This window comes from Streptomyces sp. NPDC008086 (assembly GCF_042957325.1).
Classification (GTDB): domain Bacteria; phylum Actinomycetota; class Actinomycetes; order Streptomycetales; family Streptomycetaceae; genus Streptomyces.
In genome coordinates this window covers 227,812-283,099 of the sequence record NZ_JBIBIA010000003.1, presented here as the reverse complement: position 1 = coordinate 283,099, position 55,288 = coordinate 227,812, and the positions used below count along the sequence as shown (strand labels likewise).

Here is a 55,288-nt window from a genome sequence, read left to right as displayed (position 1 = left end):
GGCGTCGGCGACGGCTCCGACATCGGACGCATCGGACGCCAGCAGGAGTTCATGAACGCCCTGGCCGAGAAGGCGCAGGACAAGCTGACCAACCCGAAGGCGCTGTACGGCTTCCTGGGGTCCGCCACCAAGTCCCTGACCACGGACCCGGACCTGGCCGGCATCAAACCGCTGTACGCGCTCGCCTCCGAGCTCAAGGGCATCCCGAGCGACCGACTGAGCTTCCTCACCGTGCCCAACTACCCGCGCGAGGCCGACGTGCCCACCGACAGGGCCAACGTCGTCTGGCAGTACCCGCAGGCCACCGACCTGTTCACCGCCCTGGCCAAGGACAGGGAGGTCGACAAGAAGCAGCTGGAGGCCGACGCCGAGAACCCCGTCTACGCCTCCTCCGTGCGCGTCCGGGTCCTCAACGGCACGGGAGTCTCGGGTCGGGCCGCCACCGTCGCCGAGAAGCTGGGCAGGGCCGGCCTCGGCGTCGCCGGTACGGGCAACGCCCCGCAGGACGCCGACAGGACGACGGTGACGTACCCGGCAGGCCTGGAGAAGCAGGCGGCGGCGCTGGCCGCCCGGCTGCCCGGCGTGCGGGCCACACAGGCGTCGGACGCCGCGGCGGGCGTGGTCACCCTGGTCCTCGGCAAGGACCTCGACCCCGACGACATTCGCTGACACACCGCGCCGGGCGGACACGGGTCGCGTCCGCCCGGCGCAGGCGCAGGCAGATGGGGAAGCCGTCCGATCAGAGGTCGAACTCGTGCGGCGGCAGGTCCAGCGCGTAGCACGCCTCGCGGACCACCGCACGCTCGTCCTTGTCGAAGTCGCCGTCCGCGCCGCCGATGACGATGCCGATCTGGATGACGGCGCGCGCCTCGGCGGGCTTCTTCTTCGCCTTGGCGATCTCCTGCAGCACGCTCACCCTGCCGAAGTCGAAGTCGGTGGTGAGCCGGTTCAGGTTCTCCTCGAACCGCCGGCGCAGATCGTCGGCGGGGAAGTTCTGCAACACCTCGTTACCGGCGATCAGTTGGGCCACGCGCTGCCGCTCGGAAGGGTCGACGGTGCCGTCGGCCGCGGCGACCAGTGCGCACATCGCCATGCTCGCGTCGCGGAAGGCGCCGCTCCTGAGGTCGTTCTTCTTCGCCACCAACTGGGTCTGCATCGTCGATGCGGACTCCTTGATGCGGTCCCACAGGGCCATGAGGGCTCCATACGTCGTTGACTTCTACAGTACTGTAGAAGTTACCAGGTGTCTGCGCTCAGCCCTCCTCGCCCTCCTCCTCCTCGCCCTCGAAGAAGTCCCCGACCTCGTCCACGACTTCCGCCGCCACCATGCCGCCGACGACACCGACCGCGAGTCCGGCCGCGCCCGCGGCGACGGCGGTGCCCATGCCGGGGCCGGAGCGGTGTCCCTCGTCGTGGTGGTCGTCATGGGCGGGTCCGTACGCGGCAGGGGAGCCGTACGCCGCCCGCTGCTCCGTCAGCTGCCTGATCCAGCCGTCGACTTCCGCGTTCCAGTCGCGGGAGTCGTGGTGGCCGACGGTGAAGCGGGTGAGCGCGTCGTGGCCGGAGGAGAGGAGGCCGCCGCGCTTGTCGGCCTCCAGGATCACCTCCATGCCGGCCGGGTTGGCGAGGAAGGTCACCTCGATCTCGTTCACTTGGTGCGCGTACCGCGGCGACGGGGTGATCTCGATCTCCTGGTAGAAGGGCAGCTGCTGACCCGTGCCCGCGATACGGCCGGACTCCAGGTCGGCCGACCTGAATCCGAAGCCCAGCTGCCCGAGCGCCTCCAGGACCGCCTCCTGCACGGGCAGGGGGCCGACGGTCAGCGGGTCCAGGTCGCCCTTGTCCTTCGCGCCCGCCACCGACACCTCGGTGCGCACACCGAGGACGACGCCCAGGGGCTGACCGTACAGTTCGGTGACCGGGGTCTCCCAGGGCAGCGGCACGCTGAACGCCACGGACCGCTCCTCGCCCTCGGCGAGCCGTAAAGCGCCGCCGACCGTGCACCGTTCGAAGGCGACGGCGCCCTCGCTCTCGCCCTCCTCGTGTTCGGCCTCGACCCGCGCCACCAGCTCCAGGGTGATGTGCTCGATGTCGAAGTCGGCGTGCCCGCCCCTGAGATGGACCTGGCCGGTGAGCGTGCCGCCGGGGCGGACGGGGCCCGGGTCGAGGATCGTGTCCACCGTGGGGCCGCCCACGCCGAGCGAGCCGAGCAGTCGTTTGAACACCATCGTGGCGTTCACTCCTTCACGTGCGTACGTGTGTATCCGTGGGAACAACCGGGAGTGCCGGATCGTTCTCTACAAGCGAGTAGAAGCATAGGGTGGTCGGGCCTGCCGAAGGGCCGACGCCCCGTGCAGTCAAGAACCGAGAGGCCCTGCCGAACCGGGATGTCCGTCCGACCGAGAAGGAGACACGAGCCCGCGATGGGTGAGCCTCCCAGTACCAGCCGTGCCACACCCCGCCCGCCGTACGCGCACGAGGGAACGGGGGTGGCACGGTGACCGAGGTCCTGCTGCTCCTGCTGGCCCTCCTGCTCACTCTGGCCTGCGCCGTGTTCGTCGCGGCCGAGTTCTCGCTGACCACCGTCGAGCGCGGTGAGCTGGAGCGCGCCGCCGAGGCCGGCGAGCGCGGCGCCGAGGGCGCGCTGAAGGCCGTACGCCGGCTGACCTTCCAGCTCTCCGGAGCCCAGCTCGGCATCACCGTCACCTCCCTGGTGATCGGCATGCTCGCCGAACCGTCGCTCGCGGCGCTGCTCGGCGGCCCGCTCCAGGCGCTCGGCCTGGGCGGGGCCGCCCCGTCCGTGGCGACCGTGCTGGGCGTGGTCGTCTCCACCGTCGTGCTGATGGTGATCGGCGAGCTGGTGCCGAAGAACTGGGCGATCTCCCGGCCGCTCGCGGTCGCGAAGGTGGTGGCGGGCCCGCAGCGCGGCTTCACGGCCGCCTTCGGCCCGTTCATCCACCATCTGAACAACACCGCGAACCGTGTCGTACGGCGCATCGGCCTGGAGCCCGCCGAGGAGCTGGACTCCGCCCGCAGCCCCGAGGAACTCGTCGCGCTCGCCCGGCACTCGGCGGCCCAGGGCGCCCTGGAGCCCGACTCCGCCGAGCTGTTCGTCCGCGCCCTGCACCTGGGCGAGCTGACCGCACAGAACGTCATGACCCCACGGGTCGACGTCAAGGCACTCGAAGCGCACGCGACGGCCGCCGACGCGGCCAACCTCACCCACGCCACCGGCCTGTCCCGCTTCCCCGTCTACCGCGACAGCCTCGACGAGGTCATCGGCACCGTCCACATCCGCGACGTCCTCGCCCTGGAACCCGGGCAGCGGCTCCTCACACCGGTCACCGACCTGGCCACCGAGCCCCTCCTCGTCCCCGACAGCCTCACCGCCGACCGGCTGCTGGAGCGCCTGCGGGCCACCCGCACCATGGCCGTCGTCATCGACGAGTACGGCGGTACGGCGGGCGTGGCCACGATGGAGGACATCGTGGAGGAGGTCGTCGGCGAGGTCCGCGACGAGCACGACCCCGTCGAGGCTCCCGACCTGCAGCCCGCCCCGGCGACCCACGACGGCCGCGCGGTGTGGGAGGCGGACGGCGGCGTACGCCTCGACGAGCTCGCCGCGATAGGACTGACCGCGCCGGACGGCCCGTACGAGACGGTCGCCGGACTGATCGCCACCCGCCTCGCCCGGATCCCCGCCAAGGGCGACCTGCTCGACCTGGACGGCTGGCAGCTCGACGTCCTCGACGTCGACCACCACCGCGCCGACCGCGTCCGCATCACCGAACCGGCCCTCGCACGGTCCGCCGAACTCGCGGAGGACGCCCCATGACCGCCCTGCAACTCGCCATCGGCGCCCTCACACTGCTGACCAACGCCTTCTTCGTCGGCGCCGAGTTCGCCCTGGTCTCCGTGCGCCGCAGCCAGATCGAACCCCGTGCCCGCGAGGGCGACAAGCGGGCGCGGATGACGCTGTGGGCCCTGGAGCACCTGTCCGCGATGATGGCCACCGCCCAACTCGGCATCACCGTCTCCTCGCTGGTCCTCGGCGCGGTCGCCGAACCGGCCATCGCGCGTCTGCTGGAGCCGGGCTTCGAGGCCGTCAGCCTGCCGCACGCCCTGGTGCACCCGGTCGCGTTCGTGATCGCGTTGACCGTGGCGACCTATCTGCACATGCTGATCGGCGAGATGGTGCCGAAGAACATCGCCCTGGCCGCCCCGGTGACCAGCGCGCTGCTGCTCGGCCCGCCCCTGGTGGCGCTCACCCGGGCCCTGCGGCCCTTCGTGTTCGGCATCAACGCCTTCGCCAACGCCCTGCTGAAGCTGCTGCGCGTCGAGCCGAAGGACGAGGTGGAGGCCGTCTTCACCGACGACCAGCTGGCGCGCATGGTCGTCGAGTCCGGCGAGGCCGGGCTGCTGACCCCGGCCGACGGCGAGCGCCTGCGGGACGCCCTGGAGCTGGGCACCCGGCCGGTGGGCGAGATCCTCGTCCCGGCGCGGCGCATGCGCACCGTCGACCACACCGTCACCCCGGCCGGGCTGGAGCGCGTGGCCGCCGACGCCGGCTACTCCCGTTTCCCGGTCACCGGCGACGAGGGCGCCCTCCTCGGCTATCTGCACATCAAGGACACCCTGGGCGTCGCCGACCGCGAGCGGCCGTTCCCGGCGGGCGCCCTGCACCCGGTGACCCGGGTCCGTATCGACACCCCGCTCGACGACACCCTCACCGCCCTGCGCGCCGAGGGCAGCCATCTCGCGGCCGTCCTGGGCGAGGGCGGCAAGGTGATCGGGTTCGTGACGATGGAGGACGTGCTCTCGGAGCTGGTCGGCGGCCCCGCCCCGGCCGCCGCGTGACCGGTGGGCCACTCCGTGCGCGCCCCCGCACGGAGTGGCTCATACGTGTGCGTCGGCCGACGGTGTGGTTGAACCGGCACCGGGAGATGTGCTTAGGGTGCTGGCGATGTCCGCTGACGCCACACCCGTAACCACTGTCACACGCGCACCGGAACGACGGCAGCGGCCGCTGTCGTCCGCAAGGGCGGGTGAGAGACGGGCCGAGCAGCGGGACCCGTTTCTCGACAACGCCAAGTACCTGGCGATCCTGCTGGTGGCGGTGGGCCACGCCTGGGAGCCGCTGCGGGACGGCAGCCGGACCGTCACCGCGCTGTACATGCTGGTGTACGCCTTTCACATGCCGTTGTTCGCGGTGATCTCGGGCTACTTCTCGCGCGGTTTCGAGGCGGAACCGCGCGGGATCGGACGCCTGCTGAGGCGGGTGGCGGTTCCCTATCTGGTCTTCGAGGTGGCGTACACCCTCTTCACACGGTGGACCAGCGAGGATCCCGACCGGCCGATCAGCCTGCTGGACCCGCTGTACCTGACCTGGTTCCTGGCAGCGCTGTTCATCTGGCGGCTGACGTCCCCGGTCTGGCGGCTCCTCCGCTGGCCACTGCCCCTCGCGCTCGCCGTCGCCATGCTCGCCACGCTCTCGCCGTCGATCGGCGACGACCTCGGTCTGCAACGGGTCCTGCAGTTCCTGCCGTACTTCGTGCTGGGCCTGCTGCTGCGGCCGGAGCACCTCCGGCTGGTCCGCCGCCGGGCGGCACGCGTCCTGGCGGTGCCGGTCGTCGTGTGTGCCCTCGCCGTCGCGTACTGGGCGGTCTCGTGGATGAACTACGCCTGGTTCTTCCACAGCGAGAGCGCCGAGGAACTGGCCGCGCCGGCCTGGTACGGCCCCGTGATGACCCTGGCCGCCTTCGGCTGCTCCGTCTCCCTGGTCGCCTGCTTCCTCGCCTGGGTGCCCGGGCGACGGACGTGGTTCACCGCGCTGGGCGCCGGCACGCTGTCCGGCTTCCTGCTGCACGGCTTCGTGGCCCAGGCCGCCAAGTACTGGAACTGGTACGAGCCCGCCTGGATCCGGCAGCCCGTCGGTGAGATCACCGTCACGCTGGTCGCCGTCGCCGTCATGACCGTGCTGTGCGCGCCCGCCGTTCAGCGCCTCTTCGCCCGGGTGACGGAGCCACGGGTGCCGTCGGCAGGGTTCGTGCAGGTCCTTCGTCGAGCGTTTGTGCGTGTGCGCCGACAGGAAGGATGACTGATGGGCGCAGTGGCGGGAGTGGGCGGGAGCGGCGAGGCGCCCCCGACCGGCAGACGCGTGGTACGCCGACAGCCTGCCTGACCTTGTGCACGACGCGCGGCGTCGGAGAAGCCACCCATGGCCCATCAGCCCACCGTCTCTCAACCGCCCCTGGACGGTGACGGTCTTCAGGGAAGGAGGAGCCATGTCCCACCCCGACGACGAGCGTCTGGTCGCTCTCGAGGCACGCCTCGCACGTGACGATCCCCGGTTCGCCGAGGCCCTGCGCGCCGGGCGCCCCGCACCGCCCCGCGAGTACCGGCGTACCGGGGCGTGGTGGCTGCTCCTGACCGCCCTGGCCGTACTGGTCACCGGCGTCGTGCTGCCCGACGGCCTGCTCATCGCCACCGGCCTGGTCCTCGCCGGTATCGCCGTGCAGTTGCTCGACCCCCATCGCGCCCGCCCGGAGCGGCGCCTTCCGCCGTACTTCTGACGCCCCGGCAGGCCGGTGATTCAACGTCCCTACGATGATCGGCTGTTGGGGTGCGCTAGAATCCTTTACCAAGCTCTTACGCTCCGTTGAGCGAGGGCTCGCTCGGTCGTTGGGGTGGTCGTCGCCGAATTCCGGCCGGCGTGAGGGGGCGTGGGATGGGCAGAGTCGTCTCTGTGCACGTCGACGTCCCCGTGCGCGTCGACGTCCCGGTCCGCGTCGAGAACGCCGCCCGCGACGGCGTCCCTGATACCGACAGCGCCCCCGACCCGGCCAGGCGCCCCGCGCGCTGACCAGCGCCCCGCCCCGCCCTGCCGCCGGGGCGCCACAACCCCATCGCGCCGCCCCCTGAGCCCTCGCGCTCCGTTCCGGGGCACCGGCCTCGACACCTGTCAGGCCGGGCGACGCCATGAATCCCACCGGTCCCGGCCACGGCACGCGTACCGGCGACAGCACCCAACGGCCCGTCCGGAGCTCACGCCCGGCCGCCTGCACCCGCAACAGGCACAGACGCCGCCGAACCCGATCACGGAGGTCCGACGCCCGTGCACAACACCGCTGCCATGCTCATCGAACTCGGGGCGATCATCCTCGTGTTGGGACTGCTGGGCCGCCTCGCCGGCCGGGTGGGCTTCTCACCCATACCCCTGTACCTGCTCGCCGGACTCGCCTTCGGCCACGGCGGCATCCTCCCCCTCCAGGCCAGCGAGGAGTTCGTCGCCACCGGCGCCGAGATCGGCGTCATCCTGCTGCTGCTCCTGCTCGGCCTGGAGTACAGCGCCTCCGAACTGGTCGACACCCTCAAGACCCAATACCCCTCCGGCGCCGTCGACTTCGTCCTCAACGCCGCCCCCGGCGCCGCCATGGCCCTGCTGCTCGGCTGGGGACCCGTCGCCGCCGTGGCCCTCGCCGGAGTCACCTGGATCTCGTCGTCCGGCGTCATCGCCAAGGTCCTCGGCGACCTGCGCCGGCTCGGCAACCGCGAGACGCCCGTCGTGCTCGGCGTACTGGTCCTGGAAGACCTCTCCATGGCCGTCTACCTGCCGATCCTCACCGCCCTGCTGGCCGGGGTGAGCCTCGCGGGCGGCGCCGTGACCCTGCTGATCGCCCTCGGCACGGTCGGCGCCGTGCTGTACGTGGCACTGCGGCACGGGCGCCTGATCAGCCGTGCCGTGTCCTCGGACAGCGCCGAGATGCTGCTGCTGGTCGTCTTCGGCCTCACCCTGCTCGTCGCGGGCATCGCCCAGCACCTCCAAGTGTCGGCCGCGGTTGGGGCGTTCCTGGTCGGCATCGCCCTGTCCGGCGAGGTCGCCGAAGGGGCCGGCAACCTCCTCACGCCGCTGCGGGACCTGTTCGCCGCGGTGTTCTTCGTCTTCTTCGGCCTGCACACCGACCCCGCGGACATCCCGCCCGTGCTGCTGCCCGCCCTCGCCCTGGCCACCGTGACCACCCTCACGAAGATCGCCACCGGCTACTGGGCCGCCCGTCGCGCCGGGATCTCCTCGAAGGGACGCTGGCGGGCCGGTGGAACCCTGGTGGCACGGGGCGAGTTCTCCATCGTCATCGCCGGACTCGCCGTCGGCGTCGAGCCACGCATCGGTCCGCTGGCCACGGCCTACGTCCTGATCCTGGTCGTCCTCGGCCCGCTCGCCGCCCGCTGGACCGAGCCGCTCGCCCGCCGCCTCACCCGCTCCGCCCGCCGGCGGCGACCGGCGCTCGCCGCCGGCCGGTCACTCCCGGCCGAGGATGCCGGCGGCCGCGTCCACGCCCTCGCGGGTGCCGATTACGATCAGGATGTCGCCGCCGGCCAGCCGGAAGTCCGGCCCGGGGGAGGGGATCGCCTCGGCGCGCCGTAGGACGGCCACGATGGACACGCCGGTCTCGGTACGCATCCGGGTGTCGCCCAGGACCCGCCCGTTCCAGTGCGACAGCGACGACAGCTCGATCCGCTCGGCCACCAGGCCCAGTTCGGTGGTGGACAGCAGGTTCGGGCTGTGGTGCGCCGGCATCAGGGCGTCGATGAGGGCCTCGGCCTCGCCCGACGTCATCCGCACCGACAGCGCGGACGCGTCCGGGTCGTCCCGCCGGTAGGCGTTCAGCGTCCGCGTTCCGTCCCGGTGGGCGACCACCGACAGGCGACGCTGCTCGCGCGTGGTGAGGTCGTAACGGACCCCGATGCCCGGCAACGGCGTACGGCTCAGACGCGTGACCCCCACGGCTGCCCCCCTGACTGGTTCGGGTGTTTCTTCGGTCGACGTTCGGTGACACCCTAACGAGCGCCCGGAGTTGACCGTGGGGAAGGCGGCCGCGGGAAGCCTGGGACAATGGGCGGGCCAGGATCCGCGGCACCGATGCCGGGGGACCGGAGTCCCGTCTCCGTCCGCATCGGGGAGATGGGGAGGGAACGTCAGCATGATCGAGTGGGTGTCCGTCAGCAGCGGTGCCAGGCCGGTCCCACGGCCCGTCGCCACCCCGCTGGTCTGGGCCGCGGCGTGCGGCGGGGCGCTGCTGCTGGTGGCACTGCTCAACTCCGTCGTCGGCACCGACCGCCCCGGCCTCGCCCTGGCCGTGCTCTCCCTGCTCGCCGCCCTGCTCGGCCTGTGCGCCCGCTTCACCGCGGCCCCCGGCACCGCCCTGCTGTGCTGGCTCTTCCTCAACGGCTTCGCCATCCCGCCCGCCGGCATCCTCACGTGGGTGGCGCACCGCGACACCTTCTGGCTGACCTGCCTGCTCGTCGCCGCCCTCGTCGGCACCGGCCTGGCCCGCCTGCTCCACGCCCGCGCGGCCTACCGCCGCCTCACCGCCGCCACGGGTTCCACCGCCACGGAGCCCGGCGACCCACCGTACGACATCTGACGGACACCGTTGGTCGGGTCGACGGCCCGACGTCAGGTGCCGGTGCCCGGGTCGGGGCGGCTCGCCGGGGTCGGGGATTCTTCCGGTTGCTCGGGTGTCACCGCGCGGCCGCCCGGGTGGCGAAGGGCGCAGAGGAAGGCGATGCCCAGGGCGATGGCCATGCCGTAGAACACCCACTGGTTGGCCTCGGCGAAGTCCATGCGGATCGCGCTCATCGCGTCGCGCATCGTCGTCGCGGCGGGGCCCGTGCCGGTGGGCGGGGCGGCGTCGCCGTTGCCCGTGACGGAGTCGGTGATGTCTCGGGCGACGTCGTGTGCCACGTTCGGGGGCAGGCCCCGGGATTCCAGGGTGTTGACCACGTTGGTGTGGGTGACATGCGTCAACACGGTGCCGAGGACGGCGAGACCGACGCTCGCCGCGAAGTTGCGCACGGTCTGGGTGATGCCCGTGACCTCACCGTAGGAGGCGCCGATGGAGCGGTTGACGGCGTCCGTGGAGGCAGGGGCGAGGATGAAGCCGATGCCGGCGCCCGCGAGGGCCGCGTAGGGCCACTGGTCGTGCATGCTCAGATCGGTGAGTTCGCCCGCCCACAGGGCGAACCCGACGCAGCCCACGACGGTGCCGATCTTCAACGCCGGGCGCGCGCCCTGCTTGTCGAGGATCCGGCCGCCCCACTGCGAGGCGATGGCGAACCCCGCGAAGAAGTACAGCAGGAACAGGGCCGCCTGGTTGGGGGAGGCGCTCAGACAGACCTGGGCGTACACGGAGGCGAAGAAGAACAGCGGGACGAAGGCCAGCATCGAGAAGAACAGCACCGCCGCGTCCACGCTGAACGCCTTGTCCTTGAAGACCCGCAGATCGATCAGTGGATGGCGGACACGGCGCTCGTACGCGACGAACACGCCGAGCACCACGAGGCCGCCCACGACGCAGATCCACGTCGCCGCGCTGTCCCAGCCCCAGGACCACGCCTGTTGGAAGCCGAGGACGCTCAGACCCATGCCGACGGCGATGAGCACGGCGCCGCGCACGTCGAGGGTGCCGGCGCGCCGCCGGTCGGAGACGTGGGCGAGCGCGGTGAGGACCAGGGCCACCACGGCCACCGGGACGTTGACCCAGAACACGGCGCGCCAGGTCCAGCCCGTGAGCCAGCCGCCCAGGAGCGGCCCGATGGCGGTCAGCGCGCCGGAGAGCCCGAAGAACAACGCCAGCGCCCGGCCCCGCCGGTCGGGCGGGAACACCGCGACCACCACGGCCAGCGCCGCGGGGAAGAGAAGCGCCGCGCCGAAGCCCTGCGTGGCCCGGAAGGCGATCAGCCAGCCCTGCGCCACGTCGCCCCTGGGGACGCAGCCGCACAGCACCGACGAGACGACGAACACCAGCGTGCCGACCACGACCACCCGGCGCGGCCCGTAGAGGTCCGCGAGACGCCCGCCCAGGGCGAAGAACGCGGCCAGCGCGAGCAGATAGGCGTTGACGACCCACTGCATCCCGGACGCCGACAGCCCCAGTTCACGGACGATGTCGGGGGCGGCGATGGCGACGATGGTCTGGTCGATGAACGTCATCGCGACCGCGAACATCATCGCCGTGAGCGCCACCGTCTGTCGTGGTGCCGAGCGGGGTGAGGACGCGGTCTCGCCACGTCGCAAGTACGTGCCACTCACCCGTCCAGTCTGCGCCCGACCGGGCGACGCCGCATCACCGAAGAACCGGGCAGGCGTCCCTGGCCCACCTACCCGGTCCTGGTCAGCCGCGCGCCTCGACCTGGCGCCAGAAGGCGTCGATACGGGCGTTGAACAGGTCCGGAACCTCCTGGAAGGGCTGATGGGCCTCGCCGGGCAACACCTCGAACCGGGCGCCCGGGATCCGCTGCGCGACCTCGCGGCCGAAGCGCGGCGGCGTGGCCAGGTCGAGTTCGCCGGCCATGACGAGGGTCGGGACGGCGATCTGCGGCAACCGGTCGAACGTGTCATGGCCGAGGAACGACGCCAGTTGGCCCTGGAAGGCTTCCACCGACTGTGGGTGGGGGAAGGCCAGCGTCTCCTCGATCAACCGGTCGACCGTGCCGTCGGCGTGGGCGCGGGGCGTGTAGATCCACAGGTAGAACGCCTCGAGCATGGCGCGTTCGCTCGGCGCCCTCTCGACCATCCAGCGCCAGAAGCCCGCCATGGCACGGAAGTAGGCGTCCGGGCGGGCCACCGTGCTCATCAGGACGAGGCTGCGAACCAGGTCGGGGTGACGGATCGTCAGTTCCTGGGCGATGAAGCTGCCGCCCGAGAATCCGGCGACGTGGGCGGCCGGGACATCGAGCGCACGCAGCAGTGCGGCGGCGTCGTCGGCCATCCGCGCGACGGTGACGGACTCCTCGGGTGAACGCGTACGCCCGGCACCGCGGTTGTCGAAGGCGGTCACCCGGTAGCGGTCCGACAGACCGTCGAGTTGCGCCTGCCAGGCCTCGGCCGGGTCGCCGAGCCCGGCGATGAGCAGGACGTCGGGTCCCTTGCCCCGGCGCTCGACCCAGATCTCGACACCGTCAGCGTTGACCATTTCGCCCATGTCGTGGCCTCCTGGATGGCAGTGGCGCCACTCCCACCGTCGCACGGGCCGAGCGGGACCGCCCGGAGTGCTCCGCCGGACCAGGCCCTAGGGTTCGATGAGGCCGACGCGGATGGCGTACCGGGTGAGTTCCAGACGGTCCCGCAGGCCCAGCTTCTGGAGCAGGTTGGCGCGGTGCCGTTCGACCGTCTTCACACTGATCACCAGGAGACGGGCGATCTCCTTGGAGGAGTGGCCCTCGGCGACGAGTTTGAGGATCTCCTCCTCGCGTTCGGTGATGGGGCGCGCGGGCAGCCGGGCGCCTGAGCGGGCGCGGTCGAGGTAGGTACGGATGAGGGCGGACTCGGCGCCGGGGTAGATGAACGGCTCGTCGCGCAGGGCGGCCCGGCAGGCCCCGACCAGGTCGCGGTCGGCGACGGACTTCGGGACATAGCCGGAGGCGCCGGCCTTGAGCGCTTCGAAGAAGAACTGCTCGTTGTCGTACATCGTCAGCATCAGCGTGCGCAGCCCCGGACGGATGCGGGCCAGCTCACGGGCGGCCTGCAAGCCGGTCAGGCGGGGCATGGAGATGTCCAGGACGGCCAGGTCGACCTCGCCGTCCCGGACCTTGGCGATCGCCTCCGCGCCGTCGGCCGCCTCGGCCACCACCGTCAGGTCCGGTTCGGCGTCGAGGATGAGGCGGACGCCGCGGCGCACGAGCGCGTGATCGTCGGCGAGCAGGATGCGGGCCGGTGCGGTCATCGCACGACCTCCCGGGGACGGTGGTCGGCCGTACGGCCGGTCACGTTCAGCCGTATCTCGGTGCCGCCCCCCGGGAGCCGACCGATGGTGAGGTCGGCTCCGACGAGGAGGGCGCGCTCCCGCATACCGCTGATGCCGGCGCCCTCGGGTGCGGTACCGATGCCCCGGCCGTCGTCGCGCACGAGCAGGGCCACCCGGGAGTCCGGCAGCGGACGCAGATGGACCTCGACGCGCGTGGCTCCGGCGTGGCGCGCGGTGTTGGTGAGGCCTTCCTGGGCGATGCGGTAGAGGACGAGTTCGGTGGCCGGGTCGAGCGGCGGCAGGCCCGGCGCGATATGGGCCGTCGCGCTGAGACGGGAGTTCGTGAACTCGGTCGTCAGCGCGCGCAGGGCGCTGTGCAGACCGAGCTCCTCCAGGACGCCGGGACGCAGCCGTCGGCCGATACGCCGGATCTCCTCCAGACCGGCACGGGTGGTCTCCTGCGCCTGACGGAGGTCGGCCCGCACCGCGTCCGGGGCGTGGTCGGCCGTGTGCCTCAGCTGGAGCAGTACGGCGGTGAGGGTCTGCCCGACCTCGTCGTGGAGCTCCTGGGCGAGCCGTTGACGCTCGGCCTCCTGAGCGGACAGGGCCCTGCCCGAGCTCGTGGCCCGCTCCGCCTCCAGCCGGGCGAGCATGGCGTTGAAGGCCGCGGTGAGCCCGGCGATCTCGCCGGGTCCGGTGACGGTCGTACGACTGCCGGGTCTGAGGAGGTCCGCGGTCGCCATCGCCCGGGTCAGCCGGGCCAGCGGCGCGAGGCCGATCCTGAGCAGCAGGGCGTCAGCGATCAGCATCACCACCAGGCCGGCGAGCAGAACCAGCGCCTCGCCGGGCAGGACCGGGGTGGAGACGGTGACGGGACCGAGGAGCAGCAGGACCGCGGCGACGAACACCGCCGCGTTGAGAAGGAAGATCCGCCAGTACAACGTCATGATCGCGTTCCCCTCCCGGTGGCCCTCACCTCCACTGTCTCCTGCCGTCGCGGACCGGCCGGCACCGGGTCCCGACCCGGGACGGGGCCCACTGCCCCGCACCACTCTGACCGCTGTGGACGCCGCCCGTCCATCCGTGCTGACACCCATGTTCCGGGTCTGTTCGCACCTGGCACGATGACCTTCGCCGCGGTGGTCCCACAGGTCCGTTCCGCCGCGCGCCGCACGACCGTCGCAACGAAATGAACAGGGAGGGAGGGGTTGTGCCCGCTCCGCGGATGAGCACCACACCCTTGCCGGGTATCGGTGTCCAGTACGACCTCACCACGCGCGAACACCGCCATCTGTCGGTGATCGCGCACCGGGACGGAACCCGGACGGTGAACGTGTACCGGCCCGACGACCCGGACGCGTGCGCCCAGTCGCTGCGTCTGACGGAGCCGGAGGCCGCCTCCCTGATCGACGCGCTGACCCCCTCCCACCACAGCCCGAACCTGCTGTCCACGACGGACCTGGGACTCGTGGCGGAGCGCATAGAGCTGTCCGCGGCCTCCTACTGGAACGGACGGGTCCTGGGCGACACCCGTATGCGCACCGAGACCGGCGCCTCGCTCGTCGCGGTGCTCCGGCGGGCCCAGGCGATCCCCTCGCCGACGCCGGACTTCCGGCTGGCCGGCGGTGACATCCTGATCGTGATCGGCACCCGCGAGGGTGTGGAGGCGGCCGCCGAGATACTCGGGCGGGACTGAGCGATGCACTCCTCCGCGATCTTCCTGATCGAGTTCGGCGCGATCATCCTCGGACTCGGCCTCCTCGGCCGACTGGCCGGGCGCCTGAAGTTCTCCCCCATACCCCTCTACCTGCTGGCCGGGCTCGCCTTCGGCGAGGGCGGTCTGCTCCCGCTCGGCACCAGCGAGGAGTTCGTGGCGATCGGCGCCGAGATCGGCGTCATCCTGCTGCTGCTCATGCTCGGCCTGGAGTACACGGCCAGCGACCTCGTCTCCAACCTCAAGACCCAGTACCCGGCCGGCCTCGTCGACGCCGCGCTCAACGCGCTGCCCGGCGCCGCGATGGCCCTGCTGCTGGGCTGGGGCCCGGTCGCCGCCGTCGTCCTGGCCGGCGTCACCTGGATCTCCTCCTCCGGCGTCATCGCCAAGGTCCTCGGCGATCTCGGCCGGCTCGGCAACCGCGAGACCCCGGTCATCCTCAGCATCCTGGTCCTCGAAGACCTCTCCATGGCCGTCTACCTGCCGATCCTCACCGCCCTGCTCGCCGGCGCCGGGCTCGCGGCGGGCAGCCTCACCCTCGCCATCGCCCTCGGTGTGGCCGGCCTCGTCCTGCTGCTGGCCGTCCGCTACGGACGCCACATCTCCCGCTTCGTCTCCAGCGACGACCCCGAGAAGCTGCTGCTCGTCGTCCTCGGCCTGACCCTGCTGGTCGCGGGGATCGCCCAGCAGCTCCAGGTGTCGGCCGCGGTGGGCGCGTTCCTGGTCGGCATCGCCCTGTCCGGCGAGGTCGCCGAGGGGGCCCACAACCTCCTCGCCCCGCTGCGGGACCTGTTCGCGGCGGTGTTCTTCGTCTTCTTCGGCCTGCACACCGACCCCGCGAGCATCCCGCCCGTGCTCCTGCCGGCCCTCGCGCTGGCCGTCGTCACGGCCGCCACGAAGATCGCCACCGGCTACTGGGCCGCCAAACGCGCCGGGGTGGGCGTCAAGGGCCGCTGGCGCGCCGGCGGCACGCTGGTGGCCCGCGGCGAGTTCTCCATCGTCATCGCCGGCCTCGCCGTCACCGCCGGCATCGAGCCGTCCCTCGGCCCGCTGGCCACCGCCTACGTCCTGATCCTGGTCGTCATCGGCCCGCTCACCGCCCGCTTCACCGAACCGGCCGCCGCCTGGGTCACCCGCCGCCGCACCCTGTCGGTACCGCGTCAGGCGGAGGCGCCCGCCCAGGAGGAGGCCCCGAAGGCGGTCCAGGGCAACGGTCCCGTCGGCCCGGCATGAGCGACCACAAGCGACCACACCTGGGGCTGATCGGCGGGGCCCCGGCCCCACCTCGGCGATGAGCCGGTTGTTTTCGGGATGGTGCGCCAGTGGGCAGGGCCGGAGCCCTCGTCACGCTCATGATCAGCACCCAGAAGGGCGCTCGACGCCCTGGTACGGCGGGCCGACTGAGCGAATGTCGGGGACCTCCGGCGTCGAGTCACGGCCGGTGGGCCGTGTCCTGGGCGACCGTGGACGGGGCGTCGACCGCCGGAGGAAGGGATGGCGTATGTCCGCACCGGTGCCGGTCTCGGTGGCGGCTCGGTCCGATCCGCTGCCGAAGGCGCTGATCGCCCTGACCGCGGTCACCGGGATCGTGGACGCGGTGGCCTTCCTCGGGCTCGGGCAGGTCTTCACCGCCTTCATGACGGGCAACATCCTCTTCCTCGGTTTCGCGGTCGCCGGGGGTGAGGGGCTGACGCCTCCGGGTTCCCTCACGGCGTTGGCCGGGTTCGGGGTGGGCGCGGTGGCCGGCAGTCGTCTCGGGGCCGCCACGGCCGCCCGCCCGCGCCGGTGGCTGATGGCCTCGGCCACCCTCGCGGCCGCACTGCTCGTGGCCGCGGCGCTGACCGCGATCGGCCTCGAGACGGTACGGGGCGGCCTGGCGCCGCGACACTATGCCGTGATCGCGCTGACGGCGCTGGCCATGGGAGTGCGCAGCGCGACGATGTGGCGGCTCGGGGCGGGCCTGAACACCACCCTGGTGACCGGCACGCTCGTCACCTGGATCAGGAAGTCGGCGATGGGGGGCGGCACTCCGGACACCTCCCAGGCCTCCCGTGTCGCCGCCCTGGTCGCGGTCTTCGTCGGCGCCGCCGTCGGCACCCTGCTGCTGCGGGCGGGCCTGACCGTGGCGCTGTCGGTCGCCGCGGCGGGGGTCCTGGCCGGCATCGGGGGGTACCTCGCCCATCCTGCGTCCCGACGGAGTGAGGCATGCGCGAGGTGACCCTGGGAACTCCGCAACGATGCGTGCCGACCATGACGAAGCGCCCGTACTGGACGCCCTCTCCCGCTACCACGAGGTCGACGAGCTGGGCTTCAGTCCGCCCGGTCACAAGCAGGCGCGCGGCGCCGACCCCAGAGCCAGGGCCGTCCTCGGCGACGCCGTCTACTTCGGCGACGTGCTGGCCGACGGAGGTCTGGACGACCGCCTGTTGCGGGGCCGGGTGCTGGAGCGGGCCGAGGAGCTCATGGCGGATGCCGTGCACGCCGAACACACGTTCTTCTCCACCTGTGGCAGCTCCCTGTCCGTGAAGGCGGCCATGCTCACGGTGACCTGCCCGGGCCACAGCCTGCTCGTCGGCCGGGACGCCCACAAGTCCGTGGTCGCCGGGCTCATCCTGTCCGGCGTCCGGCCGGCGTGGGTCGAACCGGAGTGGGACGCGGAACGCAACCTCGCCCATCCACCGTCGGCCGCCTCCTACGACAAGGCGTTCACCGAGCATCCCGATGCCGACGGCGCGCTCGTCACCAGCCCCACGCCGTACGGCTCGGCGGCCGACCTGCGTGGCATCGCCGAGGTCTGCCACCGCCACGGCAAGCCCCTGATCGTCGACGAGGCATGGGGAGCACACCTGCCCTTCCACGACACGTTGCCGTCCTGGGCCATGGACGCGGGCGCCGACGTCTGCGTCACCAGCATCCACAAGATGGGCAGCGGCCTGGAACAGGGCTCGGTCTTCCACCTCCAGGGCGACTTGATCGACCCCGTCGAACTCGCCGCCCGCGCCGACCTGCTCGGCACCACCAGCCCCAACGTCCTGCTGTACGCCGGGATCGACGCGTGGCGCCGGCAGATGGTCCAGCACGGCCGTGAACTCATGGACCGGGCGCTCTCCCTGGCCGCGCGCACCCGTGCCGCGATCGAGGGCATCGACGGTTTCCACGTCAACGACGCGGCGGACTTCTGCGGTCCCGGACGGGCCGCCGAATTCGACCCGCTCCCGGTCGTGATGGACATCGCCGCCCTGGGCACCAGCGGCTACCGGGCCGCCGACTGGCTGCGCGAGCACCACCACGTCGACATGCACCTCTTCGACCACCGGCGCATCAGCGCCCAGCTCACCCACGCCGACGACGACCGGACCACCGACCGTCTGCTCACCGCCCTGCGCGACCTGGCCGACCACGCCGACGAACTGCGTGACGCACCCCGTGTCGACGTGCCGGCGCCGGCCGACCTGCGCATGGAACAGGTCCGGCTGCCCCGCGACGCCTACTTCGGCGACCACGCGGACGTACCCCTGGACAAGGCCGAGGGCCGGGTCGCCGGCGAGATGATCACGCCGTATCCGCCCGGCATCCCCGCCATCCTCCCCGGCGAACTCCTCACCGAGCCGGTCCTGCGCTACCTGGCGACCGGCGTCCGGGCCGGTATGAACCTGCCCGACGCCGCGGACAAGCAGCTGAGCACCGTCCGGGTCGTCGTCGAGGACTGACGGCCGGGCCGGCGGACGTGGAGTGCCGACCGAGCCGGAACGCCTCGCGTTTCTCCCCGCACGCCTACGTCCCTACGTCCCTTCGGGCCTGCCCGGCACGCACCGCCACGCGAGGACGGCGGCGCCGAGGTAGGCGAGCGCGCCGACGGCCATGCCGGTGCGCAGTCCGGTGTCGAAGTCGGTGGCCGAGGCGAGCAGGCTGCCGCCGAGGGCCACACCGGTGGCGCTGCCGATCTGACGGGTGGTGTTGAACAGGGCCGAGGCCGCCCCCGAGTACGCCGGGGGAGCGGCACCCATCACGGTGGCGGTCGAACCGGTGAGGGCGAAGGAGGTACCGAACCCCGCGGCCATCATCGGGGCCACCAGCAGCGCGTAGGCGGAGTCGGCCCCCGCGGCGGCCCAGCCGGCCAGCCCCAGGGCGGCCAGGAGCATGCCGCAGACCACCAGCGGACGGTCGCCGGTGCGGCCGCTCAGCCGCGCGGACAGCACGGACGCGAACATGGTCATCGCCACCGCCGGGAACAGCGCGAGCCCGGTATCGAGGGCGCTGAAGCCCCGGTGGTGCTGGAACGTCAGGCTCGCGGTGAACACCATGCCGTAGAAACCGAGGTTGAACAGCAGGCCGATGACGGCCCCGCCGCTCATCGCCCGTGAGCGCAGCAGCCCCAGCGGAAGCACCGGGGACCGGGCCAGCCGCTCGCGCACCACGAACGCCACGCCGGCCAGCACTGCCAGGCCCATCCCGGCGAGCACCACCGGATCGGACCAGCCGCGCCGCCCGGCCTCGTTGAGCGCCCCGGTCAGCAGCGCCACCGCCGCCACGACCGCGCACTGCGCCGGCCAGTCCAGGACCCGGTCGGCGCGCCGGGGCGAGCGGGCCACGTGCCGCAGCGTCAGCGCCAGGCAGACCGCGCCGACGGGCAGGTTGACGAGGAACACCCAGCGCCAGCCCACCGTGGAGACGAGCAGCCCGCCCAGCAGCGGCCCCGCGGAGGCCGCGATGCCCGCCATCGAACCCCACAGCCCGAAGGCCCGCGACCGTGCGGCCGCCCCGGGATACGCCTGTTGGAGCAGCGCCAGGGAGCCGGGCACGATCAGTGCCGCACCGAGCCCCTCCACCAGCCGGGCCACCACCAGGAAGGGCGCGTCCGGCGCGAGCGCGCACGCGGCCGAGGCCGCGGTGAACACGGCCACGCCCGAGCAGAAGACCCTCCGGTTGCCCAGCCGGTCGCCGAGCGCGCCACCGGTCAGCAGGAACCCGGCGAAGACCAGGGTGTAGCCGTCGGTGATCCACTGGATTCCGGTGAGCGACGCCGACATCTCACGGCCGATCACCGGCACGGCGACATTGATGACCGTCACGTCCAGGATCACCATGAAGTACCCGGCGCACACCGCCAGCAGCGGTGCCCAGGAGCGACGCTCGGACTCCGGGTCCGACTCGGCAGGGCCGTTCATCCCGAGGCCACCGTAAGGGACATATGCCGCCCCCCCACATGCGGGGGAGCGCCCCACCCCGCACCCTGGTGCCATGGCCAGTGCGCAACCCGTCGTCGTCTACCCGCCCGCCGTGGACGGCGGGCGGCGCGTACGGGTCGACGACCAGTTCCTCGGGATGGCGTACGGCCTGCTGGACGTGGCCGAGTTCCTGCGCCGGGCCGGTATCGAGGGCGCGGACCCCGACTACGTGCGGCAGACGGGGCTGATCGAATGGCGCGGCGGTGGCCCGGACGTGTGGGATTCCGGCGCCTAGCCGAGGTCCAGCCTGCTGTGCACCAGCCGTGCGAAATGGTTCAGGGTGCGGTCGCTGGTCATCAGTTCGGCGGCGGCGAGGCTGACCTCGAAGTGTTCCTTCCTCGGGGTCGCTGTGCAGCACGGCGGCGGTCAGGGCCGTGCCGCAGATCGACCGCACCCGGCTCGCCGCCTCCGCCGCCAGGCACCTGCCGGGGTCCACGCGATGAGGGCACTGGTCACCGGCGGGAGCGGCTTCCTCGGCCGGGAGAGCTGCCGGCAACTCGTCGCCCGGGGCACCACGGTGTCGTCCCTCAGCCGCCGCCCCCAGCCCCGCCCCGGAGAGCCTCGACATCCGGCAGCACCAAGGAGACCTCGCCGATCTCTCCGCCGTCTCCCGGGCGCTCGCCGGCTGCGACGCCGTCGTCCACAACGCCGCCCTCGCCGGCGTCAGCGGCCCCTCCTGCCGTACTGGAACACCAATGTGCGGGGCACCCGCCACGTCATCGCCCAGTGCCGCGCCCACGGGATCGGCACCCTGGTCCACACGCCCACCGCCAGCGTCGTATTCCAGCCCGGCGGCCTGCGCAACGCCGACGGAAGCTGCCCCTACCCCGAGCGGCACCTGGCCGCCTACCTGCGTACCAAGGCCCGGGCCGAAGCTCTCGTCCCGGCCGCCAACGGCCCCGGCCTGGCCGCCGTAGCGCTGCGCCCGCACATCATCTGGGGCCCCGGCGACCCGCACTTCGCACCGGCCCTGGCACGGGCCGTGCGCGCGGGCCGGCTGGTGATGCCCGGCGAGGGCGCCAACCTCGTAGACACCACCCACCTGCGCACCGCCGCCCACGCGCACCTGCTCGCCCTGGACCGGCTCCGGCAGGGCGGCCCCCTGTCGGAGGCCGCGCCTACTTCATCACCCAGGACGACCCCCGCGCCCTGCAGGGCCACCTGGTGCACCGTACCGACAGCGCCGGCCCGGGCGGCCGCGGCCACCCGCGAGAACGTCCTGCGCCTGACCGGACGCACCCGCACCCACGCGCTCAGCCGTTTCCGATCACCTTCGAAGCCGGCATCGCGGCGCTCAACCGAGCCGCTGAGCCCGGCGATTCCGTGGGCCTCACGGGTAGCTCACCAGATTGGCCACGGTGGTGGACGAGTTGGAGGGTCCGCCGCGGTCGTTGATGACGTGCCGGATGGTCCCGGTGCCACCGAGTGAGACGGTCACCATGTTCCGGAAGCGGACGTCGGGTCTGTTCGGCACCTCGAAGGCGTGCTCGGCGGTGACGGACGGGTTGGCGTTGAAGAAGCAGTAACTGCCCAGCCCGTACGCCTGATGGCTGGTCACGGAGTCCGCGACCTTGTAGGCGGCGTATCCCTGGGTGGAGCCGTTCATCCAGGCTGCCTGGTTCGGCGGGTCGTAGGGCATCTCGTTCTGGTAGAAGTACGTCCGCCCGCCGTCGCCGTTCCAGATCGTCTGGTGCTTCTGGTAGTGCTCGACGAACAGGCCGTACATGGTGACGTCGTCGCCGTTGACGACGAGCCCGGTGTCGGCGGTGTTGGTGTTCCAGCCGATGCCGTTGCCGTGGTCGCCGCGCCAGATCCACATGTGGTCGCCGATGACATGGTCGCTGTTGACGACGAGGCTGGTGGTCGCCCTGCCGACGGCAGCCCCGCCGACGCGGAAGTACACGTCGTGCAGCGAGGTCGGGTTCGCCGCGTGGGAGGCCGAGGCGCCCGCCGGGCCGATCTCCACCAGGGTCCGGGAGTTGGTGGTGCCGGCGTCGAAGAGGACGCCCGCGATCTTCACCCCGTCGACGTCGGCGACGGTCATGGCGGTGACGCCGTTGTCGGGGACGAACGTCGCGAGGCCGAGACCGAGGACCACGGTGTCGGGGCGGGTCACCCGCAGGGTCTGGTCGAGGTGGTAGACACCGGGTGTGACCAGGAGGTTCTTGCCGTCGGCGAGGGCGGCGTTGAGCTGCGCGGCGGTGGCGCCGGGCTTGACGACGTGGAACTGGTCGATGCCGAGCGAGGTGCCGGGGGCGTTCCCGTTCGCCCAGGTGGTGGCCGTGGAGTCAGTGCGCAGGGAGGGCACGAACACCCGGTAGGCGCCCGCGTCGTCGACGTACAGGAAGGGCTTCTCGCGTACGGTCGGGGTCCGGTCGACCGTCGTGTAGGGCGGGTTGGGGAAGGTACTGCCGGGCACGCCCTGGCTGCCGACGAAGACCATGTTCCAGTTGGATCCGGTCCAGCTGCCGAGCTGGGAGTTGCGGGTCAGCCACTGCTGCTGGGTGCCCGAGCGGACCTGGCCGTCGATCTTCGTGTCGGCCATGAATCCGCCGCTGGACCAGCCCCCGTCGCTGAGTTCGAGGTTGCCGCGCACGTGCATGCGACGGTACCCGGACGCCTGCGAGACCGCCCACCGGTCGGTGCCGTCCGTGGGGTTCACCGACAGGTTCTCGGCGCCGCGCCAGAAGTTCTGGGTGGCGTTCTGCGGCGGGAACCAGTCGGCCTCGACGTGCACGGCCCCGTTGACGGTGACCGAGTCGGGGGACTGGCCGAGGCCCAGGACCTGGGTGTAGAAGCCGACGTTGACGTCGTTGCTGTACGTGCCCGGTTTGAACATCACCGCGTAGCGCTGCGAGCCGAACTGGTTCGTCTCCTGCTGCCGGAAGATCGAGTCCAGCCGGCTCTGGATCGTGGACGAGGGCATCGACGGATCGAAGACGGCCACGTTGGGGCCGAGGTCGACGTCCCCCGGGGCGGTGCTCACCGGCGCGACCCGGAAGCGCTGGGCGGCCGTGCCGTTGCAGGTGTACTGCACCAGCTGGACGCTGTCGGCCGTCGAGGCGGACGGGACGTCGAGGCACTTGCCGCTGTGCCGGTTGACGAAGTGATAGGCGCCCCCGCCCTCGTCGACGGCCTGCCACTGCTGGTTGTTCCCGCCGCCGTACGTCCACAGGTGTACGGCCGCGTTGTCGGCCGTGGACACGTCGCTCACGTCCACCACCTGCCGGACGTCGTTGCGATTGCCGATCCGCACGAAGCCGTCACTGGTCGGTGTGAAGCTCCACTGCTGGGCGGTGCTGTCGTTGCAGGAGTACTGCTGCACCGCGGTGCCGTTCACGGTGCCGGCCGCCCGTGCGTCCAGGCACTTGCCGCTGCCGCTGTTCACCACCGTGGACCAGCTGGTGGGCAGGGCGGCGGCGGACGAGGCGGCCTGTTGGGCGGATGCCTGGGTGGGCTGGAGGGCGGTGAGGAGCGAGGCGGCTGTCGCCGCGGCGACGAGGGCCGCGGTCAAGGGGCCACGGGTGCGGGCCCGGCGTGGGCGGTGGCGGCCGCCGGTGGCTGGTCGCGGGGTGGGGGGCATGGTTTCTCCTGGGGAGGCCTGACCTGCGCATGACACGTGGAACTCCACTTATTTCACTGCATGAATTTAAGGAGTGACGGAAACGCCGTGTCAAGACGTTGGTATAGGCCAATCCCCATCCCCGCCTACGGGCGGCCCCTCATGTCCGGCCGCAGCAGATGACCGAACCCGGCGCTCTCCAGCCGATGACACAACTGGGCCTTCTCCATGCCGAGTTCGGCGGCGGTGTCGGCCAGGTGCCAGTCGTGGGCGGCGAGATGGCTGAGCAGATAGCCGCGTCGGACCTGGCTCTCGGACAGCCGGAAGGTCTTGAGGTAGACGGTCCGCCCCTGCTCGTCGCTGATCGCCTCACCGATGTGGTTGTCCTGCTTGGGACGGAACCTCGGCAGGAAGCGGGAGAGCGTGAACCGCCCCATCCGCCGCACCTCCTCCCAGGCGCAGTCCTGTTCGAGCAGCCCTGCCGCCATGGTGGTGTCGTGGAAGTCTGCCCACTGGGCGGTCTGCCGCCGGGCAGCCGCCCGCAGGTCGGCGAGCGAACGGACGCCGGCGCCGGTGATACGCGCCCGGAAATCCGGCACCGGCGGCATCAGGGTCGCGTAGTGGTACACCAGGTCGCCGTACAGGTCCCGTACCAAGGTGGGGTGCAGAGCGCGGGAGTCCTCCGGGTGGGGCACCACGAACGCCGCGGCGAGCGCGTCGGCCACATGGACCAGCACGCCGCACTGACCGGGGTGGATCTCGAAGACGCTCAACGCCTCGGCCAGCCCGGGCACTTCGGTGCCCAGAAAGGCCGCCTCGACCCGCGGGGACAGCCCTTGGCGCACGGCCTGCCGCGACCACTCCTCCCAGGCGAGGGAGGGCCCGCCGAAGTGCAGCGCGAGATAGCCCTCCAACGCCAGGTGCAGCGGCAGGAAACGCAGCCGGCGCTTGGCCTCCTGACGCGCCATACGGCGATGGAAGTGCAGCCGTACGGTCGCCACCGCCTCCTGCTCCGGCCGGTCACCGGTCAGCTGGGTGCCGTAGGCGGCGGCGGGGGAGCCGTCGCCGGTCCACTCGGCGACGAAGCTGTGCGGGATGTAGGAGATGTAGGTGCCCCTGCGGCGGCCCAGGTCGACCACGCCCACCCCGTCGTGGATCAACGGATGCAGCCGCAGGTCCTGGACGGGTTGGGCACGGACGAGCGGCACCAGCCGCACGGCTCCCCACACCTGCGAGGGCCGTGTCCGAAGCCCGGCGAGCAGGCCGGGAAGCTCCGCCGAAGGGCCCGCGTCCGGTTCGTACGACGTCATCGGGAACTCCCCTCGGTGAGCCGGTCCGCACGCGCGTCGAGGTAGGCCTTCAACTCGGCCAGACCGGTCCGCCCCTCGGCGAACTGCGCGATCTCTACGAGCGCCGGCAGGTCCTCCGCGTCGCGGATGCCCGCGGTCGGCACACTCGCGGCCAGCCGACGGACGTCGAAGTCCGTGGCGTCGTAGACCGGGTTGAGGTGCACGACGCTCGTGCGGCGCGCGGTGTCGAGACGGGTGCGCCAGACGCGCAGGACCTCGGCGGCGAGCCCCGGCGGCGCGTTGTCCCAGCCGTCGGAGACGACGACCAGCCGGTCCGGGCCCGTCTCCAGCCCGTCGAGGATCCGCTCCCCCAGCGGAGTCGGGCCCACCGGGTGCGCCAGCAAGGCGTCGCCGCGCCCGGAGGTCCACAGCCCGCGATAGTCCGCGGCGAGCGCACCGAGCAGATAGTGGCAGGCCAGAGCCACCGTCAGCGGCCGACGCCGCTTCACGCCCGAACCGTACGACGAGAAGCTGTCGTCCAGTACGGCGGTCACCCGACCCCAGGTCCCGCGGTGCGCGCCGGCGACCCGCCGGGCGGCCGTACGCAGCGCGCCGTTCAGTTCCTCGCGCCGCTCGACCCGCTCCTCGGTGGGCAGCGAGAGCACATATCCGGCCAGCCGTGTGAGCGGCATCCGGGACAGGTCCGTCCGCACCGCCCGCGCTGCCGCGGGACCCTGTGCCTGCGCGGCCTCCTGCAACCGCAGCGTCTCCCGACGCGTCAGCCGCGGCGCGATGCGTTCCAGGAACACCTTGCGGGGGACGCCGTGCCTGGCCGCGAAGCCTTCGGCCACGGTGTACGGAAGCTCGTAGAGGGCCGCCTGCTCGAAGTGCGCGCGTCGCCAGGTCTCCAGGATCGGGGTGTCGTAGTGCGCGCGGCTGAGCGGCGCGAACAGGAACGTGCCGATCTCGCCGTCGCCCGGCGTCAGATGCGCGTGGCGCAGCGCCGCCTTCAGGCCGCTGCGGTACTTGACCGCGTCGAAGGCCAGATCGGGCCGGGCGGACAGCCAGTCGCGCAGCAGCGCGCGGGTGCGGCGGTTGTTCACCCCGGCCCGGCGCAGCGCGCCGAACAGCCCGTAGACCCGCTGCGGCGGTAGCAGGGCCAGCCGCCCGGCGATCAGACGCCCCTCGCTCCGACGCTGCTCCATGGTGGCCTCGGCGGCCGACTCCAGCAGCCGGCGGATGATCAGCGTGGCGTTGTGGTCGTTGATGTCGAGTGCGAGCACGCCCGCGTAGAGGTCGCGGTAGTTGCCCAGCATGTACGCGTGCAGGAAGTCGAGGGAGAGCCGTTGGGCACCGGCGTCGGAGTGGAACTCCCGCTGCCCGGTCGCGGTGATCGCGGCATTGACGAACAGCAGCACGTCATCGGCCGCGATGAGATCCCCGAACGTCTCCATGACCCCGCCCGCCCCCGCGTCCCGGTGCCTGAAGCCGGCCGGGGAATGGAGGCACGAGCTGCGAATCATTGCTTCAGAGGCAGGTTCCGGAAGTCGCACCGAAGTCCCGCGGCCGGCGTGCGGACGCTAGCACGGCGACGATCATCGACTCCACGGGGTTTCTCTCAGCGGGTGGGGCCGGACCGGACTGCACCGGGCTCGACCGGTCCGGGCTGGCTGGAGAGGGCGGCCGGTGGGCCGGACCGTCAGCCCCCCGGCCGCCCTATCCGTCGGACGCCGAGAGCCGTTCCACCTCGTCGGCCGCCTCGCCCGCCGCCCGCTCCGCCTGGGCCAGGGCGTCAGCGGTTGCTTGAAGGCGGTCCTCGGCCTCCTGCTGTTCCCGGTCGGCACGCTCGAGCTCCTCGCGCGCCTGCTGCAGTTGTCGCTCGGCAGCCGCGGCCTCCTCACGGGCCTGCTCGTGCCGGTCGCGTGCCCGCTGCGACGCGGCGTCGGCGTCCGCCCGCTCCGCTCGCCGGTCGCGCAGACGCCGCTCGGCCTCCTTGGCCGCCTTGCGGGCCCGGGCGAGTTCCTCCTGCCGCTTGCGGCGCCGCCGGTCGGTCAGGTCGTCCTTCGCCCGCGTGGCCGACGGCGACGCCACCGCCGACGCCGATGGTGCCGCTGTGCGCTTCGGCGCCTTGCGCGGGGTACGGGCCGCCGTGCTGGTGCCGGTGGGGGAGGGGAAGTCGGAGGGCGGGGTGAGGGGGCCCTCCAGCCGGCCCGTGGCCCACTGGTCGGCCGCGTCCTCGTCGGCGAGCACGGCCCGCAGGGTGGCTTCGACGTCCTGCTGCGCCGCGTCCGACAGGCGGTGCCCGGCCGCGCGGGCCAGGTCGGCGGCCTGCCGGGACAACGCGGCGACGACACGGCGGCGCTGCTCGGACAGCTCCTTGATGCCTTCGGCGTCCAGGGTGCGATAGGCGTCGCGCAGCGCACGCCCCAACTCCAGGAAGCGCCGGCTCTCCTCGGGCTGGGAGCGCAGCAACAGGTTCGCCGCCCAGGCCGCGAGCGTGGGGCGGCGGGCGGCGTGGATCCGCCGGGAGTCCTCCGTCCGTCCGGCCGTCCTGGCCGCGAGGGCCAGTGCCTCCCGACGGGCCACGAAGCCGGGCGGCGGCGTGGTGTAGAGGTCGTCGAGCACGGCCTCCACGTCGGAGGCCGCGCCGGCCCGCCGACCGTGCCTACGCTCCATGATCCCCAGACTCCACCGAACCGGGCCGCCGCGCATGTCGGGCCGATGCCGGTGCCGGCGCTTCCCGGAGTCGGAACGGGCGCTCGCTTCGTGAGGGTGAAGGACGCACCACCATCCGGACGCCATCCGCGCGGCGCGCCTGGGCCCCCGACACGCGTGGTGTGCCCTGAGAAGCCAGAACGGCCAGGTCCGCCCACCCCGCCAGAAGGAGACACACGGCATGCTCGGACAATCGCAGGCGTTCAGCGGCTTCTCGGTCGACGACCTCGACGTGGCCCGCCGCTTCTACGGTGAGACCCTCGGCCTCGACGTGGAGGAGTCAGGGCAGGGTGAGATGCGGATGCTGACCCTCAAGCTCGGCAGCGGCGCGGTGGTCTTCGTCTACCCCAAGGAGAACCACGCCCCCGCGAGCTTCACGATCCTCAACTTCCCCGTGGACGACATCGAGGCCGCCGTCGGCGAACTGGAGCGACGTGGCGTGACCCTGGAGCGCTACTCCGGATTCGACCACGACGAGAAGGGCATCGTCCGCGTCGGCGACGGCGGCCCCACGGCGATCGCGTGGTTCACCGACCCCGCCGGGAACGTCCTTTCCGTCCTCCAGGAGAACTGACCGGCCGGGGCGGCGAACCTTCAGCTCACGCCGGTACCCCTGGCCCTGACGGTGACCTGCGCGTAGTCGTATCCGCCCGGCTCGGACGACGGGACGTAGGTGACCGTGAACGTTCGCCGTACACCGCCGAACCGGTCGGAGTACGTCACCTCGGCCGGGCCGACGCGCTTCGGCTCGGCCGAGACGTCGTACGTACGCAGGAAGTCCTCGTCGCTGGAGTCCTGGCGGTCGCCCACCTCGTACCGCAGCACCGCGGTGTGCGACGGCCGCCCGAGCGAGCGCGCCCAGCGTCCACACCACGCACGGGGCCAGGAAGAGGTCCCGTCGCCTCCGGTCACGACACGCCTGTGCTGGCGGCAATCATCACCACCGCGTCCGAGATGCCATATTTTGTGATTGCCTGCCGAACTCTCCACAGGAACATCGAGGCCCGCCCCGCCATGTTCGACGGACAGAACCGGACGCACCCGGCGCGCGGCCTGCGCGCACCCTCCCTGAGGGGCTGTGCCGCCTCCTGTGTCGCCTCCGCGGTCGCGGTGGCGCTCGCCGCGTGTTCCGCCCTCGGGACGCCCCGCGAGACACCGTCACCTCTGCCACGAGCCGGTGCCCCGGCCCCCGGGCTCGCCGCGCCGCCGCGCGAGAAGCGGGGAGCGACCCTCTCACGGGCGCTCAGGCCGGTCCTGCCGCGCGGTGACACGCGGCTGGCGGTGGCGGTGCTCGACCTCGACAGCGCCGACCAGGAGATCGCGTCGTACGGGACGGGCACCACGTTCGAGACGGCGAGCATCATCAAGGTGGGCATCCTCGCGGCGTTGCTGCTCCAGGCGCAGGACGAGGGCCGGGAGCTGACGGTCGACGAGCGCGAGTACGCCGAGGCGATGATCCGCACGAGCGACAACTACGCGGCGGACGTCCTGTGGCACGCGATCGGCGAGGCGGAGGGCCTGGGCGCGGCGAACGAACGCCTTGGCCTGTACTCGACGCGGGGCGGCCCCGGCATCGGATGGGGCCTCACCCGGACCACGGCCACGGACCAGGTCAGGCTGCTGCGCGCCGTCTTCGCACGGGGGCCCAGGGCCTCGGTCCGCCCGCCCGAGGGGCTCGACCAGGCGTCCCGCGCCTACATCGGGCACCTGATGGGCTCGATCACCGACGAGCAGGACTGGGGCGTGTCCGCCGCCGGGTCCCGTGGCTCTCGCTGGGCTCTCAAGAACGGCTGGCTGCAGCGGAGCACGACCGGCCTGTGGATCATCAACAGCGTCGGTCAGGTCACGGTGCACGGGCACCGCTACCTGGTCTCCGTCCTCAGCGGCGGGAACCGATCGATGGAGGCCGGCATCGCGCTGGTCGAACGGGCGGCGCGAGCGGCGGTCGGCGCGGCCAGCGCACATGTCAGGCCGTGGCCGCAGTGACGCCCGCGTCCCGGTCCCGGAGGCCGAGCCGAGGCCCGAACTCCCGGACGGGGCCGGTGGGTTATCGTCACTTCAGGGTGGGGGGCGGGACAGAGCCCGCATCGAGGAGGCGATGGTGCTCGGACGGGGCGCGTGGTTGGTCGTGGGGGCCGTGATCGCGGCCTGCCTGCTGCTCGTCGGTCCCAGCACCCCCCTCGGTGCCTCCTCCGCCGGATCGCGGCCCGTCGAGGCCGCCCGGGACGTCGTACCGAACCGGGTCATGACCTGGAACATCTGCAACCCGTGCGAGGTGAGCAACGTCGACCGGGCGGCGGAGATCGCCGCGTACGCGCCGCAGGTCATCGGCATGCAGGAAGCGTGCGTGCGTGACGTCGAGATGATCCGGGATCATCTGGAGAACCTCCACGGGCTGGTCTACCACGTCAAGTACGGGTCGGTACTGCAGAGTTGGGGCCGTTGCGGCGGAGTGCCGTGGAACCCGGGGGGCTTCGGTCAGGCGATCCTCTCGGCGGCGCCGATGACGGACCCGGTCAACGTGGAGTACCCCGACGGCGGATCCGAGGACCGCGGGTACATGGCGGTCACCACCACGGTCGGCGACCGGTCCGTGCGGGTCTTCAACACGCACCTGGCCCATCGACGGCAGGAGTCCTTCCGCGCGAGCCAGGTCGGCGTACTCGCCGCCGCGGTCGCCCGGCAAAACCGCGCGATCGTGCTCGGCGACTTCAACGCCGTACCGGACGCCCCCGAACTCGCCAAGATGTGGGCGCTGGCCACGGACACCGACCCCCGGTGCCGACCCTCCGGGACCGGCGACTGCGAGACGACCACCGACTGGCACACCAAGTTCGACTACGTCTTCCTGCGCGGCTACGCCCCGCTCGAGCACCGCGTGCGACCCAGCGCCTACTCGGACCACCACATGCTGCTGGCCGACGTGGACCCGCGCTGACACGGGCTGACGCAAAACGGCTGTAACACGGTCAACCCGTGCCGCGGTCCGGAATACTGGTGGCTTCTCGCGACGTGGCGAAACAGGGGAGCGGCTCGGTGAACTCTGCCGGAAACAAGGGCGGTTGGGGCGTGGGACGCGGCGGCGGACGGCACGCGGTCGTGGTGGGCGGGAGTCTGGCGGGGATGCTCACGGCGCACGTGCTGGCCGGGCACGCCGACCGGGTGACCGTCGTGGAGCGCGACCGGTTCCCGGACGGGACGGGGCCGCGGGCCGGCGTACCGCAGGGCCGGCATCCCCATGTCCTGCTGGAGGGCGGGCAGGTGGCCATGGAGTCGCTGCTGCCGGGCATCCTGGCGGACCTGCGGGCGGCGGGGGCGCCGCGCGTGGGCCTGCCGTCGGGCCTGGTGCTGTGGCAGAACGGCCGTTGGTTCCGCCGGCTGCCCGCGACGACGCACATCTACACCGGCTCCCGCGCGCAGCTGGAGGAGCTGGTACGGCGACGGGTCCTGGCCAACCCCGTGATCAGTACGGTGCAGGGGGCCGAGGTCGTAGGGCTGCTCGGCGACGCCGCACGCGTGCGGGGCGTGGTCCTGCGGGACCGCTCCGGCGACACCCGCGGGGAACAGCGGGAAGTGGAGGCCGACCTGGTCGTCGACGCCTCCGGCAGCGGCACGAAGGCACCGCGGTGGCTCCAGTCGATCGGGGCCGGGGCCCCGCACGAGGAGACCATCGACACGGGCCTCGCGTACGCCTCGCGCGTCTACCGCGGCCGCGACGGCCTCCTCGACGGCGACACCGCCGGCTACTACGTCTACCCGAGCCCCGACCAGGTCCACGCCGGCGGCGCGCTGCCGCTGGAGGACGGCAGCCACCTTGTCATCGTCTCGGGGCTGCGCGGCGACGAACCGCCCACGGACGACGACGAGTTCGTGACGTACACCAAGAGGCTGCCGCACCCGCTCCTGCACCGGTGGCTGGACGAGGCGGAACCGCTCACGCCGGCGTTCGGCTACCGGCGTACCGCCAACGTCCGCCGCCGCTACGACCTGCCCGGCAGCTGCCCGGCCGGATTCCTCGCCACCGGCGACGCCCTGTGCACCTTCAACCCGATCTACGGCCAGGGCATGGCCGTCGCCGCGATGAGCGCGGTCGCGCTGCGCGACGCCCTGGCCGATCCGCGCCGGACGCCCACGACGCGGCGCGTGCAGCGGGCGGTTCTCGCCGCTTCCCGGCAGGCGTGGGACATCTCCGCCGGGGCGGACCGCAAGATGCCGGGCGCGGTCGGCAACGCGGTGGCCGGCGGGGCCGCTGACCGCGCCGCCGACTGGTACCTCCAGCGCGTGCAGGACTGTGCGCCCGGCGACCCGATCGTGGGGCGTGCCTTCCGCTCCGTACTGACCCTCTCCGCACCCGTCACCGCCCTGTTCGCCCCGCCCGTCGCCCGAGCCGTCCTCTTCCACCCGCCCGCGGCGAGCCCCGCCGAGCCACCGGCGGCCGTGGAGGCGCCGGGCGCCTGAGCGGTCGGCCAGGCGCCGTACGGCGGTGCGGAGTTGACATTTGTCATGCCGAGGGCTGGACGATCGTTTCTACCGGTGACCCCGCGGTGGCCGCGAAGCTGGGTGCATGAAGACGAACACGGGGATCACGAGGAACACGGCGACCACCAGGACGAGCGCCACGGGCGGCCGGAAGGTGCTGCGGAACTTCGCGCCGCTGCTCATCGATGTCGCGGTGCCTCTCGGGGCGTACTACCTCCTGAAGAACGGCTTCGGGACGAGCACGCTGATGGCGCTCGCCCTGAGCAGTGTCGTGCCGGCCGTGCGGACCGGCTGGGGTGTGCTGAAGGCGCGCGAGGTCCACGGGCTGGCCGCCCTGATCCTCCTCGTGAACGTCGTCTCACTGCTGCTCGGCTTCGTGGCGGGTGACCCGCGACTGATGATCGCCAAGGACAGCGCGGTCAGCAGCACGATCGGGATCGGGATCATCGCCTCCGTGGTGCTCGGCAAGCCGATGATGACGGCCGGTATGAAGCCGTGGGTGGTGAAGGGCGACCCGGGCAGGGAGGCCGCCTGGGCGCGACTGGACGCCGGTTCCGCGCGGTTTCGGCGGGCCGAGCGGCTGTTCTCGCTGGTGTGGGGTGTCGTACTGCTCACGGAGTGCGTGGTGCGGGTCGTGGGGGCGTACACCCTGCCGGTGGACACCATGGTGTGGGTCGGCAACGTGATCATGGTCGTCGCCATGGGGGTGGGTTTCCTCGCCAGCGGTGCGCTGGGCGCCGGTCCCATGGCCGCGATGGTCGTCGCGGAGGCGAAGAAGGACGCCGAGGCGAAGGCAGACGCGGAGGCGAAGGCGGACGCGGAGGGGAAGGCGGACGCGGCGCCTGTTCGGAGCGTCGAGTCCTTCGAGGGCGAACTGGTCACCCTCAAGCAGAACTGACCGGATCCCTGGGTCCTCGGTGCCGGGGGGCGAGTGCGGCCAACGTCGTTGGCCGCACCGCCTGTTCCGCGGCGGAGCCGCGCAGCAGGTCGCTCAGTTCGCGGGGCTCGGCCGGTTCGGTCGTGGCGGTCGCTGCCGTGACGCGGTCCAGTCGGAAGCCCCGGCCCGCCTGTCGGGTACGGCACCAGGCGATGAGGTACCACCGGCCGCCGGCGGTGAGCAGTCCGGCCGGTTCCACCGCGCGCTCGCTCGGGCGTCCCGTCGCATCGGTGTAGGACAGCCGCAGGACCGTCCTGGTGGTGAGGGCTTGTTCCACCGCGGCGCGCACGGCGGAATCGGTCGGCGAGGGCAGGGAGACGATCCGCGCGGCCAGTTGCCGTGCCGCCGCCGAGGCGGCGCCGGTCATCGCGGCCGTGACCTTCTGGGCCGCCGCGCGGGCCGCGCCGGCGTACGGGGTGGAGGCGTCGGCCGCCGCGAGGGCGACGGCAAGTGCCGACGCTTCCTCGGCGGTGAGGTGGATCGGGGGCAGGGTCATCTCCGGGTCGATCGACCAGCCCCCGCCGCGCCCGGGCGTGGTGCGGACCGGGACGCCGGTCTCCATCAGCGCCTGGAGGTCGCGCTGCACCGTACGCGAGCTCACCTCGAAGCGCGCGGCCAGCGCCGCGACCGTCAGCGGCCGAGGCGCCGCCGCGCGCAGTTCCTCCACCAGTGCGTAGAGCCGGGCGGTGCGGTTCATGCCGGTGACGCTACCGTCCCGCGGTGGACAGGAAGTCCTGCTCGCGGCGCAGTTCCCGCTCGGTGACGGTCAGCGGGAAGAGCGTGAAGCCGTGCATGGCGCCCGCGACCACGCCGAGTCGTACCGGTGCGCCGGCCGCCTGCCACCGTCCCGCCAGGAACAGCGAGTCGTCCAGCAACGGATCCTCGGTCCCGACCACCATCCGGGCCGGCGGCAGACCGGCGAGGTCGGCGTACAGGGGCGAGACCTCCGGGGCACGGCGCTGCTCGGCCCCCATGCCAGGCGTGAACAGCTCGTACGTACGCCGCAGCGAGCCGGTGTCGCTCAGCAACCGCCGCGAGACGAAGGATCGTTGACTCGGCGTCATGGACAGGTCGTAGGGGCCGAAGAGCAGGTTGGCCGCTCGGAAAGCGCCGGTGATGCCGTGCCGGTCACGCAGGCGCAGCAGGGTCAGGACGCCGAGGTGGGCGCCGGCCGACTCCCCGCCGATCAGCAGCCGGTCGCTGCCGAACTCGTCCGCGGCGTGCCGCACCAGCCACCGGGCGGCCGCCTCGCAGTCGTCGGGACCGGCAGGGAAGGGGTGTTCCGGCGCGAGACGGTAGGCGACGCTCACCACGGCCAGCCGGGTCCGCCGGGCGAGCAGCCACAGCCTCGCGTCCTGCCCGTCGGCGGAGCCGAACGCCCAGCCGCCTCCGTGGAAGTGCAGGTACACGCCGTCGACGTGCTCCGGCACGAAGACGCGTACCCTCACCCCGCCGTCGACCACGCGGTCCTGGCCCTGCGGCAGCAGTTCCGGTGGGGTGTCGCCACCGAGCCGGTTGCGCCGCAGGGCTGCCAGCAGGGCGGCGTCGGGTGGCCCCTCGCGGACGGGCCGGCCGGCGGCCGCGGCCTCGAACTGCTCGTTGAACGCCAGGGTTTCGGCGAGGCAGTCCTCGTCTGTAATCGTCATGCCGCCCACGCTCGCAGGCGCCCGCGACAACACCCTGTCACCCTTTTCCGGTGGCCTGCGTCACACGCGTGCCGCGTTCCGGCCGGTCACTCCCGTCGACCGGGAGGCAGCGGAGGGTCGTAGAGGGCGAGTTCGTCGTCGGTGGGGGCCTCGAAGAGCTTCACGTACTCCTCGAGCATCTCGCGGGTGACCGGGGCACTGCCTCTTCCGCCCCTCGCGCGCCGGGCTTCGAGCCGGCGGCTGCTTCCCGGAGCCGGGAAGCCCGCACAACAAGATCAGCCTCGGCTCGTGCGTCGCGTTCACCGGTCGCCTCCCAGTGCCTCACGCTCGTCACCCCTGACTCGCTCACGGAGGTACGCCTCCAGCTCCGCGGCCCCGGTCAGCATGGCCCGTCCGCGGGCCGACAGGCGGCCGTGCCAGTCACGCAGCGCGGTCTCCAGCGGCTCCAGGCCGCCGGCCGCCCGTACCTGGGCGATCAGCGGCGCGATCTGCTCCAGGAGGTAGCCGCCCCGCCTGAGTTGATGGACCAGGCGGGCGTCCCGTACGGCGTCCTCGTCGTAGAGCCGGTACCCGGTCCGCGGGTCCCGGCGCGGGTGCACCAGCCCGGCCCGCTCCCACTTGCGCAGCGTCGCGGGCCGGATGCCGAGCCGCTTCGCCAACGGCCCGATGAAGGTGCCTCCGGGCCCGGACGCACGGCCTGGTTCGGGCGGTGGCGCGAGGGGCTCCAGGTCGCCCAGCGCCCTCTCCACCGCTTGGAGGGTCCGCCTGTCGTCGAGGAGCTGGGTGTGGCTCTCGTCGATGAGACGGAACGCCTCGTCGGGCACGCCCTGGTTCACCGCCCGCATGATCGACGTCGCCGTCCGGTGGCCGTGGCCGGGTACCAGGGCGAGGAACGCGGCCAGGGCCGCGGCGTGCAGCGAGGTGTAGGTGCGGTAGCCGTGGGGCGTGCGAGCGGCGGCCGGAAGGATGCCGGCCTCCTCGTAGTTCCGGACCGCCTGCGTGGACAGTCCGTGCCGACGGGCCAGATCAACCGGCCTGAGCTGTCCGCCATTTTGAAGGTTTCGCCCCATGATCCCGACGTTATCGCGGAAAAGTTTCAACCGAAGGTTCAACGATACCGTTGAAGCCATGGCTACCGACATCCAGGACGACGACTTCAAGGACGACGACTTCAAGGACAACGACCTCGAGGTCACCGGCATCAAGGACATCGCCGAGGCGGTCGAGGCCGCCACCCTCATGAGGCTGCTCCCGGCGGCCCGGCCCCGGCTGCTCGCGCTGGGGGAGCCCACGCACCGGGAGGACGCTCTGCTCGACCTGCGCAACGAGGTCTTCCGGCAACTCGTCGAGCAGGAGGGCTATCGGACGATCGCGATCGAGAGCGACTGCATGGCGGGCCTGGTCGTGGACGACTACGTCACCTCGGGCAAGGGCACCCTCGACGAGGTCATGGAGCGCGGATTCAGCCACGGCTGGGGCGCCTCCGCGGCCAACCGCGAGCTCGTGCGCTGGATGCGCGCCCACAACGACGGCCGGCCCGAGTCGCGGTGGCTGCGCTTCGCCGGGTTCGACGGCCCGCTGGAGATCACGGCCGCCGCGAGCCCTCGGCAGGCCCTCACCGCACTCCACGGCTACCTCTCGACCTGGGTGGACGCGGACCTGCTCCCGTGCACCGCAGAGACACTCGACGACCTGCTCGGCGCCGACGACCGGTGGACCGACCCCGCCGCGATGACGGACCCGGCCCGTTCCGTGGGCCGGTCGGCCGAGGCCGCTCGGCTGCGGCTGCTCACCGACGACCTGGTGACGCTGCTCGACACGCAGTCGCCGCACCTCGTCGAGGCGACGTCCGGGGACGACTGGGACCGGGCGCGCCTGTACGGGCGTACCGCGACCGGCCTGTTGCGCTACCACCACTGGATGGCCGACACTTCACCGGCCCGCATGGCCCGGCTGTGCGCACAGCGGGACGTGATGATGGCCCACAACCTGATCGGCCTCGCCGAACGGGGCCGGACCTTCGTCCACGCCCACAACTCCCATCTCCAGCGGCCGAAGAGCTCGATGCGGATGTGGGAGGGGCGGGTGGAGTGGTGGAGCGCCGGCGCGCTGGTGAGCGCCGAACTCGGCGCGCAGTACGCCTTCGTCGCCACGGCCCTCGGCACCATCCGGCACCAGGGAGTGGACACCCCGCCGCCGGACACGCTCGAAGGACGCCTGTACGCGCTCCCGGCGGACCGCTGCGTCATCGACAGCGAGCGGCTGACCGCCGCCCTCGGGGACACGCCGCCCGAGCCGCGCGTGTCCCCCTGGTTCGGCTACTCCCCGCTCGACCCGGCCCACTTGACGGCCTGTGACGGCGTCGTGTTCGTGAAGGACGTTCCGCGGAGCTAGGTGCCGTCGGCGTCCGGGGCCGGCTCGTGGAGGGTGATCGTCCCGGCCGGGCAGGCCCCCGCGGCCATCCGTGCGGCGGCGCGCCGGGCGTGGGGCGGCTCGGCGTGGATGGACGACCCACAGCGCCGGCGCTACGTGAACTGAACCGCGCCGACAGGAATGCTGACGGCGTGCCAGGAGGACGCTTTCGCTCCGCGCCCGGCGGGAGTCACAGGGCTGTCAGCCCGGCTGCCGTCGCCTTGAAGCCGCAGGCGTCGAGATAGAACGAGCGCAGGTGTTCCTCGAAGTCGACATGAAGCCACTGGCACTTCGCGGCGCGGGCTTCTTTCGCCGCGGTGGCGACGAGCGCGGCGCCGACCCCTCTCGACCGGCAATCGCGCGCGACCACGGTGTCCAGGATGCAGGCATGCGCTCCGCCGTCCCATACAACGTTGACGAAGCCGATCAGACGGCCGTCCTCCTCACCGCAGACCCAGCCGAGGCTGTGCCGCTCGAGTCGTGCCCTCCAGTCGGTGTGCGCGACCGGGTGGCCGAAACCGTCGGCGTGGAGTGCGTTGAGGGCGCTGTTGTCGAAGTCGCCCCGCCACGCGTACCTCGTCTCCACGGCCCGCCCCTCAACCGGTGTGCAGGATGCGAAGACGTCCTGGTTCCGCCGGGTCCCGATCGACGACCTGGACCGGCGGCCAGGTCCATTGCCACACGCTGATCCCGGGTGTGCGCGAGAACCGGATCGGCCCGCGGGTGCCTTCGACGGAGATCCGCGGCCAGGACTCGGCGATGCGCGCCCGGTCCGTGCCCTGGGTGCGCAGCGCGTCGGCAAGGACGGCGACCGTGTCGTAACCCTCGTAGGCGACGAAGGACGGTGTGTCCGACAGCCGTTCGCGCAGGGCTGCCTCGACCCGGGCTCCGAGCGGGCTGAGGCGGTCGGGCAGATAGCGCAGGAACGGGATCCCGGTGCCGTCGTCGCCCAGCAGGGTCGCCCATTCCGCGAACTCGGGTTGCCCGGCCGGAGCACCGAGCAGGATCTCGGCGAGGCGCGGGTCGCTGCGGACGGCCTGGACGATCGGCACGGCGGGCTCCGGGTGGCCGACCAGGAGAAGGAGGGCTGCGGCGCGGTTGTCGACGAGTTCGTCGCACAGGGCCGTGGGGGAGAGCGTCCGTGTGTCGAGTTCGAGGACGGTGCCGCCGCGTGGGGCCAGGTGGTCCCGCAGGATGCGGATGCCGGACGCCCAGTAGACGCTCGGTTGGGTCGCCACGGCGATGCGACGGTGGCCTGCGGCGAGGAGGAAGTCCGCGTAGATCCGCCAGCCGCGGGACTGCGGCAGGGAGAGCCGCGCGACCCAGTCCGTCCGGTGCTCGGGTGTGAGGGCGTCGAGCACCGCCGAGGAGCAGAGATACGGCAGGCCGAGCGCGTCCGCCCTGGTGGCGGCGGCGCGAGCGACGACGCTGTGATACTCACCGGCCAGGGCGGCCACGCCCATCCCGGCCAACTCGTCCACGGCCGCCGCGGCCTTCTCCGGGTCGGCGGCGGTGTCCCGTACCACCAGCTCCAGTGGTCGCCCGCCGATCCCGCCCCCGTCATTGACCTCGCGCACGGCCAGTTCGAGTCCGGCGAGCAGGTGTCGGCCTGCCTCGACCCAGCCCGGGCGGGTCAGCGGAACGAGAGCGCCGATCTGAACGGTCCGGGGTACCTGGGTGATCATGCCGGACATTGCATCCGGGACCCTCGCCGACAGGCAACCGAATAATGCGCCGGGGATCCCGGCCGTGCGGCCCGGCCGGCGTGAAGCGACGCCGACTGGTTACCCGTGACTGTTGTTGGGAGGAGCCGTGGAACTCACCGACTGGCTGTTGACCCCGGACGAACGCGGCAACGGCGCCACACGGCTGGACAGCCGCCGAGCGGATCGAACCGCCTGGTCGCACGGGAACCTGGTGCGGCCGCTCATCCATGGCTCGACGTACTTCCCCGCGCTCCTCGGCGCGATCCGGGCGCAGCGCGCGGGAGACCTGCTCCTGTTCACCGACTGGCGGGGCGACCCCGACGAGCGTCTCGACGGCCCCGGCACCGAGATCGGCCGCGTACTGGCCGAGGCGGCCGAGCGCCGGGTGATCGTCAAGGGGCTGGTCTGGCGCTCCCACCTGGACCGTTTCCAGTTCAGCGAGGCTGAGAACCGCCATCTCGGGGACGCGGTCGAAGCGGGCGGCGGGGAGTACCTGCTCGACATGCGGGTACGGCCCGGCGGCTCGCACCACCAGAAACTCGTCGTGCTCCGACACCCCGACCGCCCCGAGCTCGATGTCGCGTTCGTCGGCGGGATCGACCTGTGCCACAACCGCCGTGACGACGCGACCCACCGCGGCGACCCGCAGTCACTGCCCATCGCCGCCGCGTACGGACCGCACCCACCGTGGCACGACATCCAGCTCGCCATACGCGGACCGGCCGTCGGCGACATCGAGGCCGGGTTCCGCGAGCGCTGGGAGGACCCCGCGCCGCTCACCCGCAGCCCGTTCGTCCGCCTGCGGGAACTCGCGCACCGCGAGGACATCCATGCCGACCGGCTGCCTCCCCAGACACCCGACCCCGCGCCCTGCGGCACCCACACCCTCCAGGTCCTGCGCACCTACCCCAACCGTCTCCTGCGCGGCTACGAGTTCGCCCCCGACGGCGAGCGCAGCATCGCGCGCGGCTACCGCAAGGCGCTGCGGCGGGCGCGGGCCCTGATCTATCTGGAGGACCAGTACCTGTGGTCCCCGCACGTGATCGAGTCCTTCGCCGAGGCACTGGCCGCCCATCCCGGCCTGCGCCTGATCGCGGTCATCCCGTCCGTCCCCGAACAGGACGGCAGGCTCACCCTGCCCATGAACCTGATCGGCCGGATCACGGCCCTGGACCGGTTGCGCCGCGCCGGTGGTGGGCGCGTGGCGGTGTACGGGCTGGAGAACCACGCCGGGACACCGGTGTACGTCCACGCCAAGGTGTGCGTGATCGACGACGTGTGGGCCTCGGTCGGCTCGGACAACATCAACCTCCGCTCCTGGACGCACGACTCCGAACTCACCTGCGCCGTCCTGGACGAGTCCACGGACCCACGCGAGCCGCGCGATCCCGGCGGCCTCGGCGACGGCGCCCGCCGCTTCGCCAGGGACCTGCGTCTGGAACTCGCGCGCGAGCACCTGGACTTGACGCCTGACTCGGCCCCGCCCGCATCCGACCCGCTCTGCGATCCCCTGAAGGCCTTCGACGCCTTCGCCGCGAGCGCGGCCGCCCTGGACGCCTGGCACGACAACGGACGCCGCGGCCCCCGACCCCCCGGCCGCCTGCGCACGTATCACCGGCCGCGCCTCTCGCGCACGGCAAGGACGCTCCACGCCCCCCTGCACCGGCTGTTCGTCGACCCGGACGGCCGACCCTTCGGGCTACGGCGGCGCAACGACTACTGAACGAACTACTGAACGACCCACTCAACGACCTACTGACCGACTACTGACGGACGGACGCCCACGGGTCAGCCACGCCGCTCGCCGGCCACGCCCCTCGCCGTCTACGGCCCGTCGTGGTGTGAGGCCTCCGCGACCTTCTTGAGCGCCGACGTGGTGGCCGCGTCACCGACCTTGGCGGGCTGATCGTGCCGGCCGGCCTCCGGGCGGTCGTACTGGAAATGGGTGGGGGCCAGCCTGGCGCCGGGGCCGGGGCCCTCGGGCTCCTGCACGGCGTCGTCGGCGGTTGCTGCGTGGACGTCGCCGGAGCGGACCGCCGTGGAACGATCGCCGTCCTGTACCGCCCCTTCTTCCTCGGCCTGCCGCGGGCGCGGCTGGGTCAGCCAGGCGACAGCCGCGCCGGTGATGGCCAGGGGCCACTCCACCACGCCGGCCACGCCGAGCACCCCGGCTCCGGTGTACACCGCGATCCGCCGTCCGCGCGGCGAGACCGCTCCGATCCGATCCAGCGCCCCGTCGGCCACCCTGCCCACCTGCCCCGCTCCGGGCAGGCGGCGCAGCCCGGAGCCCAGCATCCGCAACGGCTGAGGAAGATCCGAGGAACGTGTCGTCCTGACCTGACTCACTGCGCACTCCCTCCGCGCGTCGCCGACGACCCCGTGCGTCATCGACTCCCGTCCGGGTTTCCCCTGCCGGGCGACATATGCGGCATTCGAGGCGCGCGTGCGTGTCTACGGCAGCAACACCCCCGGATTGAGGACGCCGGCCGGGTCCAGGGCGGACTTGGCGGCGGTGAGCGCGGCGGCGAAGGGGGCGGGGCGCTGGCGGTCGTACCAGGGCCGATGGTCGCGGCCGACCGCGTGGTGGTGGGTGATCGTGCCGCCGTTCGCCACGATCGCCTCGGACACCGCGGCCTTGATGTGGTCCCACTGGCTGACGAGGCTGCCCCAGCGGCCGGGCGCGTACACGCTGAAGTACGGCGCCGGGCCGTCCGGGTAGACATGGGTGAACCGGCACGCGATCACCCCGGCCCCGGCGACCTCGGCCATGGCCTGCCGTGCCGCGTCCGTGACCGCCTGGTGCAGGGCGCCGAACCTGTCCCAGGTGCAGGCCGTCTCGAAGGTCTCGGCGATCACCGCGTGGCGGGCCAGCGCGTCCCGCTGGTACGGCATCCGCAGAAACGACGAACGCCAAGTCTCGGCGGCGGACTCGCCTCGCGCGTCGCCACCGGACCCGCCCGTGGTGTCGGCGTCTGACGGCTCGCCGCCGTGGTCCCGGCAGAGTTCCACCGCGCGTTCCAGGCTCGCCCGCACCGGGTGGTCCGCCGACTCGAAGGCGAGGACGAGGAGCCCGCCGCCGACGCTCACGCCCGTGTTGATCAGCGCCTCGGTCGCGTCGAGCAGACGGCAGTTCGCCGGGTTCAGTCCGCTCTGCGCGACGGCCCGGGTGGCCGCCACAGCCGACGCGTGGTCGTTGAACCGCACGGAGGTGCCGGCGCGCCGACGCGGGCGCTCCCGCAGTCGCATCCACGCCTCGGTGATGATCCCCAGCGTCCCCTCACTGCCCAGGAAGAGCCGGTCCGGCGACGGTCCGGCGCCCGACCCCGGCAGCCGCCACGACTCGCTGATCCCGACGGGTGTCACGACGCGCATCGATTCGAGCAGGTCGTCGATGTGCGTGTAGAGCGTCGCGTAGTGCCCGCCGGCCCGGGTGGCGAGCCAGCCGCCCAGCGTGGAGAACTCGAAGGACTGCGGGAAGTGGCGCAGGGTCAGGCCGTGCGGCCGCAGCTGGTCCTCCAGGTGCGGGCCGTACACGCCCGCCTGGATCCGCGCGGCCCGGCTCGTGGTGTCGATCTCCAGGACCCGGTTCAGGCGCTCGAGGTCGACGGTGACCACGGCGGGGTGGTCGTCGCACCGGGCCTCGACACCGCCGACCACCGAACTGCCGCCGCCGAACGGGACCACCGCGATGCCCTCGCGGGTGCACCAGTCGAGCAGATCGGTCACGTCGCGCTCGTCGCGGGGCCGGGCGACCAGGTCCGGTACGTGCCGCAGGTCGCCGCACAGATTGCGCACCACGTCCCGGAACGCCTTGCCGTGCGTGTGCGCGGCCCGGTCGGCCGGGTCGGCGGAGCACAGACCGGCGAGGGAGGCCGGGGGAGCGGCCCGGGGGCCGGGCAGATCGAGCGAGGCGATGCTCGGCGGCTCGTGGCCGGTCAGCTCACCCGGCATCACGGCCCGTACCCGCCCCAGCAGCGCGTCCAGCTCCGCACCGCCCACCGCGTCCTCGACGTTGCCCCATCCCCACCACGATCGCGTCATCGCGCCCGCTCTCCTTGCCGTCGCCCGAGTCGCAGGTCGAATTGACCCATGGGTAAATTACCTTCGGGTCATATGGTTGGCTAGGATGCGACCATGGGCAAGGCCGGAACCAAGGGCGTCTCCCGTGTCGACCGGGAGCGGCAGATCATCGACGTGGCCGTGGCGGAGTTCGGCAGACACGGCTACGCGGGCGTGTCCGTCGCCGCCGTCGCCGCGCGCGCGGGCATCTCCAAGCCGCTGATCTACAGCTACTTCGAGTCCAAGGACGGCCTGTACGTCGCCTGTGTCCACCATGTCGGCGCCCTGCTGGTGGACTCGGTGGCCGCGGCCCGGTCCCGCAGCGGCTCGACCGCTCACGCCGCCGACACCCTCACGGCCCTGTTCACCGCGGTGGAGCGCTGCCGGTACGCGTGGTCCGTCCTCTACGACCCCTCCCTCCCGCCGGCCGGCGGGACGCGCGACGCCGTGAACCGCTACCGCGAGCGGCTGGCCGCCATGGGCGCCGCCGGTGCCGCGCAGCTGCTGACCGGCGCCGGAGACGACGACCCGCTCGACCACGACCTGCTCAACCACGTGTGGCAGCACGCCGTCACTGCGGTCATGCGCTGGTGGTTCGAGCACCCGGACCAGAGCACCGCCGAGATGACGGCCCGCTGCGCCCGCCTGCTCACGGCCCTGGGCACCGGCTGACCAGGGCGCGCCGCGCGCGTGAACGAGGCGTCGGCTCCGATACGTCCGTGACGGGCCGGTCGGGCGAACGCCGCCCGTCCGTCACGACCGAGTACGGCAGCCCGTGACACCCGGCGACTAGCGGGTGATCGCGTTCGCGCCCGCCTGCGCGAACTTCTCGTCCAGCGCGCCGGACGGGGCGCCCGCGACACCGATACCGGCTATCGGCGCCTTGCCGGCGGTGACGGGCACGCCGCCCGCCAGGAACAGGGTGCCGGGGATGTCCTTGAGGTTCGGGGCCTGCTCCAGGCGCTCGGCCAGCTGGGAGGTGGGGGCGTTCCAGGCGACGGCGGTGAACGCCTTGCGCTCGGCGGACTCGTAGGACTGCGGGCCGGCGCCGTCGCAGCGCAGGGTGACGACGGTGTTGCCGTTGCGGTCGACGACGGCGACCGTGACGCGCTGGTTCTCCTTCTCGGCGGCGTCGAGCGCGGCCTGCGCGGCCTTGGTTGCGGCGTCGATCGTCAGGTGGGTGGAGGTGGTGGTGGCCCGGTCCGGGGCGACCGCCGCGTTGGCGGCGGCGGGCGTCGTGGCGGGCGCCGAGGCGTTCGCGGAGACCGCGCCGAAGCCCGCGAGGGCGACGACGGCGAGCACGGCGCCACCCGTGGCGACGCGGGCACGGCGGGAGAGGTTCCTGTGCACTCGGTTCATGGGTCGGTCGACTCCTTCGCTGGGCGGGCGGCCCGGTTGCCGCCCCGCTTCGTCCTCTCCACCCTCGGCCCGGAACCGGGCCCCGACGGTCGACGTTCCGGCTGCCTCCCGATCGCGCGACGGACGACACCGGGGTCATCCGATCGGTTGACCCGCCCCGCCCCGGGCCGGGCCACAATGGAGGTGTTTGCCCAGCTCAGCGCCCACGAGCCGGAAGGGAGGCGACCCCGTATGGGAAACCGGTCGTACGAGCCGGACACCGTGGACACCCGGTGGCTCGGCGCCGTGATGCACGCGGCGTTCTTCCTGCTGCTCGGCGGAGCGCTCGCCCGCTTCCTGCTGCGCCACCCCGGCGAACCGCGCACGCCATGGATCATCGCGCTGTGCGCCGTCCTGACCGCCCTGCACCTGCTCGGCCCCAGGGCCGGCGACCCGGGCCCCCGACCCACCCGGCGTCGTACGGCCTGGCTGGCGCTGGTCGTCGTGGTGTGGATGCTCCTGGTCGTGCTCGCACCCAGCTTCGCCTGGTGCGCGGTGCCCCTGTTCTACACCGGACTGCGCACCCTGCCGCCGCGCGCGGCGCTCGCGCTCGTGGCGCTCCTGACCGTGTTCGTCGTCGCCGCGCAGGTGCAGCTCTCGGGCCGGTTCGACCCCAACCTGGTCCTCGCCCCGCCCGCCGTCGCCGCCCTCGCCACCGCCGTGTTCCTCCAGATGGAACGGCACACCGCACGCCAGCGCGTCCTGATCGACGACCTGATCCGCACCCGCCACGAGCTCGCCGCCGCCGAACGCCGCGAGGGCACCCTCGCCGAACGCCAGCGGCTGTCCATGGAGATCCACGACACGCTCGCCCAGGGACTGTCCAGCCAGCGGATGCTGCTCCAGGCCGCGGACCGGGTGTGGGACACCGAGCCCGGCAAGGCCCGCGCCCACGTCCGCACCGCCGCGTCCGTCGCCGAGCACAACCTCGCCGAGGCCCGGCGCTTCGTGCACGACCTGACCCCCGCGGACCTCGCCCGAGGCGGCGGCCTCGCTGAGGCGCTGCGCGCCCTGGCCGCCCGGGAGAGCGGCTCCGACCCCCACACCGGCGCGCATCTCGCCGTACCCACATCGACGACGACGGCCGTCTCCCCGAACTGCCCGACCGGATCCAGTCCGCCCTGCTGCGCATCGCCCAGGGCGCCCTCGCCAACGTCCGCGAACACGCCGCCGCCGACCACGCCGCGCTCACCCTCACGCTCCTCGACGACACCGTCGTCCTCGATGTCACGGACGACGGGGAGGGCTTCGACCCCGCGGCCCCGCCCGACGCCCCCGGCGCGGAACGCGGCCACGGGCTGCCCGCGATGCGGGCCCGGCTGTCCGCCCTCGGCGGCACCCTGACCGTCGAGTCCGCTCCCGGCGAGGGCACCGTCCTGTCCGCCGCCGTCCCCCTGGAGGCACCCCGATGACCCCCGACCGCGCTGCCCCCGTGCGGATCCTGGTCTGCGACGACCACGCCGTCGTACGGGCCGGGCTGCTCGCCCTGCTCGACAGCGCCCCGGACATCGAGGTCGTCGGCGAGGCCGGCACCGGAGAGGAGGCGCTCGCGCTGGCCGCGAAGCTCACCCCGGACGTCGTACTGATGGACCTGCAGCTCGGCGAGGGCATCGACGGCGTGGAGACCACCCGCCGCCTCACCGCCGCCCCCGGATCCCGCACCTACGTCCTGGTCCTGACCACGTACGACACCGACGCCGACGTCACCCGCGCCATCCAGGCCGGAGCCACCGGCCATCTGCTCAAGGCCGAACGCCCCGACGAGCTCTTCGCCGCGATCCACGCCGCCGCCGAGGGACGCACCGCCCTGTCGGCACCGGTCGCCGGCCGGGTCATGGCCGGCCTGCGCCGACCTCGGCCCGCCCTCACCGACCGCGAACGCGACATCCTCGCCCAGCTCGCCCGCGGGATCGGCAACCGCGACATCGCCCGCGCGCTGTACATCAGCGAGGCCACGGTCAAGACCCACCTGCGGCGCATCTACGACAAGCTCGGCGTCGACACGCGCGCGGGCGCCGTGGCGGTCGCGAAAGAGCGACGACTGCTGCCCTGAGCAGGAAAGGGCGGGCCGCCCCGCAAGGGTGCGCCCCGCCCGCCGGTTGCCGCTCAGAAGGCGAATGCCGCCGCCTCCTGAGTTTCCTTGATGCAAGGATTGGCGAAGGTGTGCTCGTAGTTTATCCGCGTACCACGCCATACCCCTTGAACCGTCACGACAATGGGGCGGTATTCCCTGGTGCAGGGCTGCCCCGCGTCATTCCCGCGGAGGGTGGCCAGACGGTCGAGATCCCCGTTCACCCGGTCCAGGTCCGCACAGGCCTGCCGCGGGTCGGGGTGCGTTCCCGAGGTGGTGTACGCACAGTTCACGGTCACGGCCCGCTCCGGCGTCGTGGTGGCGGCCTTCTCCCCGTGACCGGTGGTCATGACCAGCGCCGACGGGGCGTACAGCGAGGCGGGCGCGGCGGGCGCGCTGTGTGCGGGCACGCTCAGAGGACCCGCGACCGCCGTGCTCAGCAGCGCTCCTGTCATTGCCCAGCGCGTCATGGGACGCATGGTGTGACTCCCTTCTGTTCGCGGTGTTCGATGCCTCGAAGTACCCGCCCTGTCACTGTCGTCCCAGGAGGCTAGCTGCGAATTCCGTCCCGGCGCAGAAATTCGGACCCTATTGCCTATTCAATCAGTGGCGTGATTGTTCGACCGGTTCCCGAGGTCGAGGAGGTGGGAGGAATTTTATTCGGGTCGTCTGTTGTAGGTGTGGCCGAGGTGCCTGTGCCATGAAATGGCCGGAAATCTGTGAGCGGGATTTCGGCCCGAGGCGGGCGTCGGCAACCGGGGCGTGCGGACACGCCGAAGGGCCGCCAGGCGATGGTCGTCCTGGCGGCCCCGGTGTCGGCGGGTCGGTGTCGTACGGAGGGTGTAGGCCGGTCGGCGGCGGTCAGAAGTCGGTGGGCAGTCCGCTCACCTCGGCGATGCCCCGGAGTTCCTCCGTCTGCCGGTGCCGTTCTCTGATGTAGTCGGCGATCTCGCCGAGGCGGGCGGGGTCGGAGGCGGTGGTCGCGTCGGTGACGATCCGGACCGGACCGGTCTCGTCGACGTCGATCTCGACCACTTCGTTGTCCAGGCGGCCGGTGACGGCGGTGGCGATGACGAGGGCGGCCTCGTCGCGGACCTCCTGGGGCAGCTCGTCGGCCGCCCCCGCGTCGAGCGCGAGGTCGTCGCTGGAGAGGCGTTCCTCCTCGATCGCCTGCAGGACCGGTTCCACGGCGCGCAGCAGGAGGCGGTAATCCTCCGTGTCCATCCGGATGCGCAGGAGGTCCAGGTACACGTCCACGGCCCGGCCGTCACCATGCGCCCGGCCGTCGCCATGCGGAATCTCGGAATCGCTCATCCGCTTCGTGTTCCCCGCCAGCCGCGACTCAGACGTGCCGCCAGCGGGCCATGGCGAAGGAGAACACCCCGAACAGCACCAGCCCGGCCGCAACGCAGACCAGCAGCCAGGGGCCGAGAGGCGTGTCGGCGAAGCTGCGCAAAGTGTCGTCCAGCCCTTTGGCCCGTTCGGGTTCGTAGTCGACGGCCGCGCGGACGGCGAAGACGCCGGCCACGGCGAACACCAGCCCCCGGGCGGCACCGCCGACCACGCCGGTGACGTCCACCAGCTGCCGGGACCGGCGGCTCATCCGCCCGAGCCGGAGTTCGTCGTGGTACTTGCGCAGGACCGCCCGTACGGCGATCCAGCCGCCGGTCACGACGACGGCGATCCCCGCCGCGCCGACCAGCCACTGGCCGGCGGGGATCTCCAGCGCCCTGGCGGTGGCATCCCGGGACTGCTGGTCACTGGACCCGCCGCCGTGGTTCCGGCTCGCCGCGAACGACAGCGCGGAGAAGGCGACGGCGACGTAGAACGCGAACCGGACCACCGCCAGCAGCCGCTTGCGCGCACTGCGGCCGTCCTTCCCGACGGAGCCGAAGACCGCCTCGGACAACCGCCACAGGGCCATGCCGACCAGCCCGATGCCCAGCGCCCACAGCAGCACCGCGCCGAACGGCCTGCGCGCCAGTTCCTCCAGCGCCCCGCCGCGGTCGGCCTGCCGGCTCGTGTCGCCGAAGGCGACCTGCAGCGCCAGCGCGCCGACCAGCAGGTAGATCACACCCCGGGCGGCGAGACCGGCCCTGGCCGCTCCCTCCACGACCGACCCCCGCGCCACCCGTCGCGCCCGAAAACGTCCGGTCCGTGCCAACGCACTCGTGTCCATCGAGACCTCCCGGACATCCGGATGCCCCGACTGGACCGCCACACACCCCGGCCCTGCTCGGGCGCGGTGGCCCTCAGCCGACGGGCGGCATGTCCGTGGGGCTGGAGTCGAGTCCGGGGCGTCTGGTGGCCCAGGCGCCGCGGGTGAAGTCGGGGATCTCCACCGGGCGGCCGTCCCGCGCCAGGGACGCGGCGCTCAGCGGCACCGCCGCGCACCAGGCCGCCGAGTCGTACACGTCGATGTCGGGGACGAGCCCGGCACGCATCAGCTGGACGGTGCGCCACTGCAGTACGTAGTCCATGCCGCCGTGTCCGCCGTTGTTCGCGGCGTCGTCGCCGACCTTCCGCCACAGCCAGTGGTCGTACTCCCTGCGGTAGTCGGCGAAGTCGCGCCAGGTGTGGCCGGCGTGGTCCGGTTCCAGGTAGACGCGCGCCCCGGTCGGGGAGGGCCCGGCGTAGTCCTCGACGATGCCGCGGCTGCCGGCGAGCGTGTTGATCCTGCTGTACGGCCGGGGCGAGCTCACCTCGTGCTCGGCCCGGATGACCCTGCCCCGCTCCGTCTCGATGAGGCAGGTGACCAGGTCGCCGTTGATGTACGTCTCCTTCCAGGACGGATGGTCCCGGGGCAGGAAGCGCTCGCGGTAGTCGGCCAGGCCCCTCGGCGCGGTCGCGGTGGCGCGCAGGGTGGTCATACGGTCGCCGCGGTTGACGTCCATGGCCGCCGCGATCGGGGCCAGCCCGTGCATGGGGTACAGGGACGCGGTGCTGCGGGTGTGCCACAACCGCCGCCAGGAGTCGGTGTAGTACGTGTCGGAGAAGAGGAGTTCCCGCAGGTCGTGGCAGTAGCCGCCGTGGCCGTTGGTGATGTCCCCGAACAGGCCGGCGTGCGCCATCCGCAGCATGGCCAGCTCGTTGCGGCCGTAGCTGCAGTTCTCGGAGAGGAACAGATGCTTGCGGGTGCGCTCGGAGGTGTCGACGAGGTCCCAGAGCTGGCGCAGCTCGGTGGCGACGGGCAGCTCCACCACGGCGTGTCTGCCGCTCAGCAGCGCGGCCCGGCCGTGCTCGTGGTGGAACTCCCAGGGCGTGGCGACGTACACCAGGTCGATGTCGTCGCGCCCGAGCATCCGGGCGTAGGAGTCGGCCGCCCCGCCGTACTCGGCGGGGCGGGGCTCGCCCTTGCTCTCCAGGCGGTCGGCGGCGCTTCGTGCGCGGTCGGCGCGGATGTCGCAGACGGCGGTCACGGTGCAGCCGGGTACGGCCGCCCATCCCGTGATCATGCCGCTGCCGCGGTTGCCCAGGCCGATGACGCCGACGCGGACGGTTCTGTGGACCTCGAACGGCACGCCGATCATCGACTTCTGCCCGGGACGCCGGCCGGGCGCCGGTCCGGTCGCGGCGGACGCGGCCGGTGCCGCGGCGGTCATCCCGGCCGCGAGCGCGCCGGTGGCGACGGCTCCGCCCAGGAGCAGTCGGCGTGAGACAGCGGGGGTTTCGGACATGACGACAACACTCCTCGCGAGGTGGCTTGCATCACTGCCGGTGCACTGTCGGGACGTGGGGTCTGTCGGGGCATGACTCTGCGGGCTTCGCGAGTGCATGTCAATATGTGCTCGATAGAAAGCAGTTACGAGCAGGATCGAGCATCGACGGGGCTGGTTGACTGCTTGTCAGGAGTCGGCCGTCGCATCTCCTTGACGCCTGTTGATGCCTCATTTCAGTGAATGTCGGCCGGCCTGCGGCGTGCTGATCCCTCCTCAGCCGGAGCCGGGCGAAACGATGAACCCCGACTCCCGACCCCCAGCCGCGGCGCCGGGGGCTGCCTGGAGACCACGCGTGTACGGCGAGCGGATGTGGGCGGTTTGCGTGACTGGCGGACTGACGCGGGTTGTACTGCAGGAGCGCCCCGAGGCGGCGGTGCGCCTGTACTGCCTGCCCCCGGCCGGCGCCGGAGCGGGGTTCTACGCGCCGTGGGTGGGCCTGGTGCCGGCCTGGGCGGAGCTGTGCTCGGTGAGCCTGCCGGGCCGGGGGAGCCGTACGGAGGAACCGTCGCTGACGGACACGGCCGCCGTGGCCGCGCTCGTCGCGGAGGTCATGGATGACCGCGCCGATCCGCGGCCGTTCGCCGTGTTCGGGCACAGTGTGGGCGCTCTCGTGGCCTTCGAGGCAGTACGCACCCTGCGGACCTCCGATGGCCGTCCTCCGCTGTGGGTCGGCGTGTCGTCGCTGCGCGGGCCGCAGGACGGCGCGTACGCGAGGGGTCTGCCGCCCCTGCTGATGGGAGGACTGGAGGGGGTCGGCCAGCTGGTGGGCGGGCCGATCCCGCACCGGCTGCTGAAGGATCCGGTGCTGATGGCGGTGGCGTGCACACCGCTGCTGGCCGACTGCCTGCTGCTGTTGCACCACCGCCACCGCGACGAACCTCCCCTGGAGGTACCGCTGGCGCTGTACGGAGGCACGCAGGACCCGACCACCAGCCTGCGGCAACTGCTCGACTGGAACGAGCTGTTCGGCACGGCGGCCCGGCCGCGGCTGTTCGAGGGCGGCCACATGTACATGCACGGACAGACCGAGAACCTGGTACGTCAGGTGGCGGCCGACCTCGGCGCGGTGGTCCACGAGGCGGTGCCCGCCGTATGACGGCGCACCCCGGCCGAGAGGCGGATGCCGGGACCCGACGGGGCTGGGCGGCCGGGGTGGTCTGCCTCGGGCTGTTCATGCTCGGCATGGACCTGACCGTCCTCAACGTGGCCGTGCCGCAGTTGCGCGAAGCCCTGGACGCCACCACCGCGCAGGTGCAGTGGATCGTCGACGGCTATGCGCTCATGCTGGGTGGCAGCGTCCTGGCGGTCGGAGCGGTGACCGACCGGTGGGGGCGCCGGCGCTGCTTCGTGCTCGGCGTGGCCGTGTGCGGCGCGTCCTCGGTCGGCGGCGCGCTGGCCGGCGAGCCCTGGCAGGTCATCGCGTCGAGGTGCGGCATGGGAGCCGGGGCGGCGCTGCTGATGCCGGCGACCCTGGGGGCCCTGCACCACATGTTCCCCGAGCCGGAGTTGCGGCGTCGCGCCATCGCTGTGTGGGCGGCGGTCGGCGGACTCGGCGGGCTGAGCGGTCCGGTGATCGGCGGCTGGCTGGTCGAACACGCCTCGTGGCGGGCCGCGTTCTGGATCAACCTGCCGCTGACCGCGGTGATCATCACGGCGTCCTGCCTGCTCGTCCCCGAGTCGCGCGCACCGCGCTCGGCCGCCTTCGACGCCGTCGGGGCGCTGCTGTCCACCGCGGGACTGCTGGCCCTGGTCTGGGCGATCATCGAAGGCCCGCACAAGGGCTGGACCAGCGCACAGGTCGTCACCGGCTTCGCGCTCGCCGGGCTGATCCTGGCCGCGTTCCTCGCCTGGGAACGGCGTGCGCGGGCGCCGATGCTGCCGCTGCACCTGCTGGCCAGGCCCGGCATCGGAGTCGCCGCCGCGGCCCTGGCGCTGATGTCCTTCGCCCTGTTCGGCGCCCTGTTCGTCCTCACCCTGTACCTGCAGGGCGTGCTCGGCTACAGCCCGGTCGAGGCCGGGGTGCGCACCCTGCCGCTGCCCGCCGGGCTGGCCGTGGGCGCGGCGGCGGCCGTAGCCGTCCAGCGGCACCTGGGGATCAAGGCCACCGTGGTGAGCGGACTGCTCGTGGTCACCCTCGCGCTCGGCGTCTGGGCCGCCACCACCGTCCAGTCCGGCTACGGGCACTGTGCGCTGTTCCAGACGATCGCGGGCGTGGGCGCCGGGCTCGTGGCGGCGGCGGGCACCGAATCGGTGATGGAGTCGGTGCCCACCGCGCAGGCCGGACTGGGCTCCGCCATCAACGACGCGACACGGCAGGTGGGTTCCGCGCTCGGCGTCGCCGTGCAGGGCTCCCTGCTGACGGCCGTGTTCACCGCCCGCTTCGTCGAGGCCCCCGCCGTGACGGCCACCGTGCCCGAGGTGGCGGACGCCGCACGACACAGCCTCCTGTCCGTACCGGACCAGGCCGGCCTGCTGCCGCCGGCCGAGCGGATCGCCGTGCTCTCGGCCGCCCGTGACGCGTTCGTCGACGCCATGACCCTCACGGCGACGACCGCGGCGGCCGTCGTCCTGCTCACCGCGGCGGCCGCGGCCCGCTGGCTCGCCCCACGCACCGCACCCCTGCCGGCACCGCACACCCGACCAGGACCCCTGCCGGAAGCGGGGACGCCCCTTTCCGACTGACCACCCACACCGCCCACCCGACCACAGTTCTGGAGGCACGCATGGCGACGACCCTGGACACCATCACCCAGGTGCTCACGGAGACCTTCCCGATCGACGCCGCCGACATCACCCCCGAACGCACCTTCGAGGACCTCGGCCTCGACTCGCTGGCGCTGCTGGAGATGGGCCTCGCGGTCCAGGAGAGCACCGGCATCACGCTCAACGACACGGAACTGCCGAAGACGGTCGGCCAACTGGTCACCCTGCTCGACGCCGCCGCAGGACCCGACGCCGCACAGGCCGCCCCCGCACCAGCCGACCCGGCCCTCGCCGCCACGGACGCGGGCGCATGACCCGTGTCGCGATCACCGGCCTGGGCATCGTCAGCCCGGCCGGACTCGACGCGGCCGGCACCTGGCAGACCCTCCTGCAGGGCACCTCGACCGCGCGGCGTGACGAACATCTGGCCGGACTGCCCGTCGACATCTCCTGCCAGGTACCCGACTTCGACGCCCGCCGACTGGTCGGCCCGTCCGCCTGGCGGCTGGACCGGTTCACCGCCATGGGCCTCCTCGCCGCACGCGAGGCCCTCGCCGACGCCCGCCTGGACCCGCGGACCTGGGAACCGCTCCGGGTCGGCGTCGTGATCGGTTCGGGCACCGCCAGCATGGAACGCTACGACCGGGAATTCGCCAAACTCGCCGACAACCGGCCCCTGGACATCTCACCGCTCGCCATCCCACGCAGCGTGCCGAACATGTCCGCCGCCGAGATCGGCCTCGACACCGGCGCCCGCGGACCGAACCTCACCGTCTCCACGGCCTGCGCGTCCGGAGCCACCGCGATCGGCATCGCCCGCGACCTGCTGCGCGCCGGGACGTGCGACATCGTGCTCGCGGGCGGCGCGGAGTCCGTACGCCATCCCATCCCCGCCGCCTGCTTCCACCGCATGGGCGCGCTCTCCCAGCGCACCGACGACCCGGCCCGGGCCAGCCGCCCCTTCGACTCCGCCCGCGACGGGTTCGTCCTCTCCGAAGGCGCGGCCGTCCTCGTCCTCGAACGGCCCGACCACGCCCGTGCCCGCGGCCTTTGGCCACGCGCCTACCTCGCCGGATACGCGGCCACCTGCGACGCCCACCACTACGCGGCCCCGCACCCCCAGGGCCAGGGCGCCGCCGAAGCGCTCACCGCCGCACTCGCCGACGCCGCCCTGGAACCCGCCGACATCGGGCACGTCAACGCCCACGGCACCGCCACCCGCCTCAACGACCTCGCCGAAGCCCGCGCCCTCACCACCGTGTTCACCGCGCCGCCACCCGTCACCTCCCTCAAAGGGGCGATCGGGCACGCGATCGGTGCCGCGGGCGCGATCGAGGCGGCCGTCACCGTCCTGACCCTCCAGCACGGCCTGATCCCGCCGACGGCCAACCACGAGGACACCGCCCTCGACATCGACCTCGACATCGTCGCCAAGGCCCCCCGCACCACGCGCGCCACAGCCGCCGTCAGCACCTCCTACGGCTTCGGAGGCCAGAACGCCGCCCTGGTCCTCACGACCTGCTGAGCGACGACGCAGGCCGTGGGATCACTCCTCGCGGCACACCGTGTCCGGGTCGGCACCCTTGCGGCCCGGCGGCGCGGAGAGCGGTTCGTCGCTGCCGGCGGGCCGACCGCACACGGTGACGGACTGCACCTTGTGGCCCCGGTAGGTCACCCGCACGATCTTGTAGCCGTGGCCCCGCTGGTCGGCGTAAGGCTGGCTGCCGGCGAAGCTGACCGTGCCGACCGGCAGGTTCGGGTTGGGGCGCCAGCGCAGGTCGGCCCAGGTCTCCGGAGCCGTCTGCGGGGCGTCGCCGTTCTTCGAGGCGCGGTACAGCACCGCCGTGGCGCTGTAGGCCAGTACCGCCTGGCCGCTGGAGAAGAGCGCGTCGTCCCAGGGCCGCGCGGGATCGGCGAGCGCGGTCGGCGCGGTGCCGGTGGGGAGCAGGTCGCCGAGCACGCGGTGGGCGTCCTCGTAGAAGCCGGCCGCGCCGACGAGGTCCATCGGCGCCAGCGCGAAGTGGTAGAGGGTGACCTCCGGGGGGATGCGCAGGCTCTCGCCCTCGTCGTAGTTGCTCTTCGCCAGGTCGTCGCCGGTGAACACGGTGATGGGCCGGCCGGAGCAGCCGGGCGTGGAGCCCAGCTGGGACATCAGGTTGGGTACGTCCTCCACCCGGCCCGCGAAGTACAGGGCCCTCGGCACCGGGTCGCTCGCGCAGATGTCCTCCACCGGGTCGGTCAGTTCCGGCTCGCCGTTGGGGCTCAGCCGGTAGGAGTGGGAGGGCAGCGGCTCGAAACCGGCCCGGTCCAGCATCCCCTTGCCGACTCTGGCCTGCTCGGTGGTGTAGAAGTCCTTCTCGCTGCCGACCTTGCGGGCCAGCACCACGGCCCGGGCGCCCTCCTCGCGCCGGGCGAGTTGCCGGGCGACGACGAGCAGTGCGTCGGCCTCCTCCTCGTCGGTGGCGGCCAGCCCGAACCAGTTCGACAGCTCCCGCGCCAGATGGCTGCCGGAGTTGGTGGTGCTCACCACGGGCAGGCCCGCGCCCTTGAGGATCGCCACGGCGTCGTCGCTCTCGGTGGTGTCGCGTCCCAGGCCGACGACACCGACGACCGACCGGTCGCGCCGGGCGAGTTCCGCGATGTGCCGGGCCATGGGAAGCACCTGGAGCATGTTCTGGCCGGCGTTGGCGAGCAGGACCCTTGTCTTCGTCGGCTGATGGGTGCTGACGTTGGCGTAGTGCTGGTAGAGGTAGACGCCCGTGATCTCCTCCAGACCCTTGCGGGTGTCGGACTCCTCCCTCGCGGTGACCGGGCCGGCGTAGACGATCGTCACGTACTTGTCCGCGGGGCCGATCTTCGCGTTCTCGGCCCTGATCGCCCGCTCGACGGCGTCGAAGGTGACGC

52 protein-coding genes and 2 pseudogenes (2 of these 54 running past the window's edge) are annotated in these 55,288 nt (G+C 72.5%); 28 read left to right on the top strand and 26 right to left on the bottom strand.

The annotated features are described in order from the left end of the window. On the top strand, positions 1-669 hold the final stretch of the coding sequence (locus tag ACFZBP_RS11525) for an LCP family protein (protein ID WP_391412085.1). The gene continues 720 nt to the left of window position 1, outside the view; 669 of the gene's 1,389 nt are visible here — the last part of the coding sequence; its start codon lies off the left edge, out of view; its stop codon occupies positions 667-669. 70 nt (positions 670-739) lie between these two features. Here the strand turns inward: ACFZBP_RS11525 and ACFZBP_RS11520 are convergent, their stop codons facing one another. Next, positions 740-1,195: a tellurite resistance TerB family protein gene (locus ACFZBP_RS11520; protein ID WP_383443479.1), complete on the bottom strand. Its 456-nt coding sequence runs from the start codon at positions 1,193-1,195 to the stop codon at positions 740-742. Positions 1,196-1,253: 58 nt separating this feature from the next. Then, positions 1,254-2,228, bottom strand: coding sequence for a sporulation protein (locus ACFZBP_RS11515; protein WP_391412081.1), 975 nt, complete (start codon positions 2,226-2,228; stop codon positions 1,254-1,256). A 269-nt stretch (positions 2,229-2,497) separates the two neighbouring features. On the opposite strand from ACFZBP_RS11515, the gene ACFZBP_RS11510 reads away from it, so the two are divergent. The 6 genes from ACFZBP_RS11510 to ACFZBP_RS11485 all read left to right on the top strand — a co-directional run bounded on the left by ACFZBP_RS11510 (position 2,498) and on the right by ACFZBP_RS11485 (position 8,425). Beyond that, positions 2,498-3,835 carry a CNNM domain-containing protein gene (locus ACFZBP_RS11510; RefSeq protein ID WP_391412079.1) on the top strand — a complete coding sequence of 446 codons (1,338 nt, stop codon included), beginning with the start codon at positions 2,498-2,500 and terminating at the stop codon, positions 3,833-3,835. Next, positions 3,832-4,857 carry a hemolysin family protein gene (locus ACFZBP_RS11505; protein WP_383443488.1) on the top strand — a complete coding sequence of 342 codons (1,026 nt, stop codon included), beginning with the start codon at positions 3,832-3,834 and terminating at the stop codon, positions 4,855-4,857. Before ACFZBP_RS11510 ends, ACFZBP_RS11505 begins: the two co-directional genes overlap by 4 nt. A gap of 106 nt (positions 4,858-4,963) precedes the next feature. Further along, positions 4,964-6,097 carry an acyltransferase family protein gene (locus tag ACFZBP_RS11500; protein WP_391412077.1) on the top strand — a complete coding sequence of 378 codons (1,134 nt, stop codon included), beginning with the start codon at positions 4,964-4,966 and terminating at the stop codon, positions 6,095-6,097. A gap of 187 nt (positions 6,098-6,284) precedes the next feature. Continuing rightward, positions 6,285-6,572 (top strand): DUF3040 domain-containing protein, encoded by a 288-nt coding sequence (locus ACFZBP_RS11495; RefSeq protein ID WP_391412075.1) that lies wholly within the window; start codon positions 6,285-6,287, stop codon positions 6,570-6,572. Positions 6,573-6,727: 155 nt separating this feature from the next. Continuing rightward, positions 6,728-6,862 (top strand): hypothetical protein, encoded by a 135-nt coding sequence (locus ACFZBP_RS11490; RefSeq protein WP_383443497.1) that lies wholly within the window; start codon positions 6,728-6,730, stop codon positions 6,860-6,862. Positions 6,863-7,114: 252 nt separating this feature from the next. Next, on the top strand, positions 7,115-8,425 hold the full coding sequence (locus tag ACFZBP_RS11485; RefSeq protein WP_391412073.1) for a cation:proton antiporter: 1,311 nt from the start codon (positions 7,115-7,117) through the stop codon (positions 8,423-8,425). On the opposite strand, the pseudogene ACFZBP_RS11480 reads toward ACFZBP_RS11485, so the two are convergent. After that, positions 8,372-8,578, bottom strand: a pseudogene (locus ACFZBP_RS11480) (cation:proton antiporter regulatory subunit); the annotation flags it as partial. The gene ACFZBP_RS11485 and the pseudogene ACFZBP_RS11480 overlap by 54 nt on opposite strands. Before the next feature lie 403 nt (positions 8,579-8,981). On the opposite strand from ACFZBP_RS11480, the gene ACFZBP_RS11475 reads away from it, so the two are divergent. After that, positions 8,982-9,425, top strand: a complete 444-nt coding sequence (locus tag ACFZBP_RS11475; protein WP_391412071.1) for a hypothetical protein — start codon at positions 8,982-8,984, stop codon at positions 9,423-9,425. A 32-nt stretch (positions 9,426-9,457) separates the two neighbouring features. Here ACFZBP_RS11475 and ACFZBP_RS11470 read toward each other — a convergent pair whose 3' ends face one another. The 4 genes from ACFZBP_RS11470 to ACFZBP_RS11455 form a co-directional block, all read right to left on the bottom strand. Next, on the bottom strand, positions 9,458-11,011 hold the full coding sequence (locus ACFZBP_RS11470; RefSeq protein WP_391412996.1) for an MFS transporter: 1,554 nt from the start codon (positions 11,009-11,011) through the stop codon (positions 9,458-9,460). A 163-nt stretch (positions 11,012-11,174) separates the two neighbouring features. Then, the gene (locus ACFZBP_RS11465; RefSeq protein ID WP_391412069.1) at positions 11,175-11,984 is read right to left on the bottom strand and encodes an alpha/beta fold hydrolase; all 810 of its coding nucleotides are present in this window, start codon (positions 11,982-11,984) and stop codon (positions 11,175-11,177) included. 87 nt (positions 11,985-12,071) lie between these two features. After that, positions 12,072-12,725 carry a response regulator gene (locus tag ACFZBP_RS11460; RefSeq protein WP_391412066.1) on the bottom strand — a complete coding sequence of 218 codons (654 nt, stop codon included), beginning with the start codon at positions 12,723-12,725 and terminating at the stop codon, positions 12,072-12,074. Beyond that, positions 12,722-13,693 carry a histidine kinase gene (locus ACFZBP_RS11455; RefSeq protein ID WP_391412063.1) on the bottom strand — a complete coding sequence of 324 codons (972 nt, stop codon included), beginning with the start codon at positions 13,691-13,693 and terminating at the stop codon, positions 12,722-12,724. Before ACFZBP_RS11455 ends, ACFZBP_RS11460 begins: the two co-directional genes overlap by 4 nt. Positions 13,694-13,971: 278 nt before the next feature. On the opposite strand from ACFZBP_RS11455, the gene ACFZBP_RS11450 reads away from it, so the two are divergent. From ACFZBP_RS11450 to ACFZBP_RS11435, 4 genes are all read left to right on the top strand, one after another. Then, positions 13,972-14,442, top strand: a complete 471-nt coding sequence (locus ACFZBP_RS11450; RefSeq protein WP_217206942.1) for a cation:proton antiporter regulatory subunit — start codon at positions 13,972-13,974, stop codon at positions 14,440-14,442. 3 nt (positions 14,443-14,445) lie between these two features. Continuing rightward, complete coding sequence (locus tag ACFZBP_RS11445; RefSeq protein ID WP_383443514.1) at positions 14,446-15,693, top strand: cation:proton antiporter; 1,248 nt, start codon at positions 14,446-14,448, stop codon at positions 15,691-15,693. Positions 15,694-15,961: 268 nt separating this feature from the next. Beyond that, positions 15,962-16,678: a DUF1275 family protein gene (locus ACFZBP_RS11440; RefSeq protein WP_391412060.1), complete on the top strand. Its 717-nt coding sequence runs from the start codon at positions 15,962-15,964 to the stop codon at positions 16,676-16,678. Positions 16,679-16,697: 19 nt separating this feature from the next. After that, the gene (locus ACFZBP_RS11435) at positions 16,698-18,170 is read left to right on the top strand and encodes an aminotransferase class I/II-fold pyridoxal phosphate-dependent enzyme (RefSeq protein WP_391412057.1); all 1,473 of its coding nucleotides are present in this window, start codon (positions 16,698-16,700) and stop codon (positions 18,168-18,170) included. Positions 18,171-18,242: 72 nt separating this feature from the next. Here the strand turns inward: ACFZBP_RS11435 and ACFZBP_RS11430 are convergent, their stop codons facing one another. Continuing rightward, positions 18,243-19,628: a DHA2 family efflux MFS transporter permease subunit gene (locus ACFZBP_RS11430; RefSeq protein WP_391412055.1), complete on the bottom strand. Its 1,386-nt coding sequence runs from the start codon at positions 19,626-19,628 to the stop codon at positions 18,243-18,245. Between the two features lie 73 nt (positions 19,629-19,701). Here ACFZBP_RS11430 and ACFZBP_RS11425 point away from each other — a divergent pair, with 73 nt between their 5' ends. Further along, positions 19,702-19,923, top strand: a complete 222-nt coding sequence (locus tag ACFZBP_RS11425) for a hypothetical protein (protein ID WP_217206949.1) — start codon at positions 19,702-19,704, stop codon at positions 19,921-19,923. Positions 19,924-20,127: 204 nt separating this feature from the next. After that, positions 20,128-21,117 carry an NAD-dependent epimerase/dehydratase family protein gene (locus tag ACFZBP_RS11420; protein ID WP_391412052.1) on the top strand — a complete coding sequence of 330 codons (990 nt, stop codon included), beginning with the start codon at positions 20,128-20,130 and terminating at the stop codon, positions 21,115-21,117. Here the strand turns inward: ACFZBP_RS11420 and ACFZBP_RS11415 are convergent. The 4 genes from ACFZBP_RS11415 to ACFZBP_RS11400 all read right to left on the bottom strand — a co-directional run bounded on the left by ACFZBP_RS11415 (position 21,019) and on the right by ACFZBP_RS11400 (position 27,215). Beyond that, positions 21,019-23,271 carry an RICIN domain-containing protein gene (locus ACFZBP_RS11415; protein ID WP_391412050.1) on the bottom strand — a complete coding sequence of 751 codons (2,253 nt, stop codon included), beginning with the start codon at positions 23,269-23,271 and terminating at the stop codon, positions 21,019-21,021. The two genes, ACFZBP_RS11420 and ACFZBP_RS11415, sit on opposite strands and share 99 nt — an antisense overlap. Before the next feature lie 125 nt (positions 23,272-23,396). Further along, complete coding sequence (locus ACFZBP_RS11410) at positions 23,397-24,560, bottom strand: hypothetical protein (protein WP_391412048.1); 1,164 nt, start codon at positions 24,558-24,560, stop codon at positions 23,397-23,399. Beyond that, a complete protein-coding gene (locus tag ACFZBP_RS11405; RefSeq protein ID WP_391412046.1) occupies positions 24,557-25,993 on the bottom strand; it encodes a hypothetical protein in 1,437 nt (478 codons plus the stop codon). Before ACFZBP_RS11405 ends, ACFZBP_RS11410 begins: the two co-directional genes overlap by 4 nt. Before the next feature lie 262 nt (positions 25,994-26,255). Further along, positions 26,256-27,215, bottom strand: a complete 960-nt coding sequence (locus ACFZBP_RS11400) for a hypothetical protein (RefSeq protein ID WP_391412044.1) — start codon at positions 27,213-27,215, stop codon at positions 26,256-26,258. Positions 27,216-27,435: 220 nt separating this feature from the next. Between ACFZBP_RS11400 and ACFZBP_RS11395 the strand changes: the two genes are divergently transcribed. Further along, complete coding sequence (locus ACFZBP_RS11395) at positions 27,436-27,828, top strand: VOC family protein (protein WP_391412042.1); 393 nt, start codon at positions 27,436-27,438, stop codon at positions 27,826-27,828. A gap of 20 nt (positions 27,829-27,848) precedes the next feature. On the opposite strand, the gene ACFZBP_RS11390 is transcribed toward ACFZBP_RS11395, so the two are convergent. Continuing rightward, positions 27,849-28,166: a hypothetical protein gene (locus ACFZBP_RS11390; RefSeq protein ID WP_391412040.1), complete on the bottom strand. Its 318-nt coding sequence runs from the start codon at positions 28,164-28,166 to the stop codon at positions 27,849-27,851. A 102-nt stretch (positions 28,167-28,268) separates the two neighbouring features. Between ACFZBP_RS11390 and ACFZBP_RS11385 the strand changes: the two genes are divergently transcribed. The 4 genes from ACFZBP_RS11385 (at position 28,269) to ACFZBP_RS11370 (ending at position 32,631) form a co-directional block, all read left to right on the top strand. Then, positions 28,269-29,240 (top strand): serine hydrolase, encoded by a 972-nt coding sequence (locus tag ACFZBP_RS11385; RefSeq protein WP_391412038.1) that lies wholly within the window; start codon positions 28,269-28,271, stop codon positions 29,238-29,240. 112 nt (positions 29,241-29,352) lie between these two features. Further along, positions 29,353-30,192 carry an endonuclease/exonuclease/phosphatase family protein gene (locus tag ACFZBP_RS11380; protein ID WP_391412036.1) on the top strand — a complete coding sequence of 280 codons (840 nt, stop codon included), beginning with the start codon at positions 29,353-29,355 and terminating at the stop codon, positions 30,190-30,192. A 164-nt stretch (positions 30,193-30,356) separates the two neighbouring features. Next, positions 30,357-31,712, top strand: coding sequence for an FAD-dependent monooxygenase (locus tag ACFZBP_RS11375; RefSeq protein WP_391412995.1), 1,356 nt, complete (start codon positions 30,357-30,359; stop codon positions 31,710-31,712). A 106-nt stretch (positions 31,713-31,818) separates the two neighbouring features. Next, complete coding sequence (locus ACFZBP_RS11370; RefSeq protein ID WP_391412034.1) at positions 31,819-32,631, top strand: VC0807 family protein; 813 nt, start codon at positions 31,819-31,821, stop codon at positions 32,629-32,631. Here the strand turns inward: ACFZBP_RS11370 and ACFZBP_RS11365 are convergent. From ACFZBP_RS11365 to ACFZBP_RS11355, 3 genes are all read right to left on the bottom strand, one after another. Then, on the bottom strand, positions 32,618-33,367 hold the full coding sequence (locus ACFZBP_RS11365) for a WYL domain-containing protein (RefSeq protein WP_391412029.1): 750 nt from the start codon (positions 33,365-33,367) through the stop codon (positions 32,618-32,620). The two genes, ACFZBP_RS11370 and ACFZBP_RS11365, sit on opposite strands and share 14 nt — an antisense overlap. A gap of 10 nt (positions 33,368-33,377) precedes the next feature. Beyond that, positions 33,378-34,316 carry an alpha/beta hydrolase fold domain-containing protein gene (locus tag ACFZBP_RS11360; protein ID WP_391412027.1) on the bottom strand — a complete coding sequence of 313 codons (939 nt, stop codon included), beginning with the start codon at positions 34,314-34,316 and terminating at the stop codon, positions 33,378-33,380. Between the two features lie 299 nt (positions 34,317-34,615). Then, positions 34,616-35,386: a MerR family DNA-binding transcriptional regulator gene (locus tag ACFZBP_RS11355; RefSeq protein WP_391412025.1), complete on the bottom strand. Its 771-nt coding sequence runs from the start codon at positions 35,384-35,386 to the stop codon at positions 34,616-34,618. 169 nt (positions 35,387-35,555) lie between these two features. Between ACFZBP_RS11355 and ACFZBP_RS11350 the strand changes: the two genes are divergently transcribed. Then, complete coding sequence (locus ACFZBP_RS11350) at positions 35,556-36,710, top strand: erythromycin esterase family protein (protein WP_391412994.1); 1,155 nt, start codon at positions 35,556-35,558, stop codon at positions 36,708-36,710. Between the two features lie 208 nt (positions 36,711-36,918). On the opposite strand, the gene ACFZBP_RS11345 is transcribed toward ACFZBP_RS11350, so the two are convergent. Then, complete coding sequence (locus ACFZBP_RS11345) at positions 36,919-37,314, bottom strand: GNAT family N-acetyltransferase (RefSeq protein ID WP_391412024.1); 396 nt, start codon at positions 37,312-37,314, stop codon at positions 36,919-36,921. 10 nt (positions 37,315-37,324) lie between these two features. After that, positions 37,325-38,413 carry an ABC transporter substrate-binding protein gene (locus tag ACFZBP_RS11340; RefSeq protein WP_391412022.1) on the bottom strand — a complete coding sequence of 363 codons (1,089 nt, stop codon included), beginning with the start codon at positions 38,411-38,413 and terminating at the stop codon, positions 37,325-37,327. Positions 38,414-38,540: 127 nt separating this feature from the next. Here ACFZBP_RS11340 and ACFZBP_RS11335 point away from each other — a divergent pair, with 127 nt between their 5' ends. Beyond that, on the top strand, positions 38,541-40,157 hold the full coding sequence (locus tag ACFZBP_RS11335) for a phospholipase D-like domain-containing protein (protein ID WP_391412020.1): 1,617 nt from the start codon (positions 38,541-38,543) through the stop codon (positions 40,155-40,157). Between the two features lie 101 nt (positions 40,158-40,258). On the opposite strand, the gene ACFZBP_RS11330 is transcribed toward ACFZBP_RS11335, so the two are convergent. Then, positions 40,259-40,780, bottom strand: a complete 522-nt coding sequence (locus ACFZBP_RS11330) for a hypothetical protein (protein WP_391412017.1) — start codon at positions 40,778-40,780, stop codon at positions 40,259-40,261. A 105-nt stretch (positions 40,781-40,885) separates the two neighbouring features. Further along, positions 40,886-42,475, bottom strand: coding sequence for an FAD-linked oxidase C-terminal domain-containing protein (locus ACFZBP_RS11325; protein ID WP_391412015.1), 1,590 nt, complete (start codon positions 42,473-42,475; stop codon positions 40,886-40,888). A gap of 93 nt (positions 42,476-42,568) precedes the next feature. Between ACFZBP_RS11325 and ACFZBP_RS11320 the strand changes: the two genes are divergently transcribed. Continuing rightward, positions 42,569-43,165 (top strand): TetR family transcriptional regulator, encoded by a 597-nt coding sequence (locus tag ACFZBP_RS11320; protein ID WP_391412013.1) that lies wholly within the window; start codon positions 42,569-42,571, stop codon positions 43,163-43,165. A 117-nt stretch (positions 43,166-43,282) separates the two neighbouring features. Here ACFZBP_RS11320 and ACFZBP_RS11315 read toward each other — a convergent pair whose 3' ends face one another. Further along, positions 43,283-43,852 (bottom strand): heme-binding protein, encoded by a 570-nt coding sequence (locus ACFZBP_RS11315; RefSeq protein WP_391412011.1) that lies wholly within the window; start codon positions 43,850-43,852, stop codon positions 43,283-43,285. A 231-nt stretch (positions 43,853-44,083) separates the two neighbouring features. On the opposite strand from ACFZBP_RS11315, the pseudogene ACFZBP_RS11310 reads away from it, so the two are divergent. Both ACFZBP_RS11310 and ACFZBP_RS11305 read left to right on the top strand, forming a co-directional pair. After that, a pseudogene (locus ACFZBP_RS11310) lies at positions 44,084-45,303 on the top strand (sensor histidine kinase). Beyond that, positions 45,300-45,944 carry a response regulator gene (locus ACFZBP_RS11305; protein WP_391412009.1) on the top strand — a complete coding sequence of 215 codons (645 nt, stop codon included), beginning with the start codon at positions 45,300-45,302 and terminating at the stop codon, positions 45,942-45,944. Before ACFZBP_RS11310 ends, ACFZBP_RS11305 begins: the two are co-directional and overlap by 4 nt. A 53-nt stretch (positions 45,945-45,997) precedes the next feature. On the opposite strand, the gene ACFZBP_RS11300 is transcribed toward ACFZBP_RS11305, so the two are convergent. The 4 genes from ACFZBP_RS11300 to ACFZBP_RS11285 all read right to left on the bottom strand — a co-directional run bounded on the left by ACFZBP_RS11300 (position 45,998) and on the right by ACFZBP_RS11285 (position 49,639). Further along, positions 45,998-46,441, bottom strand: coding sequence for an SSI family serine proteinase inhibitor (locus ACFZBP_RS11300; protein ID WP_391412007.1), 444 nt, complete (start codon positions 46,439-46,441; stop codon positions 45,998-46,000). Positions 46,442-46,823: 382 nt separating this feature from the next. Next, positions 46,824-47,276, bottom strand: coding sequence for a hypothetical protein (locus tag ACFZBP_RS11295; RefSeq protein WP_383443607.1), 453 nt, complete (start codon positions 47,274-47,276; stop codon positions 46,824-46,826). Positions 47,277-47,304: 28 nt separating this feature from the next. Then, a complete protein-coding gene (locus ACFZBP_RS11290) occupies positions 47,305-48,141 on the bottom strand; it encodes a DUF1206 domain-containing protein (RefSeq protein WP_391412005.1) in 837 nt (278 codons plus the stop codon). Positions 48,142-48,214: 73 nt separating this feature from the next. Beyond that, positions 48,215-49,639 (bottom strand): Gfo/Idh/MocA family oxidoreductase, encoded by a 1,425-nt coding sequence (locus ACFZBP_RS11285; protein WP_391412003.1) that lies wholly within the window; start codon positions 49,637-49,639, stop codon positions 48,215-48,217. A 364-nt stretch (positions 49,640-50,003) separates the two neighbouring features. Between ACFZBP_RS11285 and ACFZBP_RS11280 the strand changes: the two genes are divergently transcribed. The 4 genes from ACFZBP_RS11280 to ACFZBP_RS11265 are packed head-to-tail and all read left to right on the top strand — an operon-like array spanning position 50,004 to position 53,909. Further along, positions 50,004-50,777, top strand: a complete 774-nt coding sequence (locus ACFZBP_RS11280) for an alpha/beta fold hydrolase (protein WP_391412001.1) — start codon at positions 50,004-50,006, stop codon at positions 50,775-50,777. After that, on the top strand, positions 50,774-52,363 hold the full coding sequence (locus ACFZBP_RS11275; RefSeq protein WP_391411998.1) for an MFS transporter: 1,590 nt from the start codon (positions 50,774-50,776) through the stop codon (positions 52,361-52,363). Before ACFZBP_RS11280 ends, ACFZBP_RS11275 begins: the two co-directional genes overlap by 4 nt. A gap of 41 nt (positions 52,364-52,404) precedes the next feature. After that, positions 52,405-52,698, top strand: a complete 294-nt coding sequence (locus ACFZBP_RS11270; RefSeq protein WP_391411996.1) for a phosphopantetheine-binding protein — start codon at positions 52,405-52,407, stop codon at positions 52,696-52,698. Then, positions 52,695-53,909, top strand: coding sequence for a beta-ketoacyl-ACP synthase II (locus tag ACFZBP_RS11265; RefSeq protein WP_391411994.1), 1,215 nt, complete (start codon positions 52,695-52,697; stop codon positions 53,907-53,909). The genes ACFZBP_RS11270 and ACFZBP_RS11265 overlap by 4 nt, the downstream gene beginning before the upstream one ends. A gap of 21 nt (positions 53,910-53,930) precedes the next feature. Here the strand turns inward: ACFZBP_RS11265 and ACFZBP_RS11260 are convergent, their stop codons facing one another. Beyond that, positions 53,931-55,288 carry the final stretch of a hypothetical protein gene (locus tag ACFZBP_RS11260; RefSeq protein WP_391411992.1) on the bottom strand. It continues 1,594 nt past the right edge of the window, so only the last 1,358 of its 2,952 coding nucleotides appear in the window; the start codon falls outside the window, past its right edge; it ends in the stop codon at positions 53,931-53,933.

Coding starts and splice junctions, on each gene's coding strand:
- ACFZBP_RS11520 (WP_383443479.1), bottom strand. CDS start 1,195: ATGGCCCTGTGGGACCGCATCAAGGAGTCCGCATCGACGATGCAGACC.
- ACFZBP_RS11515 (WP_391412081.1), bottom strand. CDS start 2,228: ATGGTGTTCAAACGACTGCTCGGCTCGCTCGGCGTGGGCGGCCCCACG.
- ACFZBP_RS11505 (WP_383443488.1), top strand. CDS start 3,832: ATGACCGCCCTGCAACTCGCCATCGGCGCCCTCACACTGCTGACCAAC.
- ACFZBP_RS11500 (WP_391412077.1), top strand. CDS start 4,964: ATGTCCGCTGACGCCACACCCGTAACCACTGTCACACGCGCACCGGAA.
- ACFZBP_RS11495 (WP_391412075.1), top strand. CDS start 6,285: ATGTCCCACCCCGACGACGAGCGTCTGGTCGCTCTCGAGGCACGCCTC.
- ACFZBP_RS11490 (WP_383443497.1), top strand. CDS start 6,728: ATGGGCAGAGTCGTCTCTGTGCACGTCGACGTCCCCGTGCGCGTCGAC.
- ACFZBP_RS11475 (WP_391412071.1), top strand. CDS start 8,982: ATGATCGAGTGGGTGTCCGTCAGCAGCGGTGCCAGGCCGGTCCCACGG.
- ACFZBP_RS11470 (WP_391412996.1), bottom strand. CDS start 11,011: ATGATGTTCGCGGTCGCGATGACGTTCATCGACCAGACCATCGTCGCC.
- ACFZBP_RS11465 (WP_391412069.1), bottom strand. CDS start 11,984: ATGGGCGAAATGGTCAACGCTGACGGTGTCGAGATCTGGGTCGAGCGC.
- ACFZBP_RS11460 (WP_391412066.1), bottom strand. CDS start 12,725: ATGACCGCACCGGCCCGCATCCTGCTCGCCGACGATCACGCGCTCGTG.
- ACFZBP_RS11455 (WP_391412063.1), bottom strand. CDS start 13,693: ATGACGTTGTACTGGCGGATCTTCCTTCTCAACGCGGCGGTGTTCGTC.
- ACFZBP_RS11450 (WP_217206942.1), top strand. CDS start 13,972: ATGAGCACCACACCCTTGCCGGGTATCGGTGTCCAGTACGACCTCACC.
- ACFZBP_RS11445 (WP_383443514.1), top strand. CDS start 14,446: ATGCACTCCTCCGCGATCTTCCTGATCGAGTTCGGCGCGATCATCCTC.
- ACFZBP_RS11440 (WP_391412060.1), top strand. CDS start 15,962: ATGTCCGCACCGGTGCCGGTCTCGGTGGCGGCTCGGTCCGATCCGCTG.
- ACFZBP_RS11435 (WP_391412057.1), top strand. CDS start 16,698: ATGCGTGCCGACCATGACGAAGCGCCCGTACTGGACGCCCTCTCCCGC.
- ACFZBP_RS11430 (WP_391412055.1), bottom strand. CDS start 19,628: ATGAACGGCCCTGCCGAGTCGGACCCGGAGTCCGAGCGTCGCTCCTGG.
- ACFZBP_RS11425 (WP_217206949.1), top strand. CDS start 19,702: ATGGCCAGTGCGCAACCCGTCGTCGTCTACCCGCCCGCCGTGGACGGC.
- ACFZBP_RS11420 (WP_391412052.1), top strand. CDS start 20,128: ATGAGGGCACTGGTCACCGGCGGGAGCGGCTTCCTCGGCCGGGAGAGC.
- ACFZBP_RS11415 (WP_391412050.1), bottom strand. CDS start 23,271: ATGCCCCCCACCCCGCGACCAGCCACCGGCGGCCGCCACCGCCCACGC.
- ACFZBP_RS11410 (WP_391412048.1), bottom strand. CDS start 24,560: ATGACGTCGTACGAACCGGACGCGGGCCCTTCGGCGGAGCTTCCCGGC.
- ACFZBP_RS11405 (WP_391412046.1), bottom strand. CDS start 25,993: ATGGAGACGTTCGGGGATCTCATCGCGGCCGATGACGTGCTGCTGTTC.
- ACFZBP_RS11400 (WP_391412044.1), bottom strand. CDS start 27,215: ATGGAGCGTAGGCACGGTCGGCGGGCCGGCGCGGCCTCCGACGTGGAG.
- ACFZBP_RS11395 (WP_391412042.1), top strand. CDS start 27,436: ATGCTCGGACAATCGCAGGCGTTCAGCGGCTTCTCGGTCGACGACCTC.
- ACFZBP_RS11385 (WP_391412038.1), top strand. CDS start 28,269: ATGTTCGACGGACAGAACCGGACGCACCCGGCGCGCGGCCTGCGCGCA.
- ACFZBP_RS11380 (WP_391412036.1), top strand. CDS start 29,353: ATGGTGCTCGGACGGGGCGCGTGGTTGGTCGTGGGGGCCGTGATCGCG.
- ACFZBP_RS11370 (WP_391412034.1), top strand. CDS start 31,819: ATGAAGACGAACACGGGGATCACGAGGAACACGGCGACCACCAGGACG.
- ACFZBP_RS11365 (WP_391412029.1), bottom strand. CDS start 33,367: ATGAACCGCACCGCCCGGCTCTACGCACTGGTGGAGGAACTGCGCGCG.
- ACFZBP_RS11360 (WP_391412027.1), bottom strand. CDS start 34,316: ATGACGATTACAGACGAGGACTGCCTCGCCGAAACCCTGGCGTTCAAC.
- ACFZBP_RS11355 (WP_391412025.1), bottom strand. CDS start 35,386: ATGGGGCGAAACCTTCAAAATGGCGGACAGCTCAGGCCGGTTGATCTG.
- ACFZBP_RS11350 (WP_391412994.1), top strand. CDS start 35,556: ATGAGGCTGCTCCCGGCGGCCCGGCCCCGGCTGCTCGCGCTGGGGGAG.
- ACFZBP_RS11340 (WP_391412022.1), bottom strand. CDS start 38,413: ATGATCACCCAGGTACCCCGGACCGTTCAGATCGGCGCTCTCGTTCCG.
- ACFZBP_RS11325 (WP_391412015.1), bottom strand. CDS start 42,475: ATGACGCGATCGTGGTGGGGATGGGGCAACGTCGAGGACGCGGTGGGC.
- ACFZBP_RS11320 (WP_391412013.1), top strand. CDS start 42,569: ATGGGCAAGGCCGGAACCAAGGGCGTCTCCCGTGTCGACCGGGAGCGG.
- ACFZBP_RS11315 (WP_391412011.1), bottom strand. CDS start 43,852: ATGAACCGAGTGCACAGGAACCTCTCCCGCCGTGCCCGCGTCGCCACG.
- ACFZBP_RS11305 (WP_391412009.1), top strand. CDS start 45,300: ATGACCCCCGACCGCGCTGCCCCCGTGCGGATCCTGGTCTGCGACGAC.
- ACFZBP_RS11300 (WP_391412007.1), bottom strand. CDS start 46,441: ATGCGTCCCATGACGCGCTGGGCAATGACAGGAGCGCTGCTGAGCACG.
- ACFZBP_RS11295 (WP_383443607.1), bottom strand. CDS start 47,276: ATGAGCGATTCCGAGATTCCGCATGGCGACGGCCGGGCGCATGGTGAC.
- ACFZBP_RS11290 (WP_391412005.1), bottom strand. CDS start 48,141: ATGGACACGAGTGCGTTGGCACGGACCGGACGTTTTCGGGCGCGACGG.
- ACFZBP_RS11285 (WP_391412003.1), bottom strand. CDS start 49,639: ATGTCCGAAACCCCCGCTGTCTCACGCCGACTGCTCCTGGGCGGAGCC.
- ACFZBP_RS11275 (WP_391411998.1), top strand. CDS start 50,774: ATGACGGCGCACCCCGGCCGAGAGGCGGATGCCGGGACCCGACGGGGC.
- ACFZBP_RS11270 (WP_391411996.1), top strand. CDS start 52,405: ATGGCGACGACCCTGGACACCATCACCCAGGTGCTCACGGAGACCTTC.
- ACFZBP_RS11265 (WP_391411994.1), top strand. CDS start 52,695: ATGACCCGTGTCGCGATCACCGGCCTGGGCATCGTCAGCCCGGCCGGA.